The organism is Vibrio sp. T11.5 (assembly GCF_027587155.1).
In the GTDB taxonomy this organism is placed as follows: Bacteria; Pseudomonadota; Gammaproteobacteria; order Enterobacterales; family Vibrionaceae; genus Vibrio; species Vibrio neptunius.
This window is the reverse complement of sequence record NZ_JAPPTP010000016.1, coordinates 1-57671: the sequence shown is the minus strand read 5'-3', so window position 1 is coordinate 57671 and position 57671 is coordinate 1. Positions and strand designations below refer to the sequence as shown.

At 45.2% G+C, this 57671-nt stretch carries 49 protein-coding genes, 1 tRNA gene and 2 pseudogenes (1 of these 52 running past the window's edge); 26 read left to right on the top strand and 26 right to left on the bottom strand.

Annotated features, from left to right (window positions below; genetic code table 11):
- The 5 genes and pseudogenes from OH455_RS15905 to OH455_RS15885 all read left to right on the top strand — a co-directional run.
- Positions 1-1610, top strand: partial view of a tetratricopeptide repeat protein gene (locus tag OH455_RS15905; protein ID WP_269982051.1) — the 3' portion only. Its footprint begins 661 nt before the window's first position; the window shows 1610 of its 2271 coding nt (coding positions 662-2271); the start codon falls outside the window, past its left edge; its stop codon occupies positions 1608-1610.
- 111 nt (positions 1611-1721) lie between these two features.
- The gene (locus OH455_RS15900; protein ID WP_206368358.1) at positions 1722-3287 is read left to right on the top strand and encodes a GGDEF domain-containing protein; all 1566 of its coding nucleotides are present in this window, start codon (positions 1722-1724) and stop codon (positions 3285-3287) included.
- A 208-nt stretch (positions 3288-3495) separates the two neighbouring features.
- A complete protein-coding gene (gene ppnN, locus OH455_RS15895) occupies positions 3496-4857 on the top strand; it encodes a nucleotide 5'-monophosphate nucleosidase PpnN (protein WP_045974737.1) in 1362 nt (453 codons plus the stop codon).
- Positions 4858-4924: 67 nt separating this feature from the next.
- The gene (xni, locus tag OH455_RS15890; protein WP_269982050.1) at positions 4925-5710 is read left to right on the top strand and encodes a flap endonuclease Xni; all 786 of its coding nucleotides are present in this window, start codon (positions 4925-4927) and stop codon (positions 5708-5710) included.
- A 118-nt stretch (positions 5711-5828) separates the two neighbouring features.
- Positions 5829-6044 (top strand): annotated as a pseudogene (locus tag OH455_RS15885) (DNA/RNA non-specific endonuclease); the annotation flags it as partial.
- Positions 6045-6074: 30 nt separating this feature from the next.
- Here OH455_RS15885 and rlmM read toward each other — a convergent pair.
- The 7 genes and pseudogenes from rlmM to pomA all read right to left on the bottom strand — a co-directional run bounded on the left by rlmM (position 6075) and on the right by pomA (position 12789).
- Entirely contained in the window at positions 6075-7166 is a 1092-nt protein-coding gene (gene rlmM, locus OH455_RS15880) for a 23S rRNA (cytidine(2498)-2'-O)-methyltransferase RlmM (RefSeq protein WP_269982049.1), read from the bottom strand.
- Positions 7163-7564 (bottom strand): DUF423 domain-containing protein, encoded by a 402-nt coding sequence (locus OH455_RS15875; protein WP_422636351.1) that lies wholly within the window; start codon positions 7562-7564, stop codon positions 7163-7165. The genes rlmM and OH455_RS15875 overlap by 4 nt, the downstream gene beginning before the upstream one ends.
- Positions 7551-8174, bottom strand: coding sequence for an alpha/beta family hydrolase (locus OH455_RS15870; RefSeq protein WP_269982048.1), 624 nt, complete (start codon positions 8172-8174; stop codon positions 7551-7553). The genes OH455_RS15875 and OH455_RS15870 overlap by 14 nt, the downstream gene beginning before the upstream one ends.
- Positions 8167-9074 (bottom strand): annotated as a pseudogene (locus OH455_RS15865) (transcriptional regulator GcvA). The gene OH455_RS15870 and the pseudogene OH455_RS15865 overlap by 8 nt, the downstream one beginning before the upstream one ends.
- A gap of 400 nt (positions 9075-9474) precedes the next feature.
- Positions 9475-10923 carry a tRNA uracil 4-sulfurtransferase ThiI gene (gene thiI / locus OH455_RS15860; protein WP_045974731.1) on the bottom strand — a complete coding sequence of 483 codons (1449 nt, stop codon included), beginning with the start codon at positions 10921-10923 and terminating at the stop codon, positions 9475-9477.
- A gap of 140 nt (positions 10924-11063) precedes the next feature.
- Positions 11064-12014, bottom strand: a complete 951-nt coding sequence (locus OH455_RS15855) for a flagellar motor protein MotB (protein WP_206375793.1) — start codon at positions 12012-12014, stop codon at positions 11064-11066.
- A gap of 10 nt (positions 12015-12024) precedes the next feature.
- Positions 12025-12789: a flagellar motor protein PomA gene (pomA, locus tag OH455_RS15850; protein ID WP_045974729.1), complete on the bottom strand. Its 765-nt coding sequence runs from the start codon at positions 12787-12789 to the stop codon at positions 12025-12027.
- A gap of 264 nt (positions 12790-13053) precedes the next feature.
- Between pomA and xseB the strand changes: the two genes are divergently transcribed.
- From xseB to dxs, 3 genes are read left to right on the top strand one after another with little or no spacing between them, the layout of a single operon-like run.
- Positions 13054-13296, top strand: a complete 243-nt coding sequence (gene xseB, locus OH455_RS15845; protein ID WP_045974728.1) for an exodeoxyribonuclease VII small subunit — start codon at positions 13054-13056, stop codon at positions 13294-13296.
- A 22-nt stretch (positions 13297-13318) separates the two neighbouring features.
- Positions 13319-14203, top strand: coding sequence for a (2E,6E)-farnesyl diphosphate synthase (gene ispA, locus OH455_RS15840; protein WP_269982047.1), 885 nt, complete (start codon positions 13319-13321; stop codon positions 14201-14203).
- 19 nt (positions 14204-14222) lie between these two features.
- Entirely contained in the window at positions 14223-16088 is a 1866-nt protein-coding gene (gene dxs / locus OH455_RS15835) for a 1-deoxy-D-xylulose-5-phosphate synthase (RefSeq protein ID WP_269982046.1), read from the top strand.
- Positions 16089-16148: 60 nt separating this feature from the next.
- Here the strand turns inward: dxs and truC are convergent, their stop codons facing one another.
- Together truC and OH455_RS15825 are read right to left on the bottom strand one after the other, a co-directional pair.
- On the bottom strand, positions 16149-16871 hold the full coding sequence (truC, locus tag OH455_RS15830; RefSeq protein WP_269982076.1) for a tRNA pseudouridine(65) synthase TruC: 723 nt from the start codon (positions 16869-16871) through the stop codon (positions 16149-16151).
- Positions 16871-17185: a YqcC family protein gene (locus tag OH455_RS15825; RefSeq protein WP_269982045.1), complete on the bottom strand. Its 315-nt coding sequence runs from the start codon at positions 17183-17185 to the stop codon at positions 16871-16873. Before OH455_RS15825 ends, truC begins: the two co-directional genes overlap by 1 nt.
- A gap of 75 nt (positions 17186-17260) precedes the next feature.
- On the opposite strand from OH455_RS15825, the gene OH455_RS15820 reads away from it, so the two are divergent.
- Together OH455_RS15820 and OH455_RS15815 are read left to right on the top strand one after the other, a co-directional pair.
- On the top strand, positions 17261-18298 hold the full coding sequence (locus OH455_RS15820; protein WP_269982044.1) for a DUF3549 family protein: 1038 nt from the start codon (positions 17261-17263) through the stop codon (positions 18296-18298).
- A 3-nt stretch (positions 18299-18301) separates the two neighbouring features.
- Positions 18302-18601, top strand: a complete 300-nt coding sequence (locus OH455_RS15815; RefSeq protein WP_206375798.1) for a DUF3301 domain-containing protein — start codon at positions 18302-18304, stop codon at positions 18599-18601.
- On the opposite strand, the gene OH455_RS15810 is transcribed toward OH455_RS15815, so the two are convergent.
- Positions 18549-19067 carry a GNAT family N-acetyltransferase gene (locus OH455_RS15810; protein WP_045974722.1) on the bottom strand — a complete coding sequence of 173 codons (519 nt, stop codon included), beginning with the start codon at positions 19065-19067 and terminating at the stop codon, positions 18549-18551. The two genes, OH455_RS15815 and OH455_RS15810, sit on opposite strands and share 53 nt — an antisense overlap.
- 647 nt (positions 19068-19714) lie before the next feature.
- On the opposite strand from OH455_RS15810, the gene OH455_RS15805 reads away from it, so the two are divergent.
- Positions 19715-20002, top strand: coding sequence for a hypothetical protein (locus OH455_RS15805; protein ID WP_269982043.1), 288 nt, complete (start codon positions 19715-19717; stop codon positions 20000-20002).
- A gap of 83 nt (positions 20003-20085) precedes the next feature.
- Here OH455_RS15805 and sucD read toward each other — a convergent pair whose 3' ends face one another.
- The 8 genes from sucD to sdhC form a co-directional block, all read right to left on the bottom strand.
- On the bottom strand, positions 20086-20958 hold the full coding sequence (gene sucD / locus OH455_RS15800) for a succinate--CoA ligase subunit alpha (protein WP_006881309.1): 873 nt from the start codon (positions 20956-20958) through the stop codon (positions 20086-20088).
- A complete protein-coding gene (gene sucC / locus OH455_RS15795) occupies positions 20958-22124 on the bottom strand; it encodes an ADP-forming succinate--CoA ligase subunit beta (RefSeq protein ID WP_004744517.1) in 1167 nt (388 codons plus the stop codon). Before sucC ends, sucD begins: the two co-directional genes overlap by 1 nt.
- 201 nt (positions 22125-22325) lie before the next feature.
- On the bottom strand, positions 22326-23531 hold the full coding sequence (gene odhB, locus OH455_RS15790; RefSeq protein ID WP_269982042.1) for a 2-oxoglutarate dehydrogenase complex dihydrolipoyllysine-residue succinyltransferase: 1206 nt from the start codon (positions 23529-23531) through the stop codon (positions 22326-22328).
- A 27-nt stretch (positions 23532-23558) separates the two neighbouring features.
- Positions 23559-26384: a 2-oxoglutarate dehydrogenase E1 component gene (gene sucA / locus OH455_RS15785; protein ID WP_269982041.1), complete on the bottom strand. Its 2826-nt coding sequence runs from the start codon at positions 26382-26384 to the stop codon at positions 23559-23561.
- Positions 26385-26476: 92 nt separating this feature from the next.
- A complete protein-coding gene (locus tag OH455_RS15780) occupies positions 26477-27187 on the bottom strand; it encodes a succinate dehydrogenase iron-sulfur subunit (RefSeq protein WP_206376539.1) in 711 nt (236 codons plus the stop codon).
- An 18-nt stretch (positions 27188-27205) separates the two neighbouring features.
- Entirely contained in the window at positions 27206-28972 is a 1767-nt protein-coding gene (gene sdhA / locus OH455_RS15775; protein ID WP_269982040.1) for a succinate dehydrogenase flavoprotein subunit, read from the bottom strand.
- On the bottom strand, positions 28973-29317 hold the full coding sequence (gene sdhD / locus OH455_RS15770) for a succinate dehydrogenase, hydrophobic membrane anchor protein (protein WP_045974716.1): 345 nt from the start codon (positions 29315-29317) through the stop codon (positions 28973-28975).
- A complete protein-coding gene (sdhC, locus tag OH455_RS15765) occupies positions 29311-29703 on the bottom strand; it encodes a succinate dehydrogenase cytochrome b556 subunit (protein ID WP_269982039.1) in 393 nt (130 codons plus the stop codon). The genes sdhD and sdhC overlap by 7 nt, the downstream gene beginning before the upstream one ends.
- A gap of 396 nt (positions 29704-30099) precedes the next feature.
- Here sdhC and OH455_RS15760 point away from each other — a divergent pair, with 396 nt between their 5' ends.
- Positions 30100-31389 (top strand): citrate synthase, encoded by a 1290-nt coding sequence (locus OH455_RS15760; RefSeq protein ID WP_045974714.1) that lies wholly within the window; start codon positions 30100-30102, stop codon positions 31387-31389.
- Between the two features lie 273 nt (positions 31390-31662).
- Here OH455_RS15760 and OH455_RS15755 read toward each other — a convergent pair whose 3' ends face one another.
- Positions 31663-32421, bottom strand: coding sequence for a Nif3-like dinuclear metal center hexameric protein (locus tag OH455_RS15755; RefSeq protein ID WP_269982038.1), 759 nt, complete (start codon positions 32419-32421; stop codon positions 31663-31665).
- A gap of 129 nt (positions 32422-32550) precedes the next feature.
- Here OH455_RS15755 and OH455_RS15750 point away from each other — a divergent pair, with 129 nt between their 5' ends.
- Positions 32551-33300 (top strand): DUF1853 family protein, encoded by a 750-nt coding sequence (locus OH455_RS15750; RefSeq protein ID WP_269982037.1) that lies wholly within the window; start codon positions 32551-32553, stop codon positions 33298-33300.
- Positions 33301-33605: 305 nt separating this feature from the next.
- Here the strand turns inward: OH455_RS15750 and pgm are convergent, their stop codons facing one another.
- Both pgm and seqA read right to left on the bottom strand, forming a co-directional pair.
- Positions 33606-35252 carry a phosphoglucomutase (alpha-D-glucose-1,6-bisphosphate-dependent) gene (gene pgm, locus OH455_RS15745; RefSeq protein WP_269982036.1) on the bottom strand — a complete coding sequence of 549 codons (1647 nt, stop codon included), beginning with the start codon at positions 35250-35252 and terminating at the stop codon, positions 33606-33608.
- An 88-nt stretch (positions 35253-35340) separates the two neighbouring features.
- On the bottom strand, positions 35341-35883 hold the full coding sequence (seqA, locus tag OH455_RS15740; RefSeq protein ID WP_045977924.1) for a replication initiation negative regulator SeqA: 543 nt from the start codon (positions 35881-35883) through the stop codon (positions 35341-35343).
- 141 nt (positions 35884-36024) lie between these two features.
- On the opposite strand from seqA, the gene OH455_RS15735 reads away from it, so the two are divergent.
- The 3 genes from OH455_RS15735 to fldA all read left to right on the top strand — a co-directional run bounded on the left by OH455_RS15735 (position 36025) and on the right by fldA (position 37683).
- A complete protein-coding gene (locus OH455_RS15735) occupies positions 36025-36789 on the top strand; it encodes an alpha/beta fold hydrolase (RefSeq protein ID WP_269982035.1) in 765 nt (254 codons plus the stop codon).
- A 94-nt stretch (positions 36790-36883) separates the two neighbouring features.
- Complete coding sequence (locus OH455_RS15730) at positions 36884-37105, top strand: DUF2788 domain-containing protein (protein ID WP_045977926.1); 222 nt, start codon at positions 36884-36886, stop codon at positions 37103-37105.
- A 44-nt stretch (positions 37106-37149) separates the two neighbouring features.
- The gene (gene fldA / locus OH455_RS15725; protein ID WP_045977927.1) at positions 37150-37683 is read left to right on the top strand and encodes a flavodoxin FldA; all 534 of its coding nucleotides are present in this window, start codon (positions 37150-37152) and stop codon (positions 37681-37683) included.
- A gap of 37 nt (positions 37684-37720) precedes the next feature.
- On the opposite strand, the gene OH455_RS15720 is transcribed toward fldA, so the two are convergent.
- Positions 37721-38227 (bottom strand): DUF4442 domain-containing protein, encoded by a 507-nt coding sequence (locus tag OH455_RS15720; RefSeq protein ID WP_219348075.1) that lies wholly within the window; start codon positions 38225-38227, stop codon positions 37721-37723.
- A gap of 207 nt (positions 38228-38434) precedes the next feature.
- Between OH455_RS15720 and fcrX the strand changes: the two genes are divergently transcribed.
- Positions 38435-38884 (top strand): ferric iron uptake transcriptional regulator FcrX, encoded by a 450-nt coding sequence (fcrX, locus tag OH455_RS15715; RefSeq protein ID WP_045977929.1) that lies wholly within the window; start codon positions 38435-38437, stop codon positions 38882-38884.
- A 96-nt stretch (positions 38885-38980) separates the two neighbouring features.
- On the opposite strand, the gene glnS is transcribed toward fcrX, so the two are convergent.
- Positions 38981-40651: a glutamine--tRNA ligase gene (gene glnS / locus OH455_RS15710; protein WP_206371827.1), complete on the bottom strand. Its 1671-nt coding sequence runs from the start codon at positions 40649-40651 to the stop codon at positions 38981-38983.
- Positions 40652-40912: 261 nt separating this feature from the next.
- Positions 40913-42487 carry an N-acetylglucosamine-specific PTS transporter subunit IIBC gene (gene nagE / locus OH455_RS15705; protein ID WP_045977931.1) on the bottom strand — a complete coding sequence of 525 codons (1575 nt, stop codon included), beginning with the start codon at positions 42485-42487 and terminating at the stop codon, positions 40913-40915.
- Between the two features lie 471 nt (positions 42488-42958).
- Here nagE and nagA point away from each other — a divergent pair, with 471 nt between their 5' ends.
- From nagA to OH455_RS15680, 5 genes are all read left to right on the top strand, one after another.
- Positions 42959-44095 carry an N-acetylglucosamine-6-phosphate deacetylase gene (gene nagA / locus OH455_RS15700; protein WP_206376546.1) on the top strand — a complete coding sequence of 379 codons (1137 nt, stop codon included), beginning with the start codon at positions 42959-42961 and terminating at the stop codon, positions 44093-44095.
- A 2-nt stretch (positions 44096-44097) separates the two neighbouring features.
- Positions 44098-45312 (top strand): DNA-binding transcriptional regulator NagC, encoded by a 1215-nt coding sequence (nagC, locus tag OH455_RS15695; RefSeq protein ID WP_045977933.1) that lies wholly within the window; start codon positions 44098-44100, stop codon positions 45310-45312.
- 80 nt (positions 45313-45392) lie between these two features.
- Positions 45393-46979, top strand: a complete 1587-nt coding sequence (locus OH455_RS15690) for a cation:proton antiporter family protein (RefSeq protein ID WP_269982034.1) — start codon at positions 45393-45395, stop codon at positions 46977-46979.
- A 228-nt stretch (positions 46980-47207) separates the two neighbouring features.
- Complete coding sequence (gene asnB / locus OH455_RS15685; RefSeq protein ID WP_045977935.1) at positions 47208-48872, top strand: asparagine synthase B; 1665 nt, start codon at positions 47208-47210, stop codon at positions 48870-48872.
- Between the two features lie 350 nt (positions 48873-49222).
- The gene (locus OH455_RS15680; RefSeq protein WP_045977936.1) at positions 49223-50614 is read left to right on the top strand and encodes a peptide MFS transporter; all 1392 of its coding nucleotides are present in this window, start codon (positions 49223-49225) and stop codon (positions 50612-50614) included.
- Positions 50615-50698: 84 nt separating this feature from the next.
- Here the strand turns inward: OH455_RS15680 and OH455_RS15675 are convergent, their stop codons facing one another.
- Positions 50699-53350, bottom strand: a complete 2652-nt coding sequence (locus tag OH455_RS15675) for a beta-N-acetylhexosaminidase (RefSeq protein WP_269982033.1) — start codon at positions 53348-53350, stop codon at positions 50699-50701.
- A 403-nt stretch (positions 53351-53753) separates the two neighbouring features.
- On the opposite strand from OH455_RS15675, the gene OH455_RS15670 reads away from it, so the two are divergent.
- Positions 53754-54623, top strand: a complete 870-nt coding sequence (locus OH455_RS15670) for a TraB/GumN family protein (RefSeq protein WP_269982032.1) — start codon at positions 53754-53756, stop codon at positions 54621-54623.
- 508 nt (positions 54624-55131) lie between these two features.
- Here the strand turns inward: OH455_RS15670 and OH455_RS15665 are convergent.
- Positions 55132-55208, bottom strand: a tRNA-Pro gene (locus OH455_RS15665).
- Between the two features lie 356 nt (positions 55209-55564).
- On the opposite strand from OH455_RS15665, the gene OH455_RS15660 reads away from it, so the two are divergent.
- The 3 genes from OH455_RS15660 to rluF all read left to right on the top strand — a co-directional run bounded on the left by OH455_RS15660 (position 55565) and on the right by rluF (position 57604).
- Positions 55565-55705, top strand: coding sequence for a DUF3149 domain-containing protein (locus tag OH455_RS15660; RefSeq protein WP_006959603.1), 141 nt, complete (start codon positions 55565-55567; stop codon positions 55703-55705).
- A gap of 157 nt (positions 55706-55862) precedes the next feature.
- A complete protein-coding gene (gene smrA / locus OH455_RS15655; RefSeq protein ID WP_269982031.1) occupies positions 55863-56444 on the top strand; it encodes a DNA endonuclease SmrA in 582 nt (193 codons plus the stop codon).
- 128 nt (positions 56445-56572) lie between these two features.
- Entirely contained in the window at positions 56573-57604 is a 1032-nt protein-coding gene (rluF, locus tag OH455_RS15650; RefSeq protein WP_269982030.1) for a 23S rRNA pseudouridine(2604) synthase RluF, read from the top strand.
- The last annotated feature ends 67 nt before the right edge of the window (positions 57605-57671 follow it).

The following is a 57671-nucleotide window of genomic DNA, read 5'->3' as shown; positions in this document are numbered from 1 at the left end:
ACTTCCTTAGCCATAAGATTTACAACAAGGCACTTTCTGAACTGTTAACTAGCTACTGGGGGGCGATTGAAGATACATCAGGACTGCAACTGGCTGAAGTTAACCGTCTATTAGGACAACTGTTCTACGAACGACGCGTACTCGATAAAGCAACCGATCACTTTTCCCAAGCTGCCGATTTTTACGACAACTATGAAAATTCACCGATTCTGCCTCCAATTCTCAAACGAATGGGCGATATCTATTATCATCAGGGCAAATACAATCTGGCCTTGGTACACTATTTCAATGCCATCGATCATGAACGTATTCAGAATAACATTGAAAACGTCATCGCCATTCGTCTCGCTCTGGCGGCAACGTACTTACAACTCGTTAACTTTCCTCTCGCCGAGCAATACTTGGAACGTGCCGAGGAACTTCTGGCCTATGTCGACATTCCAAAGCTCAAAGCACAAGCACTACTGCTAGAAGCTGGCTTAGCCTCACATCAGAGACATCCCAAAGAGGTCGTAGCCAAAGCGAATAGAGCATTAGACATCGCTATCAAACTTGAAGATCTTTCCATACAGAAACATGCCTATCAGATGTTGAACGTCGGTAACGAGCTATTAGGTAACTATAAGGCGGCTTTGCAATATCTCCAACAATACAACGCACTGGCCAGTATTGAACAGCAAGAATTGGATCTGATCAACGAAGATGACTTCCGCCAACAAAAAGACGTCGTTGAACAAACACTTCATCTAGTCGGACAAAAGCAAAAGTTGGAGCAAACTGAAAACGAATATCATAAATTCCAGAAAATCTCATTCACACTGTTTGTGACCTGCGCACTACTGTTTATCTTCTTACTCCGCCGCGGCCACATCATGAGTGTGCAAAAAGATGAAATCGATGAGCTGAATGATGATCTCTATACACACTCCCGTTCTGGTCTTAAGAACTTGCGTATGCTCCATGCCAAGCTACCTGCGTCGCTGGAAGCAAGCAGCCACAAGTTTGAAAAGTGGCATGTGGGGGAACTCATTCATGAACCACTGAATGATCGGCTGCGCTTTGTGATGATCGATGTCCCTTTCTTACGCAACATGTACCTACAACATGGATACTCACACGGACTCAAGATTGAGAAAGCCTTTGGGCAGTACCTAAAAGAGAAGGTACAACGCCCAGCAAGGGTGTATCATTTCTCCGATGCAAACCTACTCTACATCGAGCCGAACAGCGATAGCATGGCGGATCCAGAGCAAGGCTTTGAAACAATACAACACTGGGTGGATGAATTCGCTCAGAAATATGGGCTGAATAATATCATTCGTATGGGAATGGCTGACTACCCATTTTTACCCAGAGCCTATACCGCCATCAATGACAAAGAATTGCTGGATATTTTGCTCATGTCGACCAGTGCTGCACGCACTTTGAGTATGAAGGAACATTCAAGCCAATGGGTATATTTAAAAGCCATTGAGAACGCGCCTGCGGCCAGCCTAGCAACCGGTAATATTCGCAAAGCGTGCAAACATTCCATCAGCCAGGGGCTAATAAAAGTGCACTCTTCTTACAAGAATGAGGAGAGCATCAAAAAATTATTAAAAGATGAGTAAAAGCTGCTCAAACGGATAATGTTGAACGTGACGCGGTAATTTTATTTGTTATTATCGTTCGATTAATTAATAAGATCCTCTTCGATCTTATCTTCATAAGTATAGATTTTCATGGACGTCCTCGAGCAAGATATTCAGTCACAGCTGCACAATCTGAAATCTCAATTAGAGCAGGTTCGATTGACACAAAGAGATACCTCGTTCAAATTTAAAAGAGAACAAAAGGTATTAAAGCGTATTCTTGCGTCACTGAGTGATGCATGTGGCGGTGAAGATCCAAGACTAAAGTCAGGGCTAACCGAACTTAGACAAGCGATAGAGCAACAAAAAGACGTCAGTTCACTGATCCCGAAGCTGGCAGTGCTTGAGCGTTTGCTCAAGCAACAGAGTGTGGCTATGGAAAAACAGACTGAGCATCTGGACTCCCAGATAAAACACAGCGGCGAAACTCTGTTACGAGTAACAGGCCTGCCAGCAAAAGTAAAACGCGACCTACGCGATTTGCTCAGCTATTCTAGTGGCGTCGAACGCCCTAAAGCAGACTCAGCGATGAAGTTGCTCGCGATTTACGAACGCTCCTTGAAAATCATCACATCCAACCCTGACTCGGCCAGCAACCAGATCACTAGTAGCGCTGACAAAGAGCTGTTGTTTCGCCTGTCGGATGAACTACAACACGTCATCACTGAACTGGACTTTGAAGGTGAATCTGGTGACTTACTGACAGATATCCGCGCTAAGTTGCTCCTCGGTGTCAATACGCATGTGTTGATTGAACTGACTCTTCAGGTACTGAAGTTAGTCATCGATGGCACTAAATATGAACGAAAAACCTCAGAGCAGTTCTTGGAGCAAGTCAATGCGTCGCTTTCCTCGACGCTAAAAAGTTCTTCCCAGAATGTCGATCAAAGTCAAACCTACTTTGAGCATCGTCAGGACATGAATAGTGAACTGGATGAATTAGTTGCTGAGACTAAAGCAAAAGTCGACAGTGCTAGCTCCCTCGATTCTCTACAAACACAACTCAACCCAATACTGGCGAAACTGAGTTCTCTTTCTGAACGCCTCCATCACGCCGAGCAACGTGAACAAGCTCTGATTGAACGTATGGGTTATGGCAAAAACCAGCTGGAAGCCTTATTCGAAGTCACACAAGATTATCGTCGCCGCCTCGAAGATCAAGCACAGAGGGTCTTACTGGATCCGCTTACCAAAGTGTACAATCGTACCGCTTTTAATGATCGCTTGGAATTGGAATACCGACGTTGGATCCGGTCACAGAACAACCTACGTATTGTTATGCTCGATATTGACGGTTTTAAATCGATTAATGACAGCTTTGGCTATACCGCAGGTGACAAAGCACTGAAGATCATTGCACGTACGATAAAAAAAGAGCTATCTGACACTGACACCGTGGCACGCTTTTCTGGAGAAGAGTTCATTTTGTTAATGCCAGACGGCTCAGATAGTGACTGCTTTAATACTATCCAAAATATTCAAAGCAAAGTTGCAAAACTACCGTTCAAGTTTCGTGAACAAAACCTTGTTATTACTATGTCTGCTTCAAGCACAGGCTTTAAAGAATCTGACACACCGGAAGAAGTGTTGGAGCGTTTAAATCGAGTATTAAACGAAGCGAAGACCATAGGCCCGAACCAGCTAGTGTGGAAATAACGCTCTTCTCTACTTTCTTCAAAAGCCATTCACAGCGTGATTGATCTAGTTATATCAATCAGTTAGCCTTTTATATCCTCCAAAGCATGCTAAGATTGTTAGTACCTGTCGTATTTACAATGCGCTATTAACGGCGAAGTATACACAGAGTCACAACCATTATAAGAAGAGTTTTGTAGAGAAGTTTTCTCTCATCAAGGAGGTTACTATGATCACGCATATCAGTCCGGCTGGTAGTATGGATCTGCTTTCTCAGCTCGAAGTTGAGCGTCTTAAAAAGACTGCCGCCAGTGATCTTTATCAGCTCTACCGAAATTGTACGCTTGCGGTACTAAATTCAGGCAGCCACACAGATAACTCCAAAGAACTGCTCGATAAATATAAGTCGTTTGACGTCAATGTTGTTCGTCGCGAGCGTGGAATAAAGTTAGAACTCAATCATGCGCCTGAACATGCTTTCGTCGATGGACACATCATTAAAAGTATTCAGGAACATCTATTCTCTGTGCTGCGCGATATTGTCTACGTCAACATGCACCTTGCAGACAATCAACGCCTCAACCTAACCAATGCCAGCCACATTACCAACTTGGTATTTGGCATATTACGCAATGCCGGAGCCCTGACTCCAGGTATTGAACCTAATCTTGTCGTTTGTTGGGGTGGACACTCTATCAATGCGACTGAGTACCAATACACACGAGAAGTCGGTCATGAGCTCGGCTTGCGTGAACTCAACATCTGTACAGGTTGTGGACCAGGGGCAATGGAAGGGCCAATGAAAGGAGCGGCGATTGGCCATGCCAAACAACGCTACTACGATCAACGTTATTTGGGTCTTACCGAACCATCCATCATTGCGGCTGAGCCACCCAACCCAATCGTCAATGAACTGGTGATCATGCCAGATATCGAGAAACGTCTCGAAGCCTTTGTGCGTATGGCACATGGTATCGTGATCTTCCCAGGCGGAGCAGGAACCGCAGAGGAACTACTTTACATTCTTGGTATCATGATGCATCCAGACAATGCGCATCAACCATTACCTATCGTCCTTACGGGACCGAAAGAGAGCGAAGAATACTTCCGCTCTATTGACCGATTCATCGGTGAAACTTTAGGTGAAGATGCTCAGCGACACTACGAGATTGTCGTTGATGATCCAGAAAAAGTAGCGCAAATTATGAAACGCGGTATGGCAGATGTTCGCCAGCACCGTAAAGACACTGGTGATGCGTATAGCTTCAATTGGTCACTTAAGATAGAGCCGGAGTTTCAATTGCCTTTCGAGCCAACCCACGACAATATGGCAAGTCTTGATCTGCACCTAAATCAACGTCCTGAAAACCTATCAGCCGCTCTTAGACAAGCCTTTTCAGGTATCGTAGCAGGTAATGTAAAAGCAGAAGGTATTCGTGAGATTGAGCGCCACGGTCCGTTTGTGCTTGATGGGGATGTCGCGCTGATGAAGAAAATGGACAAGTTGCTACGCGACTTTGTTGCTCAGGATCGTATGAAGTTACCTGGTGGAACCGCTTACGAGCCATGCTACCAAATAAAGACAAGCTGATCGCAGCTGGTAATCTGTTTTTCATGCTTTACAATAAGGGCTTCTTAGCCCTTATTTTTTGATTTTTATGTCTATTCATCTTGTTATTATTGATGCTTTGAACCTGATTCGACGCGTCCATTCGGCGCAACCCGACCCAAACGATATAGCAAGAACCATTACCACAACCACACGAACATTGAATCGAATCATCAGCGAATCGCAGCCAACGCACATCATTGCAGTATTCGACCATCACCTCCAAGAAAGAGGTTGGCGCGCTGCAGTTCTCCCTGAATACAAGCAAAACCGCAAACCCATGCCAGAGCCATTGCTTAACGGCTTAGATGCAATTCAGCAAGCATGGTGGGAACTGGGGATTGACTCTCTGCTCTCTGAAGGTGATGAAGCCGATGATTTGGTAGCAACGTTGGCAATGAAAGTGGCGAGTTATAAAGAAAAAGTGACGATCATCTCAACAGATAAGGGCTACTGCCAGCTGCTGTCACCGACTTTACAGATCCGCGATTACTTTCAACATCGTTGGCTTGATGCACCTTTTATCGATAAAGAGTTCGGCGTCAAACCCTCTCAATTGTCTGACTACTGGGGGTTGACTGGCGTGAGCTCCAGTCAGGTTCCGGGAGTCCCCGGTGTTGGCCCGAAGGCAGCCAAAGAAATCCTTACCCAGTTTGAAGATATTGAAAAAGCCTATGCATCTGATGAGCTAGTCGCTAAATATCGTAAAAAACTCGATGAGCACATCGATTCCGCCCGTCGATGTAAAAAAGTTTCGGCGCTGAAAACAAACATTGAGTTGGGTTTCAATCTGCAAGATATTCGCTTTACTGGCCCCCATACTCCTTCAACCTAACGCAGCTCAAGCTAAGGCCTTTAATTATAAAACCGTGTTTATAAAATCTGTTGTGAAATCCTTTTCTTTCAAGAATTTAACAATCATCAAACCAAGACCAGATTGAGATATCATGGTTCCAAATCTCTTCTATAAAGTCATTCTTGACCCCTACTTCAACGATGCGTTTGTAGTCCTACATCGTGATGTTTCCAGTAGCGAACTGGCAAGCTTTGTCACCACTATTGACGATGTCGAACAACAAACCGGGCTAGACTTCTTCTCACTACTTAGTGATAGCGTTGAGAGTTCAATGGAGTCTCAGCTTTGGGAGATGTGGCCGACATCAGAGTAAATGTAAAAAACGCTCCCGAGGGAGCGTTTTTTATCTTGGCGAGATGTTCGATAAACTCTGAACATGTACCGTGATCTCTTCACGATCGTGGTAAAGGTGTTTCGCCTGGAGCTTAAATTTCACTTTATTCTCAATCAGGAAGATCTTGAGGTTTTCAATATCTTCCAGAACTTCATCATAACGACCTTTCATTGGCAATTTCAGGTTAAACAGCGCTTCTTTAGCCCAACCGCTGATGATCCACTCACCCATCAATTGAGCAACGCGAGATGGCTTCTCTACCATGTCACAAATTAACCAAGTCACGTTTTTACGTGCAGGCTCAAATTTGAAGCCATCTTCCTGATGATGCTTAACCTGACCCGTTTCCATCAGGCTGTCAGCCATCATGCCGTTATCCACCGCGTGAACAAACATCGAGCGCTTAACCAGCTGATAAGTCCAACCTCCCGGGCACGCACCCAAATCAACACCCCACATACCAGCAGCCAGACGTTCATCCCATTCTTCTCTTGGAATGAAGACATGAAACGCTTCTTCTAACTTAAGCGTTGATCGGCTTGGTGCATCTGCTGGGAATTTGAGACGTGGAATCCCCATAAAAAACTGTGAGTTATTGCTTGGCAGAGAATAACCAACAAAGCAGTGACCAGGAGCGACAAAGCAAATGTGCAGAACAGGCTTTTTAGGGCTGTCTTTCGGCAACAAAATGCCTTTGCCGCGCATGGCTTGACGCATAGGAACCGTGAACTTACGACAAAACTTAAGCAGTTCTTTCGCTTCGTTGGTATCCGGTGTTTCGATGCGGATATCGCCACAACGTGGGAAAGATTCAACCTCACTGAGCTCTTCTAAAATAGGAGAAATACGGTCTTCGCGTGGAAGGTCTTTAATCTCCACCGCAACTGCAAACATTTGACGTGCGAAAATCAAAGACTTAAAGTCGAGTTCTTTCGCCAGACGTTCCGCATCACCCGACTGATAACATTCAAACAGTACGTAACCAGTGTTGTTCTTTACACGAGGGAAGCCAAACACTTCAAGTTGAGTTGCGCGATCCTGAATCTCTCCAGCACACTCTTTTTCAAAACCAGATCGGCAGTAGAGCATTAAGTGTTTCACTGATTCACCTCTTTAATCTGTAACGCTGCGAAAACAAACAGTCCCCAGCCAAGCATAAAGGTCAAACCGCCGAATGGAGTGATAGGTCCAAACCATTTGATTTCGGTTAATGCAAGGGCGTAGAGGCTGCCACTAAAACAAAAGATGCCGATGATAAAACAATTTGCAGCAAGGGCGAAATATTTTTGCGCTTTCTCAACCATGCCTATCCTAAGTAAGACTCCACAAAGTAAAATCGCTAGAGCATGAATAAATTGATACTGGACGCCTGTATTAAAGACATCCACTAAATAAGGCGATAGTGATTGCTTTAACCCGTGAGCGGCAAAAGCGCCGAGTGCGACGCTAACTCCGGCAAATATCCCACCAACGGTAAGTAACTGCTTACTTTTCACCATAGTTCTCCAATATAAAATCCGCTAGATGCTCAACCGCCAGAGCGATATTGCCCGCTTCGGTATGACCAGAGCTCTTTCTAGGTTTGAAACTATGATCGCCATCAGGGATAAATTTCACCTTGATGTCAGCTGAGAGAGCGAAATCTTTAAACTCATCCTGCTTACCAAAAGTATCCCTCTCCCCCTGAAGGATTAAACACGGCTTATTGAGCGTCGCCAGATGCTCGCCTTTGTATTTTTCGGGTTTACCCGGTGGATGAAAAGGAAAGCCTAAACAGGCAATCGCTGCCACGTTACCATCTTCAGCAAGCAAGCTGGCCATGCGCCCGCCCATAGATTTCCCGCCAATCACAACAGGTACATCAGAAAACTCGCCAATTACGGCCTGATACGCTTCTAGAAGCTTGGGCGCTCGATCTGGCGGGCGACGTTTGCCATCTTCGGCGCGCTTAACCATATATGGGAAGTTAAAACGGACAACTTGAATCCCTTTCTTCGCTACCCCTTTCGCTACCGCCGTCATGAAATCATGATCCATACCGGCTCCCGCACCGTGAGCAAAAACAAAAACGGGTCTACCTTGCTCACCATCAATTAGAAAATCAGTCATCCAGTAGCTCCTCTTGCTCACTTTGTGCCTTGGCAAGCATCCAGTCACGGAATGTGGCAATGCGCCCCATATCAGCCTGTTTGTCGTGACACACCACATAGAACGCGTTCTTAGATACTAACAGCTCATCAAATGGCGCAATCAGTCGCCCCGCTTCCATTTCTGGCTGAGCTAAGACGTTGTTACCTAACGCAACTCCCTGCCCATGTGCTGCAGCTTGCAACACCATAGTCGAATGACTGAATATAGGGCCGTGATTCACGTTAATGCCTTCAATACCGTGTTCTTTAGCAAACTGCTTCCAATCTTTTCGCGAAGTATCATGAAGCAATGTATGGTGCTTAAGGTCACTTAGAGTTTCTAATGGTTTATTGCTCAACAACAGAGATGGAGAGCAGAGTGGGATAAGAAATTCTTGATACAATTTATCGCACGTAACCCCGGCCAATTTCCTCTACCATAGTAAATCGCAACGTCTACATCGTCAGTAAGTGAGCCTTCATCCATGTCTACTGCTTTAATACGAACATCAATATCCGGTTCCTGTTGATTAAAGTCGGCTAGACGCGGAACTAGCCATTGAATCGCGAAGCTGGGCGGTAGGCTGATAGTCAATGCGCCTTTTTCACTGCGCTCTAGCACTTTATCTGTCGCTTCTGAAAGCGAAGTAAAGATATCTTTGATATCCAGAAAGTAGCTTTGACCTTCTTCCGTTAGCAGCAATGAACGGTTGCGTCTCCTGAACAGTTTCAGGCCGAGAAACTCCTCTAACGCTTTAATTTGATGACTAACTGCAGCCTGAGTCACAAATAACTCCTCTGCTGCTCTAGTAAAGCTCAAATGACGTGCAGCAGCTTCGAACACTTTTAAAGAGTTCAAAGGTGGCAATCTTCTAGACATGGCACCCTTCCATAAATTGGATTAGTTTTTTTAATCTGAAACATTATAAAATGTCCATTGCCTGACGACCAGAGAAATTCTATATTTCCCCACGCAGCAAAAGCCAGAACGGCTTGATTCTTTTTTGAATCAATTGGCACTTTGTTGCGATGTTGTGTTTGCAAACTCGTATTTCGAGTTAGGTAGGTTTCTACCAAGTTTCGCCTCTCTAGCTAGAGACGAAACACATACTTCCTGTATTTATTTTGACCTGTCTGTCAAATTATTTAGCACCGCCTAACGGCGGTGTTTTTTTATCCATTTCACTTATCAAGATACCCGTTAAATATCATGAATAAGCCATACAAATAAAAAAGCGCAAACCGAACGATTTGCGCTTTATAGGTGCTTAAAATCCGTATTAAGGGCGGTAAACCTTAACGTTAGTAAAACCTTGGTCTAGCAGATATAACGCTTGTAAACGACTCATAACCCCACGATCACAGTACAGCAGGTAAGTCTTCGTCTGATCTAAATCACCAAACTGTGTACCCAACTTATAGAAAGGCAAGTGTTTCACTTCAACACCGTCGATCTCAAGTGGATTATCTTCTTCTTCTTCTGGACTACGAATATCGAGTACAGTCGCATGCTGCTCAACCGCTTGAACTTGCTCTACTTCAGGAGCCGCTTCTTCAGACTCTTTCGCAATATCACGGATGTCCATCTGACGAGCATCACGGACCACTTGCTCAAGAATACTAAAATCAAACTTGTCTTCTTCAGCGTCAAGTTTCGCTTTGACGGCTTTCACTGTCGGTTTCTTCGAAATCACGCCACAGTACTCAGGCATTGTCTTGGCGAAGTCTTCCGTACCGATATCGCGCGCTAAATTGATGATATCTTCTTTATCCCAGTTAATAAGCGGGCGTAGAATCAAAGTATCTGTAACGTTATCAATATGGCGCAAGTTAGTTAGGGTCTGACTTGATACTTGACCTATTGCTTCACCAGTGACCAAAGCCTGAATACCAAACTTCTCAGCGACCATACCAGCAGCACGCATAAACATACGCTTGAGAATAACCCCCATTTGGCCATCGTCGACCTTTTCAAGAATTTCAGCTACGACAGGCTCAAAATCAATCGAGATAAAGCGTACTTTGGCAGAAGAACCATACTTGTTCCACAGATAGTGTGACACCTGCTTAACACCGATTTCGTGCGCAGGGCCACCAAGGTTAAAGAAGCAGTAGTGCACTTTAGAACCGCGCTTGATGTGTAGGTAGCTTGAAACACCAGAATCAAAACCACCCGAGATCAGGCTCAATACATCTTCTTGGGTACCAAGAGGGAAACCACCCAAGCCTTTGTAACGTTTAATTACTTGGTTGAGCTTTTCGTTTGCCACTTCTACTTTGATCGTCACATCAGGATTACGCAGTTTCACGCTTGCACTTTCAATCGCTTGGTTCAGGCCACCACCAACGTAGCGTTCCAGCTCGATGGAGGTGAAGTCGTGCTTACCGCGACGCTTAGCTCGAACAACGAATGTTTTTCCCTCAAGGCTAGGACGATTAAGTTCAAGTACCTGCTCGAAGATATCATGCAAATCTTTAAACTCTGACTGCTGAACTTCCAATACATGATGGATACCTGGAGTTTGAGTCAGCACTTCCACTGTTTCTTTGTAGAAGTCATCCGACTCCGCTGTAACTTCAATATGGTCACGACGGTTGAAAACAGCAACAGACTCTGTACGACTCTTAATAATGTTACGGATATTGCATTCAAGAATCTTTGTGAAGCGCTTACGCACAGATTCACTTTTTACAAAAATTTCTGGATGGGGCTTTACGATAAATTTCATAATTCACTTCACAAGTTTACTGTTTGCTATTCTCACGCTCTACTGAGCCTAGCAGCTTAGCGTTACGCTGCCTCTAAGGGCGCAAGATTATACATGAAGCAAAGACCATAAAAAAGACGAGCATTTAGCTCGTCTTTTTCTCAGTTAGTACTTGGTAGAGATGGGACCTCATCACTATAGAGAGGTTCTCCCTGCATAATACTGATTTCAACACGTCGGTTACGCGAACGCTGAGCTTCAGTGTCGTTTGGACCTAGCGGCTGTGTATCAGCCATACCTCGCACCTGAAGGCGTTGATGAGAGAAGCCACGTACTTTTTCCATTTCCTGCGCGACAGAGACAGCACGCTGAGCTGACAGGTCCCAATTCGAGCGATACAACTCTGAGTCTAGGCGTTGATTATCGGTATGTCCTGAAACTCGCACTATACCCGGAATATCTTTAACTAATTCCGCAATTTGCCGGACTAAAGGTCGAAATTTGGGCTGAAGAAATGCAGAACCCTCAGGAAATGCCCCTTTCTCACGAATACGGATATCAATCTGCTGGCCTAAGTTCTCAACTTCAACCGCGCCCTGCTCAATTTCACGCTCTAACGCTTTCTTTATGCTCTCCATCAAAGTTTCCAGCTCCTGCGAGAGTTCTGCTGATTGCTGTTGTTCGCTGTCTGATTCTGAGTTTTGATTGTCTTGAGTCGAGGTATCGGGTGATTTGCCACCGGTTTGTTTCCCTTTATCACGCTGCACACCACCAGCACGGTCTGATTCACCTTCATGAAATTCCAGTGTCTGTTGGGTAATATCAATGGTCTGCTGCATAATGACATCAATCGGTGTCGGCTCAGGTCGCCCAGGGCGAAATTCCTGAGCAATAATACTTGTTCCTTTAGGAATATCTTTAACTTCCAACCGGTTCTGTACACCGAAGGCAAATTTCATTGAACCTGCGATTTGCTTAAACTTCAGAACGTCCATCTCAGAAAACGACAACAGAAGTACGAAGAAGCACATCAACAGTGACATTAAGTCAGCAAATGTTCCCATCCATAGCGGTAAGCCGGGGGGCGGGCATTTTGGTTCTTCATCTTCCATACCAACGACCTTACTCGTTATCTACATCAAGAGCACGCTTACCTTCGTTAAGGTAATTCTTAAGATAGCTGTCGATAACGCGCGGGTTTTGTCCATCTTGAATAGCAAGTACACCATCCATGATTAAGCGACGATTGAGTTTTTCCTGATCACGACGCAATGACAGCTTGTCAGCAATAGGGAAAAACACCATGTTAGATAAGATAGCACCGTATAAGGTCGTCAGAAGCGCAACCGCCATGGCTGGACCGATAGCTTTGGGGTCATCCATGTTAGACAACATGGCAACTAGACCAACCAAAGTACCTATCATTCCCATTGCGGGCGCAACGTCGCCAAATGCGCGAAACACACTCGCACCAAAGTCATGACGCTCATCGGTTAGGACAATATCTTTTTGCAGTGCAGCTCGTACAACATCTGCATCATGGCCGTCGACCAATAAATCGATACCTTTTTGCATGAAGTTGTTGGTGATTTCCATTTCTTCAAGTGCTAGAAATCCCCCTTTACGTGCTGCGTCTGCCATTTCGACCACTTTGGCGATCAAATCTTCTGGCTCATCGACTTTGAACATGAAAGCTTTGCCCGCAATCTTCGCCGCACCGAAAAACTGCCCCATGGTAAATTTCATTAGGACAACAAATGTCGAGCCGCCCACAACGATAAGTATGGAGGTTACATCGATGAACATCATTATGCTTCCGCCAAGAATCATCGCCATGATGACGAAAGCAAAGCCGCCAATGAGCCCTATCAGCGTTGCTAAATCCACAAAGCACTCCTCATGCTATCTTTTAAGCTATCTGGTAAATTATATCGGCAACATCTTCAGATCTTTAGTGTTTTATTGGTATCGTACTCACACAAATATAGATGTTATAGCGACATAGTAAACCAGACTAAAGCCGTGACGTGACCTTTATAAGATAATATTGACCGCGCCACCTCGATTTTTCTGTCAATTTTCCTCGGTTAAATTTGACCATCATTACCTGCTAAGGTAAGTTTCGTGCATCTTTTCAAATGTAGAAATATTATGGCGAGCAAGAAACCTGAAAACATGTCCTTTGAGGCAGCAATTGAAGAACTCGACTCTATTGTTGAACACCTTGAAAACGGTGATCTGGCTCTTGATGACGCACTGAAAAAGTTCGAACGTGGTATCGCACTGGCTCGCGAAGGCCAGAATAAGCTCAGCGATGCAGAACAACGCGTTAGCATCTTACTTCAGAACGACGATGAAACCCCGCTTTCAGAGTTCTCTACTCAGCCAGAATAATTACCACAGAAGAATTGCTGCTATGCACGAGGCGTTAACCTCTCTACAACAAAGAAACAATCGACAATTAGAGCGTTGGTTAAACCAGCTTCCTCATCAGGAACAGCCTCTGATTGAAGCCATGCGCTACGGCCTGCTATTAGGTGGAAAACGCGCACGCCCGTTTCTGGTCTATATCACAGGCCAGATGTTGGGCTGTAAAATGGCAGAGTTAGATACCCCAGCATCGGCGATTGAATGCATCCATGCATACTCGCTTATCCATGATGATTTACCTGCTATGGACGATGATGAGCTTCGTCGCGGACAACCAACCTGCCATATCAAATTCGATGAAGCCACAGCGATCCTGACTGGCGATGCTCTGCAAACATTAGCGTTTACTATTCTTGCCGATGGCGAATTGAACCCTGAAGCGGAAACCTATCGTATAAAGATGGTAAAAGCACTGGCAGAAGCATCCGGTGCCAATGGTATGTGCCTAGGACAAGCTTTGGACCTAGCGGCAGAAGGTCAAAAGGTATCGCTTGCAGAGTTGGAAAATATTCACCGTAATAAAACCGGTGCACTAATGAAATGTGCAATCCGACTTGGAGCGCTCGCCGCTGGGCAAAAAGGCTTTGAAGTCTTACCTCAGTTAGACAAGTTTGCCGACGCGATTGGCCTAGCGTTTCAGGTTCAAGACGACATTTTAGATATTATCAGTGACACAGAGACCTTAGGTAAACCTCAAGGTTCTGATCAGGATTTAGGCAAAAGTACCTATCCTGCACTGCTAGGTTTAGATGGCGCTGTTAACAAAGCTCACACTCTGTTAACGGAAGCGCTTCAAGCTTTAGAAGCAATCCCATACAATACAGAATTACTCGAAGAGTTCGCCCGATACGTCATCGAACGCAAGAACTAAACTAAAAGCGCGCATTTATATGACTCTTGATATTTCAAAATATCCAACACTGGCTCTGGCAAATACACCAGACGAGCTGCGTAGCCTTCCTAAGGAAGCATTGCCCACGTTATGTAACGAGCTACGCACCTACTTATTGAACTCTGTCAGTCAGTCCAGTGGCCACCTCGCCTCTGGCCTGGGTACAGTGGAGCTTACTGTGGCGCTTCACTATGTTTACAACACTCCGTTTGATCAACTGGTTTGGGATGTTGGCCATCAGGCCTACCCACACAAAATCCTGACTGGTCGTCGCGACCAAATGTCGACTATCCGCCAGAAAGACGGGCTGCACCCTTTTCCTTGGCGCGAAGAAAGTGAGTATGACACGCTATCTGTCGGCCACTCATCAACCTCTATCAGCGCTGCGCTAGGAATGGCAATCAGTGCAGAGAAAGAAGGTGAAAATCGCAAAGTGGTCAGCGTGATTGGTGATGGTGCCATTACCGCAGGTATGGCATTTGAAGCTATGAACCACGCAGGCGACGTTCATTCGGACATGCTAGTCGTACTGAATGACAACGAGATGTCGATCTCTGAAAACGTCGGAGCACTAAATAACCACCTTGCTCAGGTGCTTTCTGGCAGCCTCTACACCTCGATTCGTGAAGGCGGGAAAAAAGTACTGTCAGGCGTTCCACCAATCAAAGAATTGGTTCGCCGCACTGAAGAGCATCTTAAAGGCATGGTCGTACCCGGCACCCTGTTTGAAGAGTTGGGTTTTAACTACATTGGACCAGTTGACGGTCACGATGTTAGCGAACTGGTCAAAACATTGAAGAACATGCGTGAACTAAAAGGTCCGCAATTTCTTCATATCATGACTAAGAAAGGCAAAGGTTACGAGCCTGCTGAGAAAGATCCTATCGGTTATCACGGCGTTCCTAAATTCGACCCTGCCCATACTTCATTGCCAAAGAGTAACGGCAATAAACCAACCTTCTCCAAAATTTTCGGTGACTTTCTGTGTGATATGGCCGCTCAGGACCCTAAATTGATGGCCATCACACCAGCGATGCGTGAAGGTTCCGGCATGGTTCGCTTCTCCAAAGAGTACCCACAGCAGTACTTTGATGTCGCAATCGCCGAGCAACATGCCGTCACATTGGCGACAGGTATGGCGATTTCAGGCAACCATCCGATTGTCGCGATATACTCCACTTTTCTTCAACGCGGTTACGACCAGTTGATTCACGACATCGCCATCATGGATCTACCAGTCATGTTTGCGATTGACCGTGCTGGATTAGTGGGTGCTGATGGTCAGACTCATCAAGGCGCCTTTGATCTGAGCTTTATGCGCTGTATTCCAAACATGGTCATCATGGCGCCAAGCGATGAGAACGAATGTCGCCAAATGCTCTACACAGGGCATAAGCACACAGGTCCAAGTGCTGTACGTTACCCTCGTGGCAGCGGTATAGGGACTGAAATTGATCAAGATTTCACTGCGTTAGAAATTGGCAAAGGCCGAGTCGTACGAGAAGGTGAAAAAGTGGCGATTCTCAGCTTCGGTACCTTTTTAGGCAATGCACTTGAAGCGGCCGAAAAACTCAATGCTACTGTCGCTGATATGCGTTTTGTCAAACCACTTGATGAAGCTTTGATCAAACAGCTTGTTGATGAGCATGATGTGATTGTCACATTAGAAGAAAATGCCATTGCAGGCGGTGCGGGTGCTGGTGTGATTGAGTTTATGATGAAAGAGAAAATCATCAAGCCTGTGCTTAACCTAGGTTTGCCTGATGAGTTTGTTCATCAAGGTACTCAGGATGAGCTTCATGCCGAGTTAGGCTTAGACGCAGCAGGCATCGAAAGCGCGATTCGCGAATACCTAGAAAAGTAAACGTCACTGGTTTGATAGCAAAAAGCCCTCACTTCTAGGGCTTTTTTGTCTCTAAACGTTCTATTCTGGTACTTGCCAGCCAAACTCCGCACAGAGTTTTTGCCAAGTTTCATCGATACCCGCTTTAATCAGCAGCTTTTCATTGGTGAAGGGGTGAATAAACTCTAAGCTCGATGCATGTAGAAGCAGTCTGTGCGAGTCGTAGACCTCTCTATACAATCTGTTGTGCTTACCGTCGCCATGAGTCGTATCACCGACAATAGGATGCCTTAGGTGAGCCATATGACGTCTTAGCTGATGCTTGCGCCCTGTTAATGGTTTCATTTCCATCAAGCAGTAACGGGTAGTTGGAAACTTGCCTGTAGAATGGGGCACTTCCACTTTCGCTAGCGGCCAATAGTCAGTAATGGCTTCTTGTGCTTCTTTCTCTTGGCTGGCGTGCTTATCGGCAATCTTATCCAACTCAACCTTCAATGCGTAATCAAGGCGGCCAGACTCTTCAATCCAACCGCGCACTACGGCATGATAGGTTTTAACCATTTCATGGTTAGCAAACATCGGCATCACTTGAGAGGCCACATCACTCGACAAAGCAAAAATCAGTACACCTGATGTCGGTCGATCAAGGCGATGAAGTGGAAAAACATGCTGACCAATTTGGTCACGTAGTGTCTGCATCACAAACTGAGTTTCGTGTTTATCTAACCAACTACGATGAACCAGCATTCCTGCAGGTTTGTTGACAGCAACAAAGTACTCGTCCTGGAAAACAATATCTAACATCATGCACAGGCCTCGTCTATTGCTCTAAGTAAATCAAGCAATGGAGCATATGCTCCATGCTCTTTCCAACACTCTTCAAAGTAAGGCGTAATCGCAAAGCCTGCGGGTAAAGGCATCTTCTGCTCTAGAAGATATGCCATTTTTGGTAAAAATACCCACTGTAACCATTGTTCTGGTTGTAACGTATCGACTGCAAAAGGTTCAACGCTTTGTAGCGCTTGCTCAGAAGGCTTGCTGTGTTGCCACAGTTTTAGCTCACGCATGACAGAGGGTAACTGGTCGAGAAGTGGTACTATTTGCTGTTCTTTTGTCATAAAACTGAGTGGAAACCTTGAAATTAAGCATAAGAGTACCATTTATAGAGGAAAGAAAGTTAGGACTATTCAGCAATGGACACCATTCATACTCTCAGTCAGTTATTAACCAATAGCGAATGCCAATATCAGGTTTACGACCTAGGGCGCCGAATAAAGAATATTGACAACAAAGTGTTTGTCGATGTAGAGAAAGGTTTTCAGCCCTATCCGTACCCTTTACAGCGTAAAGCGCATCTCGCAATTGCTTACTGGAATGAACATAGGCAACCTTGGATTTGGTTCTTAAAGTTTGAATTGGATGAACGTGGTCTATTAAAACAAGCTGACGTGGGCAACTTCATTAAATATGTTGTTGAAGCAATGGGGACGCGCTTAAGTCAGGAAATGACCGAAGAACAGCAACAAAAACTATCGAATAACCCTTATACCTATAAGCCTGCTGAAGATAAAATGGCTGTGTTCCACAGTCAAATAAGATCTCAACTCGACTTGCCATGCAGTCAGTACTATGAGCATGCTCAGCACTATTTCTCTGGTGGTCTCGGCTGGGATAAATGGCAGACCGTCGGCCTTCAAGGTGTAACCGATATTTGTGCACGCCTTGGGCAAAACCAAAATGGCGTCAACTTACGTAAAGCTTTAAAGCACCTGCCTCATGAACCGCTTTATGCCTTGCTCGGGGCACTGGAACACACTCCTTTACCAGATAAGCTGGCAGAGCGAATACAGGAAATAGCCCTTGAGCAGATAGACAGCAATGATCCTGATATCTTCCTGCTTGGCGCTCTCGCACGAGCACTGTCTGGAGCTAACTCTTCGTATTCAGGCGTGATACTCAACAAAATTCTTGCCTCTCCTCGCCTCAGCCATCAAGAGGTGTTGATTGGCATTGCAGGCCGCAGTTGGCACCTTCTCAGTGACCCACAGCTTGCACAGCAATTTCTTCTGCGTTTAGCTCAGACAGGTAATCAGGCGCTATTTAATCAACTGTTTGCCGATCTGGTGATGCTGCCGGAATTGAGGATGGTGTTACTGCCCCTGCTTCATTCTGCACCATCTACAGAGTTGGCTGAGGCGCTGGTAAAACTTCAGCAAGCGACTAAGGGCTAAAAGATGATCGGTGACCTTCTAGCCATTCTAGGATTGGCATTCGGCTGTTTTTTATTCTGGCAACAAAGAAGGCAAGCTGAGCTAGCAAAATCCATCGCGGCCAGCAAATGTAAACAGCTCGATCTGCAGCTGATTAGCGTCGCGCTAAAAGGTCATAAACTGAAAACGCCAGACGGAATCTGGCGTTGGCACTCTGTTTACCAATTTGAATTTTCATCACTTGGTGATGACTGCTACCAAGGCAAGTTAATCATGCAAGGCTTTCGACTGATGAAGGTCGATCTACCACCTCATCGGATGTAAACACATATTCATTATACGGACCAAATGCATCACGGTTTTGACCGCAGAGCTCAAAACCCAGTTTGCTTAGAATACGAATCGATGCAATGTGCCCAATGTTAGCAGTTGCTGACACACGAGTTAAGTTGAGATCACGCACCGCCTTCGGGAAAAAAGCCTTCAGCACTTCACTGGCGTACCCCTTTCCCCAGTAAGCTTTATCAAAAATATAACCTAGCTCTGGCCCACTATCCAAATGATAGATAAAGACATGCCCGATGTATTCTCGCGAGTGGCTGTCTAAGACAGCCAAGGTATAAATGGTATGATCATGTAACACTTGCTGGAAAAGCTGTTTTGCTGAAGAAACCGTGTGCGGTCCATTCATCTCAGCTCGATTCTTGGCACAACAGTTCAGCATCAAGAATTCTGACTGCAATGATTCATTGTATGGCACCAGTAATGTTCGGCGAGTTACGATAGTCACAACACATCCTTATTGACAGCATGCCCGCGAAGAACAGGGGCTAATATTTGTTTCCAAACATAGAAACAAAGCTGAAAAGTTATACTAACTGATAAGTTTAGTTATTGATCTAGATTGTTATTTTGACGTTGTTAGTGTGAGTTATGCCTAAGGTTAAAGAAAAGCCCCAATACGCAAATATCGGGGCTGTAGTCATACTCGTAGCAGTCCGGCCACAAAAAGGCTCCATGCCTCTTGCTTAATAGTCACTGAGTCCCTTAGTGGTGTCCTGTATCATCCTGATACTGTCACACCTCTTCCCAAAGGGGCCCTATCCGTTCCTTAGTACTGAGTTCCCATCAGTAGCTGCATCCCTACAGTATCCTTTGTTCCGTGTCAGCATCCCGTCCAACACTTATTAATTTATCCTATCTCTTGCTATAAGCTATGTGGTAAACCAATACACCTGGTGACATCAATACGTCCATTAGATTTAATATTGAATAAATTCAAAAACATAAAATGACAATGCGTTTATCACACCAGTGTAAGACCGTTTTATCGCACACTAAGCGTAAGATATTTCGCACATTGGCAGCGTGTATTTTCTATTAGCATTCCCTAGTTGCGTTGAGTATCATGACGCTAAATGCATTCAAGGAGGTCATATGCTCACTCAAGATGTTAGTCAGGAGCTTAAAGAAATTTTAGAACAGCTCCGAAAAGAGGGGAAAGAGCCAACCGTCGCCTTGGTGAAAGCACGTCTTAGTACAGTCATCCCCATGCCTGCTCTTATCACAACCATTAAAAGCTGGAAAAGTGCGAACCGTGTTCCTAAGGTAGAAGTTGCCGCTAAGACAACTAATGATGCATGCAGAATTACTGAGCTGGAAAAACAAGTCGCTGAGTTGACCGCCAGGGTGGCACTATTAGAAAAGAAGATTGCGAACTCGTAACTGAGTTTGCCTCGCTGATATGACCCTATATAGAAAAGGCTTGGCGCAATGCCAAGCCTTTTTTGTTTAGACAAATTGGCGAATTACCAACCTGTTACTTCACGCAGACCTTTACCGATGTCTGCTAGAGACTTAACCGTCTTAACGCCAGCTGCTTCTAGTGCTGCAAACTTGTCTTCCGCAGTACCCTTACCACCAGAGATGATTGCACCAGCGTGACCCATACGTTTACCTGGAGGAGCCGTTACACCAGCGATGTAAGAAACCACTGGCTTAGTGACGTTCTCTTTGATGAACGCTGCTGCTTCTTCTTCAGCTGTACCACCAATTTCGCCAATCATTACGATTGCTTCAGTTTCTGGATCTTCTTGGAACAGTTTTAGGATATCAATGAAGTTTGAACCTGGAATTGGGTCGCCACCGATACCAACACAAGTAGACTGACCGAAGCCTTCGTCTGTCGTCTGCTTAACCGCTTCATACGTAAGAGTACCAGAGCGAGAAACGATACCAACTTTACCTTTCTTGTGGATGTGACCAGGCATGATACCAATCTTACACTCGTCAGGAGTGATTAGACCTGGACAGTTAGGACCGATCATGCGAACGCCAGTTTCTTCTAGCTTCACTTTCACGTCGATCATATCTGTTGTTGGAATACCTTCAGTGATCGTTACGATAAGCTCGATACCCGCATCAATCGCTTCTAGGATTGCATCTTTACAGAAAGGTGCTGGAACGTAGATAACTGTTGCAGTGGCGCCAGTTGCTTCTACTGCTTCACGTACAGTGTTGAATACAGGAAGACCTAGGTGAGTTTGGCCACCTTTACCTGGAGATACACCACCAACCATCTGTGTGCCGTATGCGATAGCTTGCTCAGAGTGGAAAGTACCTTGACCACCAGTGAAACCCTGACAGATTACTTTGGTGTCTTTATTAATTAGTACAGACATTATTTGCCCTCCGCAGCAGCAACAACTTTCTGAGCTGCGTCAGTTAGTGACTCAGCAGCGATGATATCAACATCAGAATTAGCAAGAACTTCGCGACCTAGGTCTGCGTTAGTACCTTCAAGACGAACAACAACTGGTACGCTTACACCTACCTCTTTAACTGCACCAATAATACCTTCTGCGATCATGTCACAACGAACGATACCGCCGAAGATGTTGACGAGTACTGCTTTTACATTGTCATCAGATAGGATGATCTTGAATGCTTCTGCTACACGCTCTTTAGTTGCGCCGCCACCTACGTCTAGGAAGTTAGCTGGCTTACCGCCGTGTAGATTTACGATATCCATCGTACCCATTGCCAGACCTGCACCGTTAACCATACAGCCAACATTGCCGTCTAGCGCTACGTAGTTCAGTTCCCACTGTGCTGCGTGTGCTTCACGCTCATCTTCTTGCGAAGGATCGTGCATTTCGCGTAGCTTAGGCTGACGGTACATCGCGTTTGAATCGATGTTGATCTTACCGTCAAGGCATAGCAAGTTGCCTTCACCAGTAATAACAAGAGGGTTGATCTCTAGAAGAGCAAGGTCGTACTGAGAGAACATGTTGCCAAGACCCATGAAGATCTTAACAAATTGTTTAATTTGGTCGCCTTCAAGACCTAGCTTGAATGCTAGTTCACGGCCTTGGTAAGCCTGAGGACCGACTAGTGGATCGATGGCTGCTTTGTGAATCAACTCTGGAGTCTCTTCTGCAACTTTCTCGATTTCAACACCACCTTCAGTCGATGCCATGAATACAACTTTACGAGTTGCACGGTCAACAACCGCACCAAGGTAAAGTTCGTTAGCGATATTTGAAGCTTCTTCTACAAGAATTTTCGTGACAGGCTGACCATTTGCATCTGTTTGGTAAGTTACCAGATTCTTACCTAGCCATTTTTGCGCAAATTCTTTTACGCCATCTTTTGTGTCATGCAGCTCTACACCGCCCGCTTTACCGCGACCACCAGCGTGAACCTGACATTTAACAACTTTTTTCTCTGTGCTAATGCGACCCGCCGCTTCGAAAGCTTCTTGAGGGGTATCACACGCATAGCCTTCCGGTACAGGCAAACCGAATTCTGCAAACAGCTGTTTGGCTTGGTATTCATGCAAATTCATTTTGTTATTCCGTTTGTTTTCCCTTGAGGGATTATTATGTCCATGACGTTTTGATCAAAACAATCTAACGTCTGTAGGGTCTTCTCAAATAAAACACTAGCTATTAGCATAACTAGCACTCCAAATGAAGGCTGAGCGTTGAGCAGCTCAGCCTAAAACTTTTAGCGCCTAAGAGAACCGTCCCTTAGGTGCCTGAGTTCATTACACATCTAGCAGTAAACGAGCTGGATCTTCTAATAGTTCCTTGATTGTCACTAGGAAGCCCACAGACTCACGACCATCAATCAGGCGGTGGTCATAGGATAATGCTAGATACATCATTGGTAGAATTTCTACTTTGCCATCAACAGCCATCGGGCGCTCTTGGATTTTGTGCATACCAAGAATTGCAGATTGTGGTGGATTGATGATTGGCGTAGACATTAGTGAACCAAACACACCGCCGTTAGTAATAGTGAAGTTACCACCAATTAGCTCATCAACAGTAAGCTTGCCGTCACGACCTTTGATTGCTAACTCTTTGATGCCTTTTTCTACGTCAGCAAAACCAAGAGTGTCACAGTCTTTAAGAACCGGAGTGACCAGACCACGTGGCGTAGATACCGCCATGCTAATGTCGAAGTAGTTGTGGTAAACGATATCATCACCATCGATAGATGCATTCACTTCTGGATAACGTTTGAGTGCTTCAGTTACGGCTTTCACGTAGAAAGACATGAAGCCTAAACGGATACCGTGACGCTCTTCGAACTGGTCTTTATACTGCTTACGAAGATCCATGATTGGCTTCATGTTGACTTCATTGAACGTCGTTAGCATTGCCGTGCTGTTCTTCGCTTCTAGTAGACGGTTAGCTACCGTCTTACGTAGACGAGTCATTGGTACACGTTTCTGACTACGGGCAGCTGTAGGTGCTGCGGCTACAGGAGCATCGGCTTTCGGTGCCGCTTTGGCATTCGCAAGATGCGCTTCAATATCTTCGCGCGTAATACGACCGCCAACACCAGTCCCCTTAACTTGGCTTGCTTCCAAGTTGTGCTCTGCAAGCAGGCGACGAACTGCTGGGCTTAATGCATCGTTGCTTTCTTCGTTTAGAGAAGCTTTATGGCGTTTATCTGGAGACGCTTCTGCTTCCTCAGTCGTATCTTTTGTTGGTTCACCCGCTACTGCACCAGGCTTAATTTTAGCAATCAGTTGCTTAGAAAGAACTGTTGCCCCTTCTTCTTCAATAATCGCTTCTAGTACACCCGCTTCAGGCGCTGGTACTTCTAGCACAACTTTATCTGTTTCAATATCAACCAGAACTTCGTCACGCTCTACCGCGTCGCCAGGTTGTTTGTGCCATGTAGCTACTGTCGCATCAGCAACAGATTCAGGTAAATCTGGAACCAGAATTTCAATTGTCATATCTGTTTCTTCCTTTAACTTCAGTTTTTAGTCTGAAGCTTTTGTATTCACGGTAAGTGCGTCTTCAACTAACGCTTTCTGTTGTTTCAAGTGTACTGACATGTAACCTACTGCAGGTGATGCTGACGCTGGACGTCCAGCGTATTTAAGATCTGCACCTGCCGGAATAGCAGCACGGAAGTTGTGTTGGCTTGAGTACCAAGCGCCTTGGTTTTGCGGCTCTTCCTGACACCAAACGAAATCTTCTACATTTGTATATTGCTCGATAGCAGCTTTAACCTCTTCCAGAGGGAATGGGTAAAGTTGCTCAATACGCACAATCGCTACGTCTTCTTGCTCGTTGTTACGACGTTGTTCTAATAGGTCGAAATACACCTTACCCGAACAAAAAACAACGCGTTTCACTTTCTTAGCATCCAACTTGTCTATTTCAGCAATCGCTGGCTGGAAGGTACCTTCCGCAAGCTCTTCAAGCGATGAAGTACATAGAGGATGACGAAGCAATGACTTAGGAGACATCACGATGAGAGGACGGCGCATTGGACGCACAACCTGACGGCGAATCATGTGGTACACCTGGGCGGGTGTCGATGGCACGACAACCTGCATATTTTGCTCCGCACAAAGCTGTAGGTATCGCTCCAAACGTGCGGAAGAGTGCTCTGGGCCCTGACCTTCATAACCGTGAGGAAGAAGCATAGTCAAACCGCACAAACGAGCCCATTTTTGTTCACCTGACGAGATAAATTGGTCGATGACAACCTGAGCACCATTGGCAAAATCACCAAACTGAGCTTCCCAGATAGTCAAACCACTTGGCTCTGCCGTGGCATAACCATATTCAAATGCCAGCACAGCCTCTTCAGACAAAACAGAATCGTATACTTCGAACGGACCTTGCTTGTCATGAACGTTGGCTAAAGGAACAAACGTGCTTGCATCTGTTTGGTTGTGAAGTACTGAATGACGGTGGAAGAAGGTACCACGACCAGAATCCTGCCCAGAAATACGAATACGCTTCCCATCATCGACAAGTGTCGCATACGCTAGTGTTTCGGCCATGCCCCAATCAATCGCTTTTTCGCCAGCGATCATTGCTGTGCGATCATTGTAAAGCTTGTTTACACGGCTTTGTAATTTGTGACTTTCTGGGTACTGACAGATACGCTGACCAAGTTCAACCAAGCGATCTTTGTCAAAAGTACTATCCCAGCTAACATCCCAGTCATGACCGAGGTATGGAGACCAATCAACAGAATGCAGTGCCATTGGACGCCACTCTTTAACGACAACTTCACCACGATCTAATGCATCACGATATTCGTTCACTAATTGAGTTGCTGTATCAATGCCAAAGTCACCACGCTCGATCAATACATCAGCATATAGCTTGCGTGGCGTTGGGTGCTTTTTAATCTTCTGGTACATCAGTGGCTGAGTTGCATTTGGCTCGTCAGCTTCGTTGTGGCCATGACGTCGATAACACACTAAGTCAATCACTACATCGCTCTTGAACTCATTTCGATAATCAAGTGCAATACGTGTAACAAAAGCCACAGCTTCAGGGTCATCTGCGTTCACATGGAAAATAGGTGCCTGTACCATTTTCGCAATATCAGTACAGTACATCGTAGAACGCGTGTCGTTAGGGTTTGACGTAGTGAAACCCACTTGGTTGTTCACAACGATGCGAACTGTACCGCCAACACGGAAGCCGCGTGACTGAGACATATTGAAGGTTTCGGCTACCACTCCCTGACCTGCTACCGCCGAATCGCCATGAATTGTAATAGGTAACACAGTATTACCTTCACTATCCCCTAGGCGATCCTGACGAGCACGGACGGAACCAATGACTACTGGGTTTACAATCTCAAGGTGAGATGGGTTAAATGCAAGTGCAAGGTGAACATCACCGCCTGGCGTTGCAAAATCTGCAGAGAAGCCCTGATGGTACTTAACATCACCAGTACCCCATGTTTCATCATGCTTACCCGCAAACTCGTCAAACAGATCCTGAGGCTTTTTCCCCAAAACGTTGACTAGCATATTTAACCGCCCACGGTGCGCCATACCAATAACAACTTCGCGCATACCATTTTTACCAGCGTGGCGAATCAATTCTTTTGTCATCGGTATCAGTGCATCCCCCCCTTCTAGCGAGAAACGTTTAGCACCTGGGAATTTAGCTCCTAGATAACGCTCCAAACCTTCAGCGGCCGTCAGCTCTTCAAGAAATTCTTGTTTTTCTTGTTTAGAAAAAGAAGGTTGACCAACAACTGACTCCAAACGTTGCTGGATCCAACGTTTTTGTTCAGTGTTCGTCATGTGCATGTATTCTGCACCGATAGAACCACAGTAGATTTTATTCAGAGAAGCGTAGATGTCTTTTAGCAACATGGTATCTTGACCAATAGCAAAAGAACCTACATTGAATGATTCTTCGAAGTCATCTTCGGTGAGAGTATGGAATGTTGGGTCTAGCTCCGCCACAGTTGGGCGTTGCCATAATCCGAGTGGATCAAGTTTTGCAGCTTCATGACCGCGGAAGCGGTATGCGTTAATAAGTTGCAATACTTTTACTTGCTTAGCGTCGACATCTGGATCACTAACTTGGACATTGTAATGCTTTGTTTCTTGAGCGAGTCGTCGGAAGTAGTCACGGACACGTGAATGAGGCTGTTCAGCTACCTCTTCAGAAGGCTTAGGTAAGCCATCAAATACACGTTTCCATTCCTCACTTACCAGATCGGGATCACTTAGATACAGTTCGTAGAGATCTTCTACATAAGTTGCATTGGCGCCAGCCAAGTGTGAAGACTCGAGCCATGCCTTCATCACGCCGTTGTGCATATTTTCCCTTAACCAGTAGTTTTCACGTTTGCTTCGGTCTATGCCGAGCTATTAAGAGCCGACCACCTAAGTGATCGGCAATTTTTATTAATTTAAACCGAACGATTGACCAGCATAGTCTTAATGTGACCAATGGCTTTCGTTGGGTTGAGTCCTTTAGGACAAACACTTACACAATTCATGATGCCATGGCAACGGAAAACGCTAAATGCATCATCAAGATTTGACAGACGTTCATCTGTTGCTGTGTCGCGGCTATCAATCAGCCAACGATAAGCAGCCAGCAAGCCAGCAGGACCAATGAATTTATCAGGGTTCCACCAGAATGATGGGCACGAAGTCGTACAACATGCACACATAATACACTCGTAGAGCCCATCAAGATGCGCGCGCTCATCAGGAGACTGTAAATTCTCACGGGATGGTGGCAAGGCATCATCATCAATCAAGAATGGCTTCACTTTCGCGTAGTTGTCGTAGAACTGAGTCATATCAACAATCAAATCACGAACAACAGGCAAACCTGGAAGCGGTCGAATCACGATTTTATCACCTGCTAATGCTGAGAGCGGGGTGATACAAGCGAGGCCGTTCTTACCATTCATATTTAGGCCATCAGAACCACAAACACCTTCACGGCAAGAGCGACGGAATGAGATGCTTGGATCTTGCTCTTTCAGTAGGATCAATGCATCTAGAAGCATCATGTCCGAACCTTCATCAACCTCAAGCGTGTAATCTTTCATGTACGGCTTTTGGTCAACATCAGGGTTGTAACGGTACAAAGAGAAATTCAGTTTCATAATTATGTCCTCCTTTCCTTAGTACGTACGTGCTTTAGGCGGAAACGCTTCACGATGAATCGGTTCCATGTTGACATCGCGCTTCGCCATCGCTTCCGTTTCCGGGTTGTAAATTGAGTGACATAGCCACTGCGCATCGTCACGGTCAGGGAAGTCAAAACGAGCATGTGCACCACGGCTTTCTGTACGGTAGTTCGCCGCAACAGCAGTCGCGTAAGCAGTTTCCATCAAGTTCTCTAGTTCTAAACACTCAATACGCTGTGTGTTGAACTCAGTTGATTTATCAGCAAGATGAGCATTCTTCAGGCGTTCACGGATAACTTTCAGCTCTTCCAAACCTTTAGCCATTGCATCACCTTCACGGAATACCGAGAAGTTGTTTTGCATACATTGCTGTAGATCTTTACGGATTTGCGCTGGGTCTTCACCCTCAGTGCTGTTTTCCCAACGGTTGTAACGCTCTAAAGAACGCTCAATGTCTGCTTCAGTAGCCGGTTTCGCTTCTGCTTGCTTAGCTAGAGTTTCACCTAGGTGTAGACCTGTTGCACGACCGAATACAACCAAGTCTAGTAGTGAGTTACCACCCAGACGGTTAGCGCCGTGTACTGATACAGATGCGATTTCACCACAAGCGAATAGACCTTGAACTTCTACGTCTGCACCGCTTTCGTCTTGCTTAATAGCCTGACCTGAAACCTGAGTTGGGATACCACCCATCATGTAGTGACATGTTGGGATTACTGGAATTGGCTCTTTAACTGGGTCTACGTGTGCAAACGTACGAGACAGTTCACAAACACCCGGTAGACGTGACTCAAGAGTCTCTTTACCTAGGTGATCCAGTTTCAGTTTAATGTGAGGACCCCAAGGGCCATCGCAGCCGCGACCTTCACGAATTTCGATCATCATTGAACGAGCAACAACGTCACGACCAGCAAGGTCTTTCGCGTTTGGAGCATAACGCTCCATGAAGCGCTCACCGTCTTTATTGAGCAGGTAACCACCTTCACCACGGCAACCTTCAGTTACAAGAACACCTGCACCAGCGATACCTGTTGGGTGGAACTGCCACATTTCCATGTCTTGCATAGGTACGCCTGCACGCAGCGCCATACCAACACCATCACCCGTGTTGATGTGAGCGTTAGTAGTCGATGCGTAAATACGACCCGCACCACCCGTCGCTAGGATGGTTGCTTTTGATTTGAAATAACAAACTTCACCAGTTTCCATACATAGCGCAGTACATCCTAGAACAACACCATCTTCGTTTTTAACAAGGTCAAGTGCATACCACTCAGAGAAAACCGTTGTTTTGTGTTTGATGTTTTGTTGATAAAGAGTGTGTAGAAGCGCGTGACCTGTACGGTCAGCTGCAGCAGCTGTACGAGCAGCCTGTTCACCGCCAAAGTTCTTTGACTGACCGCCGAAAGGACGCTGGTAGATAGTACCGTTGTCAAAACGAGAGAAAGGAAGACCCATTTTCTCTAGTTCAATAACAGACTCAGGACCGTTCTTACACATATATTCGATAGCGTCTTGGTCACCGATGTAGTCAGAACCCTTGACCGTATCATACATGTGCTGCTCCCAGTGATCTTCGTGCGCGTTACCTAGCGCGACCGTAATACCACCTTGAGCAGAAACTGTATGTGAACGTGTTGGAAACACTTTAGAAAGCAATGCACATGAAAGGCCTTGCTCAGAGATTTGTAGTGCAGCACGCATACCTGCACCACCAGCGCCGATTACAACGGCATCAAATTCGCGAACTGGAATAGACACTTACGCACCCCACAGAATAAATAGACCAGAGAAGAAGTAACCAAATAGCACTGCAATCACACCTAGCTGTAGGAAACCGCGAAGCTTAGCGCATTTGATGTAGTCTGTAAGAACTTGCCATAGACCTATCCAAGCGTGGATAAGAACGGATACCAACGCAAGCATGGTAAAGACTTTAGTAAAAGTCCCACCAAAGAACTGTGTCCAAGATACGTAAGAAATATCTGAGAAAGCACAGAAGCTCACCAGATAGATAGTATAAAGCGTCATAATGATTGCTGTTGCACGAATTAAAAGGAAATCGTGCACACCATTACGACCAAAAGATGAAATGTGTTTTACCATACCAGAATCCCCGCAAGTACAGACAGAACGGCCGTCGCTGCGAATGCAACCTTAGCGCTCATAGCGCCAGATTCCAGCTCTTCAAAATGACCTAGATCCATCAGCAAGTGACGAATACCACCTGCTATATGGTAGGCCAAAGCCGTCAAAATACCCCACAAAATAAATTTCACAAAGAAACCGTCAACGATATCGACAGCTTGTGCATAACCTACAGGGGAAGACAGGGATATGGATAATAACCACAGAAGTATCCCGATCGCGACAAACGTAATTACACCTGAAACTCGGTGCAAGATAGATGCGATTGCTGTGATCGGAAAGCTTATAGTCTGCAAATCTAAATTAACAGGTCTTGACTTTCTTTCTTTCACGGGCTTGCTCACTCAGCTCCATTGAAGCATTTATTGTTATGAACGAAATTTGATTGCAAACCTACAAAAGTTAACATTTATTTAACAATAAGCAGGCAAAAAACCGGAGTAAACTTGTAAAATATTTGTTAACAACAAGCCTTAAAACATCACCTCACATCTGTTTCAAGACTCGGATTTATAAGGTTTCCACCAAAATTTACGGCGCCACTATACGGCTGGACATATTTTAGCACAATTGATGTAACAATTTTTGCTACACAGAACAGATTTTTAACTTTATACGTATAAAAAATCAAAAGAAGTGCACAAGTCGGAGGAGAAAAATTGACTTTGATAACGAACACACGTACAAAAATGTCACACAAACATCCTGGACGGATTAAATAATAAACAAAGGAGATTGTTATGGCAGATAAGAAAGCGACCCTTCACGTTGAAGGTCAAGCGCCTGTCGAACTGCCAATTATGGAAGGTGCCCTTGGTACTCCTGTAATTGATGTTCGTAAACTTGGAGCAAATGGATATTTCACGTTTGACCCAGGTTTTCTTGCCACTGCATCCTGTGAATCTCAAATCACCTACATCGACGGTGGAAAGGGCATTCTTTTGCACCGCGGTTATCCTATTGATCAGTTAGCTAATAACGCTGATTACTTAGAAGTATGTTACATACTTCTTTATGGTGAAGCCCCTACACGAGAACAATACGAGCAATTTAAAAAGACTGTCACCCGCCATACTATGGTACACGAGCAAATCGCGAGCTTCTTCCACGGATTCCGTCGCGACGCTCACCCAATGGCAGTCATGTGTGGTGTAGTCGGCGCTCTGGCAGCCTTCTATCACGATTCACTCGACATCAATAATGACACCCACCGTGAGATCACGGCTTATCGTCTACTGTCAAAAATGCCTACCCTGGCGGCGATGTGTTACAAATACTCTATCGGCCAGCCATTTATCTACCCGCGCAACGATCTAAGCTATGCGGAAAACTTCCTACACATGATGTTTGCTAACCCATGTGAAGAATACGAAGTGAATCCAGTCGTAGCTCGTGCAATGGATAAGATCTTTACACTTCATGCAGACCATGAGCAAAACGCTTCAACGTCAACAGTGCGTCTAGCCGGCTCATCTGGCGCGAACCCATTTGCGTGTATCGCAGCGGGTATCGCATCGCTTTGGGGGCCTGCACATGGCGGAGCTAACGAAGCCTGTCTGAAAATGTTGGAAGAAATAGGTAGTGTTGACAACATTCCTGAGTACATCGAACGTGCGAAGGATAAGGATGACCCATTCCGCCTAATGGGCTTCGGTCACCGCGTTTATAAGAACTATGATCCACGTGCAACGGTCATGCGCGAAACTTGTCATGACGTATTGAAAGAGCTCAACATTGACGATCCACTGCTTGACGTAGCAATGGAGCTTGAGCGTATTGCTCTGTCTGACGAGTACTTCGTTTCTAAGAAGCTTTACCCGAATGTTGATTTCTACTCTGGCATCATTCTAAAAGCGATTGGTATTCCAGTCTCCATGTTTACCGTGATCTTCGCGCTATCACGTACTATTGGTTGGATTGCTCACTGGAACGAAATGCACAGTGACCCACTCAACCGTATCGGCCGACCTCGCCAGCTTTACACAGGTGAAGTTCAGCGTGAGTTTTCGCCAATACACGAGCGTGAGTAATCGCTGACTAGCAAAAAGTCAAAGGGCTAATGTGCGAACATTAGCCCTTTTTTATTAAATTAGTTGTCATCCTCAAGAACGAGGCACGAGTGAGTTGGGGATCTCTCACCGCGAGCCGCCAACCTTTAGAGATTCCTTACTCCCTCATTCTTCGGTCTAAGGAATGACAAATATTTCTCTCGCAGGGCGAAGCCCGACCCCGTTTTCCAAAAGCGCAGCGTTCCATAGGGCATAGCCCGTTCCCCCACCCACAGGACGCAGTCCGTCCTTCTCTTACACCGGATTATCAATATCAATAAATTCAACATCTAGGCCATGTTCAGTGGCTAGCCACTCGCCTAGTGCTTTGATTCCGTAGCGCTCTGTCGCGTGGTGACCGGCAGCATAGTAGTGAATGTCCTGCTCACGAGCAGAATAAGTAGTGCGTTCTGAGATCTCACCCGAAATAAACGCATCTAAACCGTGTCTCACTGCCAATTCAATAAAGTCCTGCCCCCCACCAGTGCACCATCCGACCGTTTCAATCACTTTGTCTGCATTTTCTGGAGCAATATGAAGAGGCTGGCGTTTAAGTACTTGATTGATCTTGGCAGCAAACTCAGCCCCTGTCATTGGAGATTTCAAACGCCCAAACATAGCGACGGATTGAGGATGCCCTTCTAGGCCGCCTTGCACTTCAATATCCAGCAAACGAGCGAGTTCAGCGTTATTGCCTAGCTCAGGGTGGATATCAAGAGGCAGATGGTAACCCATTAAATTAATGTCGTTTTTTATCAAGGTACGAATGCGGTTGCCTTTCATACCACGAATGGGTTCCGGCTCGCCTTTCCAGAAGTAGCCATGATGAACCAGTAGTGCGTCTGCTTTTAACTCAACCGCTTTATCAATCAATGCTTGAGAAGCAGTCACACCAGTCACGATCTTTTTAATCTGCTCTTTACCTTCAACCTGCAATCCGTTAGGTGCATAGTCTTTGATTAACTGTGGAGAGAGCTTCTCGTTGAGGATTTTTTCTAATTGTAAGTTGTTCATGACAGCTTCCATCTAATTGCTAACATTACGCTTTATCTTAGTGAGCAAAGTGTATTCGAACCATAGCAACCTTACCAGCACCTAGCTACAATAGTGGCGTTCAAGCAAATATAGGTTTTAGGTTTAAGGATGAACGCTTTACAACGTTTTTATCACTGGGTACATGAAACACCATCGCTATTTAACCTGACACCGCCATTTGTCGATGTCAAAGCGCTGAATATCACTCCTCTAAAACAAGATGACTATCAGGGAAACCCTCGCTTAGGATTCATCTACCAGCACCTGTGCACTGAGCTCATCAGCAATAGTTCAAAATATTCGCTGCTCGAAGAAGAGATTCAAATCAACAAAGCGTCAGGACAGACCATAGGCGCAATTGATCTCATTCTAGACAACCATGAGTCACAGCAGAAAGAACACTGGGAAGTCGCGATTAAATTCTATCTTTTACATAAAGGCGTTTGGTACGGACCGAATGCCCACGATCAGCTAGATAAAAAACTCGCTAGAATGCTCTCGCATCAATTAAAAATGAGTGCAGCTCCGGAATTCCTCGAACAATACCCTCATTACTCTGGTCTCACTGAGCACCTGTTAATCCAAGGGCGTCTTTATATTAATCCTTTTTCACCAGAGACAATTCCGGAAGAGTGTCTTGGGCTCACGATAAACTCTAGCCAAATCACTGGATATTGGTGCTATCAAAGTCAGTGGGACCAGATTGGCGAACCGCTGTATGAACTTGAAAAGCCACTTTGGGCGGTTGGACTAGAAGAGTTCACCAACCCTATCAATAAACCCAATGGAAGGTTTGTCCATGCTCAGACGAAAGGCGGTCAATTTTGGTTTGTTGTGCCTGATAGTTGGCCGGGGTAATTAGTACTTAATCAGAAGGTTTCATAACTCTTTTTATCGTCATCCTCAAGAGAGAGGTACGAGCGAGTTGGGGATCTCTTATAACAAACGCAATACCAAAGAGATTCCTTACTCCCTCATTCTTCGGTCTAAGGAATGACAAATCTTTCTCTCGCAAGGCGAAGCCCGATCCGCTTTCCATAGCGCAGCGTTCCTGCTCTCCATAGGACGAAGTCCGTTCCCGAAGGGCGCAGCCCGTTCCAGTTCTCTCCTACAAAAAGGGCCGACAGTCTGTCAGCCCTTGATACAACACTTAGTTGTCGAAGTTAAAAACCTGCGTCAGCAAATACCTGATTCACGATATCTTGTGCTTCTGCTTCAATTTGCTTCAAATGCTCTTCACCTTTAAAGCTCTCACAGTAGATCTTGTAGATATCTTCCGTGCCTGAAGGACGTGCCGCAAACCAGCCGTTATCAGTCGTGACTTTGAGGCCACCAATCGCAGCCCCGTTGCCAGGCGCGTGGGTCAAGCGAGCAGTGATCGCGTCGCCTGCAAGAGTTTCCGCTGTCACCATCTCAGCAGACAGTCTCTTTAGCACCTCTTTCTGTGGGCCATTTGCCACAGCCTGAATACGGTTGTATTCAGAAGCACCATGCTTCGCTGCAAGTTCTTCATAGTATTCTTGAGGGTTCTTGCCTGTTACCGCTGTAATCTCAGCAGCTAGAAGACACAGAATGATGCCATCTTTATCGGTAGACCAAGGCGTACCATCTTTACGTAGGAAAGACGCCCCTGCTGACTCTTCGCCACCAAAACCAAATTTACCTTCGTAAAGACCATCAACAAACCACTTAAAACCAACCGGGACTTCACACAGTTCGCGACCAAGATCAGCAACAACGCGATCAATCAATGCACTTGACACCAGCGTCTTACCAACGGCGACATCTTTCCCCCACTCTTCACGGTGACGGTATAAATAATCAATACACACAGCGAGGAAGTGGTTTGGGTTCATCAAACCTTTTGGTGTAACAATTCCATGACGGTCGTAGTCTGGGTCATTGCCAAACGCCAGATCATATTCATCTTTTAGCGCTAACAGACCAGCCATTGCGTAAGGAGATGAACAGTCCATACGTACCACGCCGTCTTTATCTAGCGACATAAACTGGAACGATGGATCAATCGCTTCGCTAACCAAAGTCAAATCTAGATTGTAAGCAGAGCCGATTTGTCGCCAGTAGTCGATCCCACTGCCGCCAAGTGGGTCAACCCCGATCTTAATATTTGCTTTTTGAATGGCTTCCATGTCAATCACATTCACAAGATCGTCAACGTACGGCTTAACTAAGTCTTTCTCTGAGAAAAGCACTGACGCTTTTGCTTCAGCTAACGGCATACGCTTAACGCCTTGCAAACCTTCAGCGATCAGGGCATTTGCACGGTCTTGAATCGCTTGTGTCAATTCACCTTCCGCAGGACCGCCATGAGTTGGGTTGTACTTAATACCACCATCTTGGGGCGGGTTATGAGACGGTGTAATCACAATACCGTCTGCTTTATCTTGATATTCAAGGTTATGAGTCAAAATAGCGTGAGACACACCCGGTGTTGGCGTATAACCGTTGTCCTGCTGGACAACGACTTGAACACCGTTTGCAACCAACACTTCGACAACACTGGAGAACGCTGGTTCTGACAAAGCATGCGTATCTTTGCCTATAAATAGAGGCCCAGTTGTTTGTTTCTCAGCACGTAATTCAGCTATCGCTTGAGCAATCGCCAGGATATGGTTTTCGTTGAAAGTAGATTTGTCTGCAGTACCACGATGTCCGGAAGTGCCGAACTCAACTTTGTGATCAGGATTAGCAGGGTCTGGTTGAAGTAGGAAATAGTTCGAGACAAGTGCAGGGATATTATGCAGGTCCTGCTGTTGGGCTTGTTGTCCAGCACGTGGGTGCATCGCCATTTTGACATCCTTTATAAAAATGTTCAGAAGCAAAAAACCTCATAATACCCAGCACTGTTTGAACATTATGAGGTTTAAATCAGAATTCTTAGATTGAGTTAGTGACCTTCTCAATAAGGTCGGCAGGGAAATTCATTCTCGCCATCAACTGGTCAACCATCTGGCGCTTTCTACTGGTGTTGTTATTTGTAATCACCCAGAAAGGCGAACCGGGAATCGCTTTAGGCTTTGTCGTGTTACCACTCTCCAAGAGAGTTTGTTCATTGTTAGCAAAATAAACACGCTTTCGGCCTTTTACTTGAGTTGCTTCGGAAAATCCCTGGGGGTCAATGCGGTTCAACGTCGACAATACCAACATGAATCTGTCGATGGCTTTTTTCAGACCAGCAAACTCATCAGATATCAGCAGCGAGCGCATTGCTTTGACGCTATCTACTTTTTCTTCTTTGGCTGCATCACGGCTAACCACGATTCCTGTGGGCTGTACTGCTGGCACAACCGACGCTGATTGTTGACTCTGCTTATCAACCACGAGAAGACGACGCAGTATGTCGGATGCACTTTCACCGATGTGTTGGGTTTGACCTGCGATGTAACGGTATAGATCCTCATCAACCTCAATTGTTTTCATTCGCTTTTCACAATCTCTATGTTTAAACTCTGTGGGATTATATACCCAAGTCCCCTCAATATGCGAGTTCCAGATTTGCTATCTGAAGCAGATTAATGGTCGAATGAGGCGCTACGTTAAACCAGTCACGAATAGAGTAAAATGTCACAACTGCTCAACTATAAAATCGAAGGTGAGGGTCACACCATAGTTTTGATCCACGGCTTATTTGGTAGTTTAGATAACCTTGGTTTGCTCGCCAGAGATTTGCGCCAAGATTTTCAGGTGGTCAGCATTGATCTGCGCAATCATGGTTTGTCTTTTCAATCCTCTCAACACAATTATGAGTTGATGGCTCAAGACGTATTAAATACGCTGCAACACCTTGGCCTTGAACGCTACATTCTGATTGGTCATTCGATGGGCGGCAAAGTGGCAATGAAATTAGCAGGGCTTGCCCAAGATCAAGTTGAAAAACTATTAGTGTTAGATATGGCGCCAGTCGCCTACAGCCAACGTCGGCACGACAATGTTTTTGCGGGCTTAAAAGCAGTAATTGAACAGAAACCGACTTCACGTAAGCAAGCTCTGGACATTCTCGCGCAGCATATCGAAATGGAAGGTGTCAGGCAGTTTCTTGGCAAGTCGCTATACAACAATGGTGAGCATTTGGAATGGCGGTTTAACGTTGCAAGTCTTTGGGACAATTACTCCCAGATTCTAGATTGGATTCCAATAGATAAAATCACCACTCCGACTCTGATGGTGAAAGGTGGAGATTCAGACTACCTCACAGCAGAGCATCAAGGTGAAGTGCAAAAACAGTTTGCCAATGTAAAAGCCCATGTCATCGCCAATACTGGCCACTGGTTACATGCAGAAAGACCGCAAGAAGTTCTCCGCGCGATACGCAAATTTATCACTTAAAAACAGAATGAGAGATCGGTTGCTACCAACCCGTTAACTTTGTCTCACAAGAGTGGTATAGTTCGGCGCAAGTAATTCGGCATAAAGGGATCCCATGCTCTACGACTACATGAACATGATCGAGTCAATTGGCCTCGACCTTCTTTTCGCGTCTATCTTTTTTCTAATCGGTATGGCGATTAAAGATGTGTTAAAGGCAGGCAATGTTCCTCCTTTCGGTCGTCGCATTGTATGGTTGGTTCTATTCCTTGGTTGTGCTGGATTTATCGCCAAAGGCATTATTCAGATTAGCTGGGAAGGTGGCGGTATCGGCTGATATCAACCGAGCCCACAACAGAAATTAGTAAAGGTAACGAATCTATGGCAAGTGTAGGCATCTTCTTTGGTAGCGACACAGGTAACACTGAAGCTGTTGCAAAGATGATTCAAAAGCAACTAGGTAAACAACTGGTTCACGTTCAAGATATAGCGAAAAGCAGTAAAGAAGATATCGATAACTTCGATCTTCTACTCCTAGGAATCCCAACTTGGTATTACGGTGAAGCACAGTGTGACTGGGATGATTTCTTCCCAGAACTAGAGCAAATCGACTTTTCAACCAAGCTTGTTGCTATCTTTGGCTGTGGTGACCAAGAAGATTACGCTGAGTACTTCTGTGATGCGATGGGCACAGTTCGTGACATCGTAGAAGCCAAAGGCGGCACTATCCTAGGCCACACTTCAACTGAAGGCTATGAGTTCGAAGCATCTAAAGGTCTAGTTGAAGGCGATGACAGTCAATTTGTTGGCCTATGTGTTGACGAAGATCGTCAGCCCGAACTTACTGACGAGCGCGTAACTAACTGGTGTAAACAGATTCATGAAGAGATGTGTTTGGCTGAGTTAGAAGGCTAAAACAAAGATTTGAAAAACCTCCCCAGTGGAGGTTTTTTTATGCGATTTGCTCCTCGGTATCATCCTCTTCCCGGTATTGTGGCTTTTTACGCACATAGAGTTTACGCTGAACTTCGGACACAACGTTACCGCTCCTGTCTTTTACATAGATGACAAACTCAGGAAAACACTTATCACCATTGGATGTCTTATGTAGGATATCGTCCAGCAAGTCTTGAGGAACGATAAAATCCGCGTAGAGATCACTTTGTCCTGGCTTGATGAAGTTAATGCTCGCTTCCTTATCCCAAACATAATAGTGCTCTCCCAAGATCCCCATCAGCATTAATGAATAAACAGGATCGGTCAAAGAAAAAATACTGCCACCATACTGAGTACGATTGGCATTTTTATTCCACCAGCGCAGTTTGAGTTTCATTTTGACCTGACGAAAATCGTCGCTTATTGAAATAATCCTGATCCCAGCCCCCCAAAATGGAGGCCAGATATTGAGGGCAAACTTGACGATTCCAGGTTTGTATATTTTTGCCAGTGATTTATTCATTCTTTCGTCCCTGAAAATAGACTCTTCATAACAAGATGTTAATTAATTGTAACTGGTCTGATGTGTTTTATCAGTGACGCTACACGTGTTTAGAAAAAAATACTAGTAACCCTTTGAAGTTCGTGGTTTATTGTTACCTTGTACTGCCCTATAATGATAGGAATAATGAATTCTGTTAATTACCGCAGATCATCAACAGGAAAGTTTATGTCAGACAACAACCAAGCTCTTAAGGACGCTGGTCTTAAAGTTACACTTCCGAGACTGAAGATTTTAGAAGTACTCCAGCAACCGGAATGCCAACATATCAGCGCTGAAGAACTGTATAAAAAGCTCATTGATCTTGGTGAAGAGATCGGGCTAGCGACAGTTTACCGAGTTCTGAACCAATTTGATGACGCAGGTATTGTCACTCGCCACCACTTTGAAGGCGGTAAATCAGTTTTTGAACTATCCACTCAGCATCACCATGACCACTTGGTTTGTCTAGACTGCGGTGAAGTTATTGAGTTTGCTGATGACATCATTGAAGAGCGACAGAAAGAAATTGCAAAGCAGTACAATGTCATTCTGACAAACCACAGTTTGTATCTTTACGGTAAGTGTGCGGACGGCAGTTGTCGTGATAACCCCGATGCGCATAAACTGAAAAAATAGTCGATAAAAGCATTGCTCATAGACAGTGATCAGCTTCTTTTAAACAAATAGATTCGACAAAAAAAGCCAGTCATTCGACTGGCTTTTTGTTTGCAATTATTTCGCTTCAATTTTAGCCCAAGTATCTCTTAGGCCAACCGTACGATTAAATACCAATGCTTCTGGTTTTGAATCTTTAACATCGGCACAGAAATAACCCATACGTTCAAACTGATAGCCTTTTTCTACCTCAGCGTTGGCTAAACTTGGTTCAACAAAACCATTAAGCTTAGCGAGTGATTCTGGATTGATTGTTTCTGCGAAGTTGTCCGCTGCTGCAGGGTTAGGCACAGTGAATAGACGGTCATACAGGCGAATCTCAGCAGGCAAACCTTTATCAGCGGATACCCAGTGGATTACACCTTTCACTTTGCGGCCGTCTTCTGGATTCTTGCCCAATGTGTCTGCATCGTAGCTACAAAAGATAGTGGTAATGTTACCTTCTGCATCCTTCTCGATACGCTCTGCTTTGATCACGTAAGCACCACGTAGACGTACTTCTTTGCCCAGAACCAAACGCTTGTACTTCTTGTTCGCCTCTTCACGGAAGTCTTCGCGCTCAATCCAAACTTCGCGGGTGAACGGTACTTCACGTTCGCCCATCTCAGGTTTGTTTGGATGATTTGCCACAGTCAAAGACTCTACTTTGCCTTGTTCAAAGTTCTCGATGACGATCTTAACCGGATCGAGCACTGCCATTGCTCGAGGTGCGTTTTCGTTAAGATCATCTCGAATGCAAGATTCGAGTGAACTCATCTCAATCATGTTGTCTTGCTTAGTCACACCAATGCGTTTACAGAACTCACGAATAGAAGCCGGGGTGAAGCCACGACGACGTAGACCAGAAATTGTCGGCATACGTGGATCATCCCAACCATTCACTAAATTCTCAGTGACAAGTTGGTTTAGCTTACGCTTAGACATCACCGTGTATTCTAGGTTTAGACGACTAAACTCGTACTGGCGAGGCTGGCAATCAATGGTGATGTTTTCTAGCACCCAATCATACAGGCGACGGTTATCTTGGAACTCCAATGTACACAGTGAGTGTGTAATGCCTTCTAGTGCATCTGAAATACAGTGTGTGAAGTCGTACATTGGATAAATGCACCACTTATCACCCGTTTGATGGTGCTCTGCAAAACGAACACGATATAGGACCGGGTCACGCAGCACAATGAAAGATGATGCGAGGTCAATCTTAGCACGCAGACACGCCTTGCCCTCTTCGAAACCACCAGCGCGCATTTTTTCAAATAGCGCTAAGTTTTCTTCTACACTACGGTCACGGTAAGGACTTGGTTTACCCGGCTGCGTCAATGTGCCTCGGTATTCGCGGATCTGCTCAGGACTTAGCTCTTCAACATACGCTAAGCCTTTCTCAATTAATTCAACAGCGTACCCGTAAAGCTTATCGAAGTAGTTTGATGAGTAACAAACCTCATCGCTCCACTCAAAGCCCAACCAGCTCACATCATTCTTGATAGACTCAACGTATTCGACGTCTTCTTTTTCCGGGTTAGTGTCATCAAAACGAAGATTACACTGTCCCTGATAGTCCTGAGCAATACCAAAGTTTAAACAAATTGATTTAGCGTGACCGATATGCAGGTAACCGTTAGGTTCCGGCGGGAAACGAGTATGCACGCTAGTGTGTTTGCCATCCGCTAAATCTTTATCGATGATTTGGCGAATGAAGTTCGATGGACGAGCCTCAGCTTCACTCATCTATAGCACCTCAATTATTCAGTATTGTCAGAGAAAATAGCGTTTGAATGCGCAACATACGCCTCCAAACATATAGCAATCAATGATCCACAATTCTTTGCAATTACACAACTATAACCGGGCTTTATTTGGCAAATAATCTATCGATACTTGCATAAAGGGGTCGCTTTGTTCATGAAAGCAGCAAATTGACTCATTGACTACCAAAAAAAAGACCTCCAGTTATGGAGGTCTCAATCTGTTTAGTGAGTATTACGTTTATTATGGCAATTTAACGTCTGACAAATCTTCATTGATGCCGATCGCTTTCATTTCACCGGCAACGATCTCTGCCAATGGGCCCAGAATAACTTGTAGATTATTTTCACCCAACTTCACGACACCTTTCGCGCCCAGTTTCTTAAGCACTTCTTCATTCGCAACAGAGCGATCTTTCAGTGTCAAACGCAGACGCGTAATACACGCATCAATCGTTGTTAAGTTCTCATGACCGCCAAGCGCTTTTAGATACTGACGAGCTAAGTCCCCTTTGCCTGCATCACCACTCTTTGCAACCGCCATTTTGGTATCATCGTCTTCGCGACCAGGGGACTTGAGGTCAAACGCACGAATTGCAAAGGTGAAGGTGAAGAAGTATAGAGCACCGAAACCTAGGCCGATAAGTAGCAGAATGACCGGCTTCGTCGCTAGGCCCCAGTTTAGTACAAAGTCGATTAGACCCGCTGAGAAACCGAAACCATGCAGTGTACCAAACATGTTCGCTACAACCAGTGACAAGCCAGTGAACACGGCGTGAATGGCATATAATGCGGGCGCTAGGAAAACAAACATGAACTCTAGAGGTTCAGTGATACCTGTAAGGAAAGAACAGAAACCAACAGAGAACAATGCACCGCCCACTTGGCTGCGCTTTTCAGCTGGCGCGGCTAGGTACATTGCAAGTGCAGCCCCAGGTAGACCAAACATCATGACAGGGAAGAAACCGTTCATGAATACACCAGCGCTCTTATCACCGCCGAAGAAACGGTTTAGATCACCAGACTTGATAGTTTCAGTCACTTCTTTGACTGTTGCTGTAATTTCTGGTGTTACTGAATTAGCAAATTCGAAGGTGTGAGTCTGGCCTGCAGTTAGAGTCTTAGCAAGGTATGGGTCCACACACAGTTGCTGCAGAGAAGGAAGCGCTTGACCTGCAGCCTGAGCACTTGTCACCAACACTTCTTGACATGTGCCCATACCAAACCAGAAGTAAGAGTTAAGTACATGGTGAAGACCAACAGGGATTAGCGCACGGTTTAGGGTACCGTAGACAAACTGACCAATCGCACCAGAAGTAGAAACTGCGTGCGCCAATGTATCTAGGCCGCCCTGAATCGTTGGCCACACAACGCCAGAAATAGCACCCGCAACAACTGCGAATAGACCAGCCATGATAGGTACAAGACGTTTACCTGCAAAGAATGCCAGCCACTCTGGAAGACGGGTTGCATGGAAAGCATTGTATGAGTGACCTGCAATGATACCCGCGAAAATACCACCGAAGAATGACATGTTAACTGAAGCATCGATTGTCGTTGCTGTGGCAGTTAGAACAAAGTAAGCAACCGCACCTGCTAGACCCGCAGCACCGGAGCCATCTTTAGACAGGCCAATCGCGATACCTAGGCCGAATAGCAACGGCAGGTTACTAAAGATTGCGTTACCGGCTTGCGCCATGAACGCAATATTAAGAAGGTCTGGTTGACCCAAGCGTAAGAGCAAAGCCGCAACTGGAAGCGTTGCGATAGGTAGCATAAGAGCTTTACCTAACTTTTGCGCATATCCAAGAACATTCACCTTAAGTTCCCCCTATAGGATTTTTGTATTTTGTATGAGCCACTTATTTTAGTCGCTCAATTTAGTCCTGCTCAGTTTATGCCATTAATTTTGCCCCGCAAATTAAAACCTTATCAATTGTGATCATAATCACCAGAAAATCTGGCGATTCGAGGATTTTGCTAGCGAGATCATAAAACTTATTTTACAATACAAAAAAATAGCAACGCACTAACAACATTCGCGGTATTCTTGATGTGTACTCGTTGATTTAACAGCCGCCTTTCATGCGTCGCTCCCTTGTTAATGGTTCTTTGTTCTGCAAGGTTCTCAATGAGTTTGAGCGCAATTTCCGGTAGAATATTGATTGCTTACTATAGATATTTTGCGATCTAATTGAAGCTCACAAATAAAGTATAAAGGCATGCGTTCAATCGCTTCGTTGGGCCGACTAGAAGTATTAAAAATAAAACTGATAAGGATTAGCTAACCATGTATGCGCTAACTAACTGTAAGATCTTCACCAGCAACGATGTTCTTGTCGATCACGCAGTTATCATCAAAGACCAACTAATAGAATCAATATGTCCGGTAGCTGACCTTTCTCAGGATATTGAAGTTCTGGACTTGAACGGTGCAAATCTAAGCCCTGGCTTTATCGACCTACAGTTAAATGGTTGTGGCGGCGTCATGTTTAATGACGATATTTCTGCTGAAGCAATGCAAACCATGCACCAAGCCAACCTTAAATCCGGTTGTACGAGTTTCCTACCAACCCTTATCACTTCCTCTGATGAAGACATGCGGAAAGCCGTTGCTGCTGCGCGCGCTTACCACGATCAATTCCAGAATCAATCGCTGGGCTTACACCTTGAAGGTCCGTACCTAAACGTGATGAAGAAAGGTATCCACAGTGTCGATCATATCCGGCCTTCTGAAGACAGCATGATCGATTTCATCTGTGAAAATGCAGATGTAATTACGAAAGTCACTCTCGCACCGGAACATAATGATCCCGCACATATCAAACGCCTTAAAGCGTCAGGAATTGTTGTTTCAATCGGCCACACAAATGCCACTTATAAAGAAGCACGAAAAAGCTTCGATGCTGGTATCTCATTTGCAACTCACCTATTCAATGCGATGTCCCCTATGGTTGGACGTGAGCCTGGGGTGGTCGGCGCAATCTATGATAGCGCAGAGGTCTACGCGGGAATCATCGCAGATGGGTTCCATGTCGATTATGCAAACATACGTATCGCTCACAAAATTAAAGGCGAAAAATTAGTATTAGTGACAGATGCCACAGCTCCCGCAGGCGCAGACATGGATTACTTTATTTTTGTTGGTAAGAAAGTATATTACCGAGAAGGTAAATGTGTTGATGAAAATGGCACATTAGGCGGCTCAGCACTGACAATGATAGAAGCGGTGCAGAATACAGTTGAGCACGTCGGTATCGCATTGGACGAAGCACTTCGCATGGCAACTTTATATCCAGCGAAAGCGATAGGAGTCGATCAGCAACTAGGCCGAGTAAAACAAGGCATGGTGGCAAATCTGACAATCTTTGATCGTGACTTCAATGTTCAGGCGACGGTTGTTAATGGACAATACGAGCAAAGTTAAGAATGAATGGCGGACAAATAGGTAACGTAGACTTAGTTAAACAGCTAAATAGTGCAGCGGTATATAGGCTGATCGATCAACAAGGGCCGATATCTCGCATCCAAGTTGCGGACGTTAGCCAACTGGCACCTGCGAGCGTTACAAAAATAACCCGTCAACTACTAGAGCGCGGTCTAATCAAGGAAGTCGCACAGCAAGCATCAACTGGTGGTCGCCGTGCGATATCTCTGACAACCGAAGTTGAGCCTTTCCACTCAGTTGCAGTTCGATTGGGGCGGGATTATATTCAATTCAGCCTGTACAACTTAGGTGGAAAAGAAATCGCTGCTGAGTATCAGGAGTTCTTTTATACCACTCAGGATGATTTAGTCGAAGGCCTAACAACGCATCTAAAGCGCTTTATTCAATCTAACCAAACCGTGATCAATCAGTTGATTGCGATTGGTATTATATTACCGGGCCTAGTCAACCCAGAGACTGGGGTTGTCGAATATATGCCGAATATCAGTATCGATAACCTTGCCCTATCAGAGCTGATTGAAAACACTTTCCATGTTCGATGTTTCGTCGGTAACGACGTTCGCGGCATGGCACTGGCTGAACATTATTTTGGTGCAAGCAGAGATTGCCAAGATTCCATTCTAGTTAGCGTTCATCGAGGAACCGGTGCTGGTATAATTGTTAATGGTCAAGTTTTCTTGGGTTTTAATCGCAACGTCGGTGAAATAGGCCATATTCAGATTGATCCTCTGGGTGAACAATGCCAATGCGGCAACTTCGGCTGCCTCGAAACCGTCGCGGCTAACCCGGCTATCATTGACCGAGTGAAAAAACTTATCAAGCAAGGATACGAGTCCAGTTTGACTGAAATCGAAGCCATTACCATTAAAGATGTGTGTGATCACGCCAACATGGGTGATGAGTTATCTAAGCAGAGCTTAGTCCGTGTAGGCAATCAGCTTGGTAAAGCGATTGCTATTACGATCAACTTATTTAATCCGCAGAAAATTGTTATCGCAGGCGATATCACTCGCTGCCAAGAAATTATCTTTCCTGCGATTCGTCGCAACGTGGAAAATCAATCACTGACCACCTTCCATAGCGGTCTGCCGATTGTTGCTTCAGAGATTGACACACAGCCGACGATAGGTGCATTTGCCATGATAAAACGAGCTATGCTTAACGGCGTTTTGTTACAAAAATTGCTCGAAGATTGATCTCCTTAGCAACAAGTTGAGCTAAAATAACGGGTTACAATACGTAACCCGTTTTTTGTTTAGATAAGAATTGGATTTATATGGAACTCATTTTAATCTCTGCCGCATTTCTAGCTGGGTTTATCACCCTGAAATGCAACTTGCCACCTCTGGTCGGTTTCTTACTAGCTGGTTTTGCTTTACATGCTGTCGGCTTTGAGAGCAATGAAACCATAGTGACGCTGGCCGACCTAGGGGTGACGCTCTTACTGTTCACAATCGGATTAAAATTGGATGTCAAAACCCTGCTATCTAAAGAGATCTGGGCAGGAGCTACCATACATAACCTTTTATCTACCCTCTTATTTAGTGCCGCTCTACTTTGCTTTAAATTCCTTGGTGTAAGTTCATTAGCCAGTATGTCTGTCGAGCAACTTTTATTGCTTGGCTTTGCATTGTCCTTCTCCAGTACAGTCTTCGCTGTTAAATCTCTCCAAGAGAAAGGAGAAATGAACGCCACTTATGGAACAATCGCGATCGGCATGCTTGTCATGCAAGACATCTTTGCTGTCGTTTTTTTGACCGCCTCGACAGGAAAACTACCTGAATGGTATGCCATTATCTTGTTTGCATTACCTCTGCTTCGTCCGATTTTCTATAAGGTGCTTGATTGGGTAGGACATGGAGAAATGCTGGTATTATTCGGCATTTTCTTTGCTTTGGTGGTCGGGGCAGGGCTGTTTGAATTGGTGGGCATGAAGCCAGATCTTGGTGCCTTGCTCCTAGGAATGCTCCTTGCTGGGCACAAAAAAGCATCCGAGCTTTCTAAATCCCTGTTTAATCTTAAAGAACTTTTTCTGGTTTGTTTTTTCCTCAACATCGGATTAGCAGCACAGCCCACCATGTCGGGTTTTGCCTTAGCCACCTTATTCTTACTATTACTGCCATTGAAAGGCATACTCTATTTTAGCGTGCTCAACACGTTTAAGTTCCGTGTTCGAACCTCCTTACTTACTACACTCAGTCTGTTTAACTACAGCGAGTTCGGCCTCATCGTAGGAGGGCTTGCTTTTAAAATGGGCTGGATGGGCGGAGATATATTGGTTGCCTTAGCACTAGCCGTCTCAATTTCCTTTGTACTTGCCTCCCCTTTAAACAGAAAAGGACATGAGCTTTATCGCCGTTCAGGCCGTTGGTTAAAAGAGCATGCAGCGGAAAAACTTCACACTCGCGATCAGCTCATCAACCCAGGCAGTGCTCAAGTACTTATCCTCGGCATGGGACGTATTGGGACGGGTGCTTATGACGAACTGCGCGCACGTTACGGAAAGATTTGTTTGGGCATTGAAGTAAGAGAAGAGGCAGCTGCCGAGCATCAAGTAGAAGGAAGAAATGTCATTGCCGGTGATGCGACCGACCCAGACTTTTGGGAGCGCATTCTCGATACTGCTAACGTTAAATTGGTGCTTCTCGCGATGCCTCACCACCAAGGAAACCAAATTGCGCTAGAGCAGTTACAGAAAAAAGAATTTAAAGGACAGATTGCCGCTATTGCCGCCTACCCTGATCAACTCGACAGCCTGAATGAAGGAGGCGTTGACGCTGCGTTCAACATTTACAGTGAAGCGGGGAGTGGTTTTGCCAGACATGTCTGTGAGCAGCTGAAACCGACATTCAATAAACCTTAAGACGCTCTCTATAGAGGCAGCGCTCACGCTGCCTTTTTCTTTACCCACACATCAAATTGCGCAAAAAACAAACCAAACATAGACACCATTCACCAAAACGCCAGTTGCAATAGAAAATATTTAACAACAACCCTATTAGTTAAACTTTTTAATCAGTGAGTATTGATTTTTTTAATCAAAATGGCAAATTGAAGTCAGCAGATTAAATAAGGTTTATAAGGAAGTTGTATGTGTTCTATCTTCGGTATTCTAGACATCAAAAGTGACGCTCAAGCTCTTCGCCCCGTCGCTTTAGAAATGTCTAAGAAACTTCGCCATCGTGGCCCTGACTGGTCGGGTATCTATTCTTCAGAAAAAGCAATTCTAGCTCACGAACGTTTAGCCATTGTCGGCTTGAACAGTGGTGCACAACCGCTGTATAGCGCCGATAAGAAACACATCCTTGCCGTAAACGGTGAAATCTACAACCACAAAGAAATCCGTGCGCGTTATGAAGGTAAGTACGATTTTCAAACCGACTCTGACTGTGAAGTCATCTTAGCACTTTATCAAGAGATGGGTGCCGACCTTCTAGAAGAGCTCAACGGTATTTTTGCTTTTGTTCTATACGATGAAGAGAAAGATACCTACCTAGTCGGTCGTGACCACATCGGTATTATTCCTCTATATCAAGGTTACGATGAGCACGGTAACTATTACGTGGCATCAGAAATGAAAGCTCTCGTACCTGTTTGTAAGACAGTGAGCGAATTCCCTCCTGGTTGCTACTACGGCAGTGGTGATACAGAGCCTCAACGCTACTACATCCGTGACTGGAATGAGTACGCTGCAGTCCAAGGTAACTCTACAAGTAAAGAAGAACTGACTGAAGCACTAGAAGCGGCGGTTAAACGCCAGCTAATGACTGACGTGCCTTACGGTGTACTACTTTCAGGCGGTCTAGATTCATCGATCACTTCTGCAGTTGCTAAGCGCTTTGCTGCAATGCGCATTGAAGATGATGAAAAATCGGAAGCATGGTGGCCGCAACTCCACTCGTTTGCGGTAGGCCTAGAAGGTGCGCCAGATCTAAAAGCAGCCCGAGAAGTCGCAGACAAGATCGGTACGGTTCACCATGAGATGACCTACACGATTCAAGAAGGCTTAGATGCCATCCGTGACGTTATTTACCATATTGAAACCTATGACGTAACCACCATCCGCGCTTCGACACCTATGTTCCTTATGGGCCGTAAGATCAAAGCAATGGGTATTAAGATGGTTCTTTCTGGTGAGGGTGCCGATGAAATCTTCGGTGGCTACCTCTACTTCCACAAAGCACCAAATGCGAAAGAATTCCATGAGGAAACAGTACGTAAGCTACTAGCACTCAACATGTTTGACTGTGCTCGTGCAAACAAATCGCTAGCTGCATGGGGTGTTGAAGGTCGCGTACCATTCCTAGATAAAGAGTTTATCGACGTGGCAATGCGTCTAAACCCTGAAGACAAGATGTGTGGTAACGGTAAGATGGAGAAACACATCCTGCGTGAATGTTTCGAACACTACCTACCCGACTCAATCGCGTGGCGTCAGAAAGAGCAGTTTTCTGATGGTGTCGGATACAGCTGGATCGATACACTCAAAGAAGTGGCTGAAGCCAAAGTCTCTGACCAGCAAATGGAAACGGCCGCCTACCGCTTCCCATACAACACGCCGACAACAAAAGAGGGCTATGTATACCGCGAGATCTTTGAAGAGCTATTCCCGCTTCCATCAGCAGCAGAATGTGTCCCTGGCGGCCCATCAGTAGCTTGCTCTTCAGCTAAGGCGATTGAATGGGATGAGTCATTCAAGAACATGGCTGACCCATCAGGTCGTGCTGTACAAAGTGTTCATAACGACTCATATTAATCAAGATAAATTCAAGAGAGGCTCATTGAGCCTCTTTTTTTCACCGCACGCTTCTTCCATTACTGAAATACAACCCGTTTGCTCACTTGCTAATCCCCCTCTCTCAAGCACCGCTTACTTCTCTTTGCTATTTAACAATGCATTAAACCGCAAAATAATAATCTCGATTTTGGAAACTAAGTTTGTAGTACGTTACTTTTTAAGCGATTAAGAAAAATACCTCTTTTATATCAGGATCTTAAGAAGAAACCATAAATAAAGCTTATAACCCAAGCCATTGCAGATACATCCCCTAAAGAGTATACGTAACAACAAATAAAATTCTTTAACATCCTTCATTAGTAATACTTATGACAAACCAACATCAACAATTTTTTGGCCACCCTCGCGGCTTGTTCCTTTTGTTTGGTACCGAGCTTTGGGAGCGCTTTTCCTATTATGCAATGCGTGCAATCCTTGTTCTTTACCTTACCGATGCAACACTTGATGGTGGTTTAGGCTGGTCGACTAAAGATGCTTTGGATCTCTACGGCATCTATACTGGACTCGTTTACATCACCCCACTTATCGGCGGATGGCTAGCCGATAACTACCTCGGACAACGCCGCTCTATTCTTATTGGTGGCGCTTTAATGGCCGTCGGCCAATTCACCTTAGCCATGCCAGCAGATATGTTGGGGCTAGGCACTGTACACACCTTTTACCTCGGCCTTGCGCTTTTAATTGCGGGTAATGGCCTATTTAAGCCAAATATCTCAACGATGGTGGGTTACCTGTATCAGGAAGGTGACAATCGTCGCGATGGTGCATTTACCATTTTCTATATGGGCATCAACTTAGGTGCGCTGCTAGCGGGCGTCATTGCAGGTTCTGTTACTGATGAATTTGGCTGGAAATATGGCTTTATTGTTGCGGGTATAGGTATGCTTATTAGTCTGGTTATGCAGATGACCCTTGCTCAGTCATGGCTTGGAGACATTGGCCGCGAGCCAGCTGCCAAGAGAGATTTAGCAATCAAAAAGTCCTCTAAAAAAGAGCCACTGACGAAAGAAGAATTTGACCGTATCAAAGTTATTTTGGTGATGAGCCTGTTCACGATTGTCTTCTGGGTTGGTTTTGAGCAAGCGGGTGGCCTGATGAACATCTACACTCAGCAGTACACAGATCGTATGGTTGGCGGCTTCGAAGTGCCTGCGGCTTGGTTCCAGTCACTCAACCCATTTTTCATCATTACGCTCGCTCCTTTACTTGCAGTGCTTTGGGTCAAGTTGGGTAAACGTGAGCCTAACTCACCAGTCAAATTTGCCCTCGCTATGTTCTTCCTCGCACTTGGTTTTCTATGTATGGTCGGTGCCGTCATGGAGCAAGGTGGTGACACCACAGTAAAAACCTCCATGCTATGGCTAGTTGGTGCTTTCTTTTTCCATACACTCGGTGAGCTTTGTCTGTCTCCGATCGGTTTATCATTAGTCACTAAGTTAGCCCCACTTCGTCTAGCTTCTCTGATGATGGGTGCGTGGTTCGGCTGTAATGCGATTGCTAACTATGTCGCTGGCTACGTTGGTTCACATGTTGGTGAGCTTGGCGCATTTGCTATCTTTAGTGGCATAGCCGTAACCGCAATCCTATCGGGTGTCATTTTGCTCTTGTTCTCAAACACACTTGTTCGTTGGATGCACGGCGCAGAATCTCCAATCAGCAATGCTGAGCAAATCGAAGAGCAGCAAACTCAAGTCGCTTAACAGCAACTTCAGATATGAAGACGCCCGATCAATCACTGGTCGGGCGTTTTTTTGTTGCCTTTCCCTTTATAGGAAAGTGAGGAATTACTTCACGCGAGTCACACGGCTGAACTTGTCACCCGTCGCTGACACCGATCGAATGAATACCTCACCTCCTACACTTGGACGAGCACTGTCTGCATAAGTTAGCCAGTTTTTTCCATCTAGAGAGTATTGAAGCTTCACGCCAGGGAACTGAACGTTCATTGAAAGCGTGCCATCTTCTACTTGCGCACCTGGTACAGGTAGGCGGTAGTCGATGCCTGATTTCTCTAACTTAGCCAGTTCACGTTGACCAAGTATGTTGGCAAAACGGTTGTAGTCTTGGTTTAGCGCAGCTTTGTCTACTAGGTTAGAGTTTTGCGAATATTCAACACCCACTTTGTAGTCGTTTTCCCAATAAGCACGGTGCCATGCACGCTCAGCGGCTGCTAGTACGCGAGGGAATACCATGTACTCGTATTGCTCGTCGTTACGTACTGTCTCAGACCAAAGCTGTGCTGATAGACCGTAGAAAGGTTTCGCTTCGATTTCGCCTTTACCAGTGAAGCCGTTACCATCGCGGTCTACAGAAGTTTCTGCGTTCTGAGGCATGTTCTCTGGCGCAAAACTAAACATCTTACGAGTGTCTGTTGCACGGGTTGCCCAGTAGTAACCACGCTCTTTCGGATCCACTTCGTATGGCATATCCATGTAAACGTAGTCTGGGTTAGAAACGATCACGTCGTAACCTTTCTTAGACCACTCGTACACTGATGATGTGCCACCCCAGTAAAGAACATCCCAGAAGTTAACACGCGTGTTTTCTGTTGCGAACGCTTTCTCTCCTTCACTGTACTTAAGACCATCTTGCCACGCTTGAAAGTTTGCAATGCCTTTCTCAGCCACAATCTTCGACACCTCTTCTGCGAAGTGGCTTGGTAGATGAGCAAAGTCGCTTACCGTACCGTCTGCAATTAGCGTCTGACATTGTGGAGACTGTGCGAATGGCTTATCTTGTTTAGACAGGTCAATCGTACCCTTCCAGCTTACTTTGTCTTCAGCGTTCACATCTTGGAAACCAGCGCCTAGCTTGATGTTCTTCGCTTCGTCACCACCAAAGTGCCATGTTGTTAGCGGCGTACCCGCTTCTTGGTGCATTGCTGCAACTTCTGAAATCACTTTATCAACAAAGCGAGTTGAAGATTCCATACATGGGTTGATGAAGCTTTGCTTGTTGTAGAACTGAACCGTGGTTACGTTCGATGTATCTTGAGGATCCATCAGTCGGTATTCGTTCGCTTCTATTTCTTTACCTTCTTCCATTAAACGCTCGTAACGTGCTTCCATTGATACCACTGCTGCACGAGCGTGCGCTGGCATATCGATTTCAGGAATCACTTCGATGTTACGCGCTTTCGCGTATTTTAGGATTTCCACGTAGTCTGCTTTGCTGAAGAAGCCAGAACCAAAGTTGTCTGATGTTGGACCTGAGCCAAGCTGAGGCAGTAAACAGCTTTTCTCTTCCAAATCGAAACAACGGTTAGAACCCACTTCAGTCAGCTCAGGCAGACCCGGGATTTCTAAACGCCAACCTTCATCATCCGTTAGGTGAAGGTGTAGTTTGTTCATCTTGTACGCTGCCATTTGGTCAAGCGTTGCAAGGATTGCGTCTTTAGAGTGGAAGTTACGAGCCACGTCCACCATCACACCACGGTAATCAAAACGCGGCGCATCTTTAATAAACAGTTGTGGTAGAGATTCAGCATTTTGGCTATCAACTAGGCCAAAGAGTGATTGTACTGCGTAGAAAGCGCCTGCTTGGTCAAAGGCTTTAATCGCAATACCGTCGCCTTTGATGCTCATTTCGTAAGCACCAGATTTTGCCAATTCAGCGGTGAAGTCTGCAGGAGCAACCATGATGCTGACTGGAAGCTTACCTCGAACGTTTACGCCTACCACCTCTGCACGATCTTGAATTGCTGCATATTGAGTCGCATCGAATGCGTCGTTAGGCAGCGCAATACCCGCCGCGATATCTACCGTACCTTTACCAGCCTCAACAAACAATGGAGTTGGTAGTAGCGTGGTTGATACATCTTGTTTTACTAGATCTTGGTTCTTCTTAAAACGGGACACTGCATTAGCAAATACGTTGTTGTCATCTGGCGTACGTTTTAGGTTGTTACCCTCAAGACCAGTTACAAAAGAGGCAACGTCTTCTGTGTTAAGAGAAGCTATCATCTTAGGCTCTGCATTTGGTGCGGCAACAAATGCGCCTGGCATGAAGTCCGTTTCAAATAGCTGCCAGTATTCAGCAATAAGAGGAAGCACAACCTCTTCACCCGCGGCGAAACCATCGAACTTGTCTGTCGGTTCTAGTTTGTGTAGGTCACCGGTTACGCGAGAGATTTTGAACTTTTCGTTTTCAACATCCAGAATCAGACGAATGCTGTGGAAGTAAATAGCCCAATCTTTAGAGTCAACCGCTTCTCCTTGGTTAACTAGCGTCATGCTTACTTTGTTACAAGACGCCCACTCAGCGCTCATCTCTTGACATGCAAGGCCTTCGCTGGCACCTTGGTTGGTAAGTACCTCATATTGAATTTCAAGGCTACTAGCGAGTGAATTAACGACCCTTTGCTCATCTGACTGCAGCAAAGAACAACCGACTAGTGATGCGACAACCGATGTCGCGAGTAGACTTTGTTTGAACATCCTACTTACCCCAAACGTAAATTAGACCAACAATCTTGGCTCTAAGCTTAAAAACGATAAACAACATATCGCGATTTATTTTTGGTCATAAAATAAAATCACCATGAAAGTGACTTTGTTCAAATATCAAAAGCCATGAAAGCATAATAATCATTAAAAACAAACACTTAAAAATAACGTCAAAATCAACATAACTCAATTAACGAGATTACTGAGAGCTAGATCGCACTGATTTATTCATAACAGCAAATGAATTAAGACTTAGATCACAAGACAGTATTCATCAAATTACGCTAAGCTAGGAGGTAAAATAGAAAAGTGTGATTTTAGACGCAATTTTCTCTCGTTAAAGCACGTCAAAACCTAACTATTTCAACAAGTTTTCCGTAAGGCAACAGAACCCATGTACAAATTCTGTCTACTGTTTCTCACCTTGATTGTCTCAATATCTGCTATCGCTGAGCCTCTTTATTGGCAAGCTCAGAAAGGCAAACTCAACTACTTAATTCTGGGGTCAGTCCATGTTGGAGATGAGAGCATGTACCCTCTGCCTCAAACAGTCACTCAACGACTTAAATCAAGTGACGGGTTAATCATCGAAACGGACATACGTAAAACACAGGGAGTCAGCTACCCACCCGTGTCATTGTTGACCAAGGATGTGCTGAGCTCAGCACAGAAGAATGAGCTTATAGGGATGGCTAATTTACTCAACATGGATCAACAACAACTGATGCTGTCTCCACCATGGGCAACTGCGCTGACATTACAAATGAAACAGCTCGAGTACCTTGGTTACCAAGCCACTCAAGGTATCGACACTCATTTGATGAACAAAGCCGCTATCCAAAATATCCCTGTTATCAGCTTGGAGACACTGCAATTTCAAATTGATTTGCTTACAGGGCAAAAAGAAGCGGGTAAAGAGTTACTAGTTAGCGCTATTGAAGAATTTGATCACTCAGAGGACGCAACTCACTGCCTGATAGAAAGCTGGAAAGCGGGTGATTTGGATAAGTTAAATGAATTCGCCAATCTGACAGAAATGTCGCCCGAGTTAGAGCAGAGCTTTTTGACCCAGCGAAACATCAACTGGGCAAAACAGCTGTCAGAACCAAGTTGGTCACCCAAACGTAAAGGTTCTTACGTGATGGTTGTCGGTACATTACACCTAGTCGGTGAGCAAAGTGTTTTGAACTTGCTCAAAGACAGTGGTTTTAAGATCTCACAACTTTCGCAGAGTAAAGCTGCAAATTGTGAGTTTGAGTATTGAGAAGCGGGATTTGGGATGCGGGATTTGGGAACGGACTGCGTCCTATGGAGGGTTGGATAACTGGATAATTGGATAACTGGAAAGTTTTTGAGGGTTGGTACATGGTATCAACCCTTTTTATTTAGGAACGCTTCGCTATGGATTCGGGATGCGGGAACGAAAAACTCTCGAAGGGCGAAGCCCGCTCCCGCTTTCCAAAAGCGAAGCGCTCCCGTTCTCCATAGGACGCAGTCCGTTCCTAGAGACGAAAAAGGCTCTGCATTTCTGCAGAGCCTTTTTCTATATATGGTCGGTGAAGAGCCAGATTCTAATTTCAGACGACCCCCCACTCGGGTTCTAATCCTATTTCCTATGCTCTAAAACGACGAAAGCCTGCTATAAAGCAGGCTTTCTTAATATGGTCGGTGAAGAGATATTCTTTGAACATCAGGCGAACCCATCGTGGTTCGAATCTCTACCTCGAAATGCGAAAAAGGCCCTGCATTTCTGCAGAGCCTTTTTCTATATATGGTCGGTGAAGAGGGATTCGAACCCCCGACCCTCTGGTCCCAAACCAGATGCGCTACCAAGCTGCGCTATTCACCGAAACTTTGGCTTTGGATTTCACATCAAGAGAGGGTCGCCCTCTGGTCCGCTATTCCAAAACTCGAGATGCGCTATCAAATTGCGCTATTCACCGAGATGTTTCTTCGAGCTCATTGCCCTTCAACGAAGGCGTATATTACGGATTCTAAATTTGAACGCAAGCCATTTCCCTAAGTTTTTTTGCAATCAGGCTTATTTGCCTAAAACATAATCAACGGACCACAAAATGTGAGCAAAAACACAGCGCAAGAAACAAATACGCAACTAAAACCATACAATTGATCCAGATCAGTACTTGTATTGCGACCAGCTATTACTTTAATCCATGTCATCACTATTTTGGATTTGGAGGAAACATGGACTTTTGGCTGAATCTCCTGTTTGGTAATGCAGTTGGGCTATCTTCGATGCTAGTCATCTTTGGAGCTTTAGGTCTGATGCTTTTTTACGGCGGTTACTTCATTTACAAAGTAATGAACGACAAATCTCCTCACTAGATCGCTTAGCCCTATTTTTCGAATAGAGTATCGCTATGCACCGAAGTAGATCCTTTGTCTACTTCGGTTTTTTATTTTCAGTGGCCTAAATCTGTGCACCATTATTGGCTGCTATAGGTATAATAAGGTTACTGATTTCCTACTCTGAGATGCTGTTATGTCTCACGATGATGATTTTGCTTTGTTCAAAGAAATGATGGGCGACGTCACACCCATCCAACAAGATACAACCGAACACAAAAAACACCATAAAGTCACTGAAGCACAACTTGCCAAACGAGAAGCCGCTATCTGGTTAACTGAAGATGACCCAGAATATTTGTCAGTAGATCATGCCCCTATGCTCAAACCCGAAGATATCATCGAGTTTAAGCGAGATGGTGTTCAGGAAGGCGTCTACAAAAAGTTGCGCTTGGGAAAGTACCCTATCCAAGCTCGTCTTGACTTGCACCGCCTTACCTTGAAACAAGCTCGGGATGAAGTGGTTAAATTTCTCAAACAGTGCATATCAATGGATATTAGAACGGTTGTCATCGTCCACGGCCGTGGTGAAAAATCTAACCCACCTGCACTAATGAAAAGCTATGTGGCACAATGGTTGGAGCAAATTCGAGACGTACAATGCGTTCATAGCGCACAGCGCTTTCATGGTGGCACTGGCGCCGTTTATGTCATGCTGCGCAAAAGCTCGGATAAGAAACTCGAGAATCGAGAACGACATCAAAAACGCCTTGGTTAACCACTTGCTCTGCTGAGTAAGATTAAACTTACTCAGATGGCATAACAGTGCTAGAATATCTAGGCAGCCTAACGGGCTGCTTTTTCATTTTTAGATTAATGCCGTTGTGAAACGTTAGAGAGAACAACATGTCACAAGATGCCAAACGCTTAAACAAATTCATCAGTGAAACAGGCTTTTGCTCACGCCGCGAAGCCGACCGCCTAATTGAGCAAGGTCGTGTCACGATCAATAGCAAAGTCCCTGAAATGGGCACTAAAGTTCTACCGGGCGACGACGTTTGCGTTGATGGTAAACCTATCAACGCAGCGACAGATAAACCTATCTACATTGCTTTGAATAAGCCTACAGGCATCACCTGTACCACTGAACGTGATATTCCCGGCAACATTGTTGATTTCATTGGCCACAAGAAGCGTATCTTTCCTATCGGTCGTCTAGACAAACCATCTGATGGTTTGATCTTTCTGACCAATGACGGTGATATTGTTAACAAGATACTTCGCGCTGGCAATAATCACGAGAAAGAGTATGTGGTCCGTGTCGATAAACCGATTACCGAACAGTTCATCAAAAAAATGGGCTCGGGTGTGGATATCCTCGATACCACGACACTGCCATGTAAAGTCAGTAAAGAGACGAAATTTTCTTTCCGCATTGTCCTCACTCAGGGCCTGAACCGACAGATCCGCCGCATGTGCGAAGCTCTTGGTTACGAAGTCTTCAAGCTTCGTCGTGTACGTATTATGAATATCACCCTGGATGGAATCCCGAACGGTCAATGGCGCTATCTAAGCGACGATGAGATCGAAGAAATTCTCGCAATGTGTGAATCATCGAGTGGAACAGAAGACGCTTCTAAAGTGGATGCACGCGGTCGTAACATTCGCAAAGCGACTGATGCCAAACTATTTGACAGTCGTGAAGAAAATCAGGAGTCGAAAGCTCGCCGCAATCAGAAGAGTCGTACTTTTAAAGGCCGTAATGCCGATGAGTTCCGCCATGCGCCAAACTCGAAGAAAGGCCGCAATAGTGGTAACAACTCAAGCAACTCTAAAGCCAAGCCAAATAAAGGTAAGACTTTCTATAAGCCTGCAAGTGACAAATCACAGCGCCCTGCAAAACCACGCTCTGGCGGCACTTTAAGTCTGAAGAAGTAAGCAAAGAGCTGGAGAGCTGGAGAGCTGGAGAGCTGGAGAGCTGGAGAGCTGGAGAGCTGGAGAGCTG

Coding starts and splice junctions, on each gene's coding strand:
- OH455_RS15900 (WP_206368358.1), top strand. CDS start 1,722: ATGGACGTCCTCGAGCAAGATATTCAGTCACAGCTGCACAATCTGAAA.
- ppnN (WP_045974737.1), top strand. CDS start 3,496: ATGATCACGCATATCAGTCCGGCTGGTAGTATGGATCTGCTTTCTCAG.
- xni (WP_269982050.1), top strand. CDS start 4,925: ATGTCTATTCATCTTGTTATTATTGATGCTTTGAACCTGATTCGACGC.
- OH455_RS15875 (WP_422636351.1), bottom strand. CDS start 7,564: ATGGTGAAAAGTAAGCAGTTACTTACCGTTGGTGGGATATTTGCCGGA.
- OH455_RS15870 (WP_269982048.1), bottom strand. CDS start 8,174: ATGACTGATTTTCTAATTGATGGTGAGCAAGGTAGACCCGTTTTTGTT.
- thiI (WP_045974731.1), bottom strand. CDS start 10,923: ATGAAATTTATCGTAAAGCCCCATCCAGAAATTTTTGTAAAAAGTGAA.
- OH455_RS15855 (WP_206375793.1), bottom strand. CDS start 12,014: ATGGAAGATGAAGAACCAAAATGCCCGCCCCCCGGCTTACCGCTATGG.
- xseB (WP_045974728.1), top strand. CDS start 13,054: ATGGCGAGCAAGAAACCTGAAAACATGTCCTTTGAGGCAGCAATTGAA.
- ispA (WP_269982047.1), top strand. CDS start 13,319: ATGCACGAGGCGTTAACCTCTCTACAACAAAGAAACAATCGACAATTA.
- dxs (WP_269982046.1), top strand. CDS start 14,223: ATGACTCTTGATATTTCAAAATATCCAACACTGGCTCTGGCAAATACA.
- truC (WP_269982076.1), bottom strand. CDS start 16,871: ATGTTAGATATTGTTTTCCAGGACGAGTACTTTGTTGCTGTCAACAAA.
- OH455_RS15825 (WP_269982045.1), bottom strand. CDS start 17,185: ATGACAAAAGAACAGCAAATAGTACCACTTCTCGACCAGTTACCCTCT.
- OH455_RS15820 (WP_269982044.1), top strand. CDS start 17,261: ATGGACACCATTCATACTCTCAGTCAGTTATTAACCAATAGCGAATGC.
- OH455_RS15815 (WP_206375798.1), top strand. CDS start 18,302: ATGATCGGTGACCTTCTAGCCATTCTAGGATTGGCATTCGGCTGTTTT.
- OH455_RS15805 (WP_269982043.1), top strand. CDS start 19,715: ATGCTCACTCAAGATGTTAGTCAGGAGCTTAAAGAAATTTTAGAACAG.
- sucD (WP_006881309.1), bottom strand. CDS start 20,958: ATGTCTGTACTAATTAATAAAGACACCAAAGTAATCTGTCAGGGTTTC.
- sucC (WP_004744517.1), bottom strand. CDS start 22,124: ATGAATTTGCATGAATACCAAGCCAAACAGCTGTTTGCAGAATTCGGT.
- odhB (WP_269982042.1), bottom strand. CDS start 23,531: ATGACAATTGAAATTCTGGTTCCAGATTTACCTGAATCTGTTGCTGAT.
- sucA (WP_269982041.1), bottom strand. CDS start 26,384: ATGCACAACGGCGTGATGAAGGCATGGCTCGAGTCTTCACACTTGGCT.
- OH455_RS15780 (WP_206376539.1), bottom strand. CDS start 27,187: ATGAAACTGAATTTCTCTTTGTACCGTTACAACCCTGATGTTGACCAA.
- sdhD (WP_045974716.1), bottom strand. CDS start 29,317: ATGGTAAAACACATTTCATCTTTTGGTCGTAATGGTGTGCACGATTTC.
- OH455_RS15760 (WP_045974714.1), top strand. CDS start 30,100: ATGGCAGATAAGAAAGCGACCCTTCACGTTGAAGGTCAAGCGCCTGTC.
- OH455_RS15755 (WP_269982038.1), bottom strand. CDS start 32,421: ATGAACAACTTACAATTAGAAAAAATCCTCAACGAGAAGCTCTCTCCA.
- OH455_RS15750 (WP_269982037.1), top strand. CDS start 32,551: ATGAACGCTTTACAACGTTTTTATCACTGGGTACATGAAACACCATCG.
- pgm (WP_269982036.1), bottom strand. CDS start 35,252: ATGGCGATGCACCCACGTGCTGGACAACAAGCCCAACAGCAGGACCTG.
- seqA (WP_045977924.1), bottom strand. CDS start 35,883: ATGAAAACAATTGAGGTTGATGAGGATCTATACCGTTACATCGCAGGT.
- OH455_RS15735 (WP_269982035.1), top strand. CDS start 36,025: ATGTCACAACTGCTCAACTATAAAATCGAAGGTGAGGGTCACACCATA.
- OH455_RS15730 (WP_045977926.1), top strand. CDS start 36,884: ATGCTCTACGACTACATGAACATGATCGAGTCAATTGGCCTCGACCTT.
- fldA (WP_045977927.1), top strand. CDS start 37,150: ATGGCAAGTGTAGGCATCTTCTTTGGTAGCGACACAGGTAACACTGAA.
- OH455_RS15720 (WP_219348075.1), bottom strand. CDS start 38,227: ATGAATAAATCACTGGCAAAAATATACAAACCTGGAATCGTCAAGTTT.
- fcrX (WP_045977929.1), top strand. CDS start 38,435: ATGTCAGACAACAACCAAGCTCTTAAGGACGCTGGTCTTAAAGTTACA.
- glnS (WP_206371827.1), bottom strand. CDS start 40,651: ATGAGTGAAGCTGAGGCTCGTCCATCGAACTTCATTCGCCAAATCATC.
- nagA (WP_206376546.1), top strand. CDS start 42,959: ATGTATGCGCTAACTAACTGTAAGATCTTCACCAGCAACGATGTTCTT.
- nagC (WP_045977933.1), top strand. CDS start 44,098: ATGAATGGCGGACAAATAGGTAACGTAGACTTAGTTAAACAGCTAAAT.
- OH455_RS15690 (WP_269982034.1), top strand. CDS start 45,393: ATGGAACTCATTTTAATCTCTGCCGCATTTCTAGCTGGGTTTATCACC.
- asnB (WP_045977935.1), top strand. CDS start 47,208: ATGTGTTCTATCTTCGGTATTCTAGACATCAAAAGTGACGCTCAAGCT.
- OH455_RS15680 (WP_045977936.1), top strand. CDS start 49,223: ATGACAAACCAACATCAACAATTTTTTGGCCACCCTCGCGGCTTGTTC.
- OH455_RS15675 (WP_269982033.1), bottom strand. CDS start 53,350: ATGTTCAAACAAAGTCTACTCGCGACATCGGTTGTCGCATCACTAGTC.
- OH455_RS15670 (WP_269982032.1), top strand. CDS start 53,754: ATGTACAAATTCTGTCTACTGTTTCTCACCTTGATTGTCTCAATATCT.
- OH455_RS15660 (WP_006959603.1), top strand. CDS start 55,565: ATGGACTTTTGGCTGAATCTCCTGTTTGGTAATGCAGTTGGGCTATCT.
- smrA (WP_269982031.1), top strand. CDS start 55,863: ATGTCTCACGATGATGATTTTGCTTTGTTCAAAGAAATGATGGGCGAC.
- rluF (WP_269982030.1), top strand. CDS start 56,573: ATGTCACAAGATGCCAAACGCTTAAACAAATTCATCAGTGAAACAGGC.